33 protein-coding genes and 1 CRISPR repeat array are annotated in these 48,132 nt (G+C 39.3%); of the genes, 17 read left to right on the forward strand and 16 right to left on the reverse strand.

Features of this window, described 5'->3' with window-relative positions:
- Positions 1 to 92: 92 nt before the first annotated feature.
- From HSP_RS0100915 to lptF, 4 genes are read right to left on the reverse strand one after another with little or no spacing between them, the layout of a single operon-like run.
- On the reverse strand, positions 93 to 1,544 hold the full coding sequence (locus tag HSP_RS0100915) for an aminoacyl-histidine dipeptidase (RefSeq protein WP_007523616.1): 1,452 nt from the start codon (positions 1,542 to 1,544) through the stop codon (positions 93 to 95).
- Between the two features lie 56 nt (positions 1,545 to 1,600).
- Positions 1,601 to 5,074, reverse strand: coding sequence for a DNA polymerase III subunit alpha (dnaE, locus tag HSP_RS0100920; protein WP_010128183.1), 3,474 nt, complete (start codon positions 5,072 to 5,074; stop codon positions 1,601 to 1,603).
- A gap of 51 nt (positions 5,075 to 5,125) precedes the next feature.
- Complete coding sequence (gene lptG, locus HSP_RS0100925; protein WP_007523640.1) at positions 5,126 to 6,208, reverse strand: LPS export ABC transporter permease LptG; 1,083 nt, start codon at positions 6,206 to 6,208, stop codon at positions 5,126 to 5,128.
- Entirely contained in the window at positions 6,208 to 7,311 is a 1,104-nt protein-coding gene (gene lptF / locus HSP_RS0100930) for an LPS export ABC transporter permease LptF (protein WP_007523630.1), read from the reverse strand. The genes lptG and lptF overlap by 1 nt, the downstream gene beginning before the upstream one ends.
- A 217-nt stretch (positions 7,312 to 7,528) precedes the next feature.
- Here lptF and pepA point away from each other — a divergent pair, with 217 nt between their 5' ends.
- Both pepA and aspA read left to right on the forward strand, forming a co-directional pair.
- Positions 7,529 to 9,028, forward strand: coding sequence for a leucyl aminopeptidase (gene pepA / locus HSP_RS0100935; RefSeq protein WP_007523638.1), 1,500 nt, complete (start codon positions 7,529 to 7,531; stop codon positions 9,026 to 9,028).
- A gap of 173 nt (positions 9,029 to 9,201) precedes the next feature.
- Positions 9,202 to 10,620: an aspartate ammonia-lyase gene (aspA, locus tag HSP_RS0100940; protein ID WP_007523636.1), complete on the forward strand. Its 1,419-nt coding sequence runs from the start codon at positions 9,202 to 9,204 to the stop codon at positions 10,618 to 10,620.
- Positions 10,621 to 10,660: 40 nt separating this feature from the next.
- Here aspA and HSP_RS0100945 read toward each other — a convergent pair whose 3' ends face one another.
- Positions 10,661 to 11,512: a lysozyme inhibitor LprI family protein gene (locus HSP_RS0100945; protein WP_007523593.1), complete on the reverse strand. Its 852-nt coding sequence runs from the start codon at positions 11,510 to 11,512 to the stop codon at positions 10,661 to 10,663.
- Positions 11,513 to 11,729: 217 nt separating this feature from the next.
- Between HSP_RS0100945 and cas9 the strand changes: the two genes are divergently transcribed.
- From cas9 to cas2, 3 genes are read left to right on the forward strand one after another with little or no spacing between them, the layout of a single operon-like run.
- On the forward strand, positions 11,730 to 14,888 hold the full coding sequence (gene cas9, locus HSP_RS0100950) for a type II CRISPR RNA-guided endonuclease Cas9 (protein WP_010128184.1): 3,159 nt from the start codon (positions 11,730 to 11,732) through the stop codon (positions 14,886 to 14,888).
- Positions 14,889 to 14,944: 56 nt separating this feature from the next.
- Positions 14,945 to 15,862, forward strand: a complete 918-nt coding sequence (gene cas1, locus HSP_RS0100955; RefSeq protein WP_007523595.1) for a type II CRISPR-associated endonuclease Cas1 — start codon at positions 14,945 to 14,947, stop codon at positions 15,860 to 15,862.
- Positions 15,855 to 16,181 carry a CRISPR-associated endonuclease Cas2 gene (cas2, locus tag HSP_RS0100960; RefSeq protein WP_010128185.1) on the forward strand — a complete coding sequence of 109 codons (327 nt, stop codon included), beginning with the start codon at positions 15,855 to 15,857 and terminating at the stop codon, positions 16,179 to 16,181. Before cas1 ends, cas2 begins: the two co-directional genes overlap by 8 nt.
- Before the next feature lie 63 nt (positions 16,182 to 16,244).
- A CRISPR array of direct repeats spans positions 16,245 to 17,072; the repeat unit is 36 nt; unit sequence ATTATAGCACTGCGAAATGAAAAAGGGAGCTACAAC.
- Positions 17,073 to 17,187: 115 nt separating this feature from the next.
- On the opposite strand, the gene HSP_RS0100965 is transcribed toward cas2, so the two are convergent.
- The 3 genes from HSP_RS0100965 to menC all read right to left on the reverse strand — a co-directional run bounded on the left by HSP_RS0100965 (position 17,188) and on the right by menC (position 20,187).
- Complete coding sequence (locus HSP_RS0100965; protein ID WP_007523612.1) at positions 17,188 to 18,381, reverse strand: Bcr/CflA family multidrug efflux MFS transporter; 1,194 nt, start codon at positions 18,379 to 18,381, stop codon at positions 17,188 to 17,190.
- Complete coding sequence (gene rsuA, locus HSP_RS0100970) at positions 18,381 to 19,073, reverse strand: 16S rRNA pseudouridine(516) synthase RsuA (RefSeq protein ID WP_007523588.1); 693 nt, start codon at positions 19,071 to 19,073, stop codon at positions 18,381 to 18,383. The genes HSP_RS0100965 and rsuA overlap by 1 nt, the downstream gene beginning before the upstream one ends.
- Before the next feature lie 142 nt (positions 19,074 to 19,215).
- Positions 19,216 to 20,187 carry an o-succinylbenzoate synthase gene (gene menC, locus HSP_RS0100975; RefSeq protein ID WP_007523600.1) on the reverse strand — a complete coding sequence of 324 codons (972 nt, stop codon included), beginning with the start codon at positions 20,185 to 20,187 and terminating at the stop codon, positions 19,216 to 19,218.
- Between the two features lie 120 nt (positions 20,188 to 20,307).
- Here menC and metG point away from each other — a divergent pair, with 120 nt between their 5' ends.
- The 3 genes from metG to HSP_RS0100990 all read left to right on the forward strand — a co-directional run bounded on the left by metG (position 20,308) and on the right by HSP_RS0100990 (position 27,564).
- Positions 20,308 to 22,365 carry a methionine--tRNA ligase gene (gene metG, locus HSP_RS0100980; RefSeq protein ID WP_007523609.1) on the forward strand — a complete coding sequence of 686 codons (2,058 nt, stop codon included), beginning with the start codon at positions 20,308 to 20,310 and terminating at the stop codon, positions 22,363 to 22,365.
- Between the two features lie 73 nt (positions 22,366 to 22,438).
- Entirely contained in the window at positions 22,439 to 22,828 is a 390-nt protein-coding gene (locus HSP_RS0100985; protein WP_007523602.1) for a hypothetical protein, read from the forward strand.
- Between the two features lie 263 nt (positions 22,829 to 23,091).
- Positions 23,092 to 27,564: a S6 family peptidase gene (locus HSP_RS0100990; RefSeq protein WP_007523624.1), complete on the forward strand. Its 4,473-nt coding sequence runs from the start codon at positions 23,092 to 23,094 to the stop codon at positions 27,562 to 27,564.
- Positions 27,565 to 27,633: 69 nt separating this feature from the next.
- On the opposite strand, the gene HSP_RS0100995 is transcribed toward HSP_RS0100990, so the two are convergent.
- The 4 genes from HSP_RS0100995 to HSP_RS0101010 form a co-directional block, all read right to left on the reverse strand.
- Entirely contained in the window at positions 27,634 to 28,440 is an 807-nt protein-coding gene (locus HSP_RS0100995; RefSeq protein WP_010128188.1) for an ABC transporter ATP-binding protein, read from the reverse strand.
- A 9-nt stretch (positions 28,441 to 28,449) separates the two neighbouring features.
- A complete protein-coding gene (locus HSP_RS0101000) occupies positions 28,450 to 30,408 on the reverse strand; it encodes a dipeptide/oligopeptide/nickel ABC transporter permease/ATP-binding protein (protein ID WP_010128189.1) in 1,959 nt (652 codons plus the stop codon).
- Positions 30,408 to 31,361: an ABC transporter permease gene (locus HSP_RS0101005; RefSeq protein ID WP_007523643.1), complete on the reverse strand. Its 954-nt coding sequence runs from the start codon at positions 31,359 to 31,361 to the stop codon at positions 30,408 to 30,410. The genes HSP_RS0101000 and HSP_RS0101005 overlap by 1 nt, the downstream gene beginning before the upstream one ends.
- 172 nt (positions 31,362 to 31,533) lie before the next feature.
- Positions 31,534 to 33,114 (reverse strand): ABC transporter substrate-binding protein, encoded by a 1,581-nt coding sequence (locus HSP_RS0101010; protein WP_010128191.1) that lies wholly within the window; start codon positions 33,112 to 33,114, stop codon positions 31,534 to 31,536.
- Positions 33,115 to 33,326: 212 nt separating this feature from the next.
- Between HSP_RS0101010 and HSP_RS0101015 the strand changes: the two genes are divergently transcribed.
- The 7 genes from HSP_RS0101015 (at position 33,327) to HSP_RS0101050 (ending at position 40,198) form a co-directional block, all read left to right on the forward strand.
- Positions 33,327 to 33,920, forward strand: coding sequence for an SGNH/GDSL hydrolase family protein (locus tag HSP_RS0101015; RefSeq protein ID WP_010128192.1), 594 nt, complete (start codon positions 33,327 to 33,329; stop codon positions 33,918 to 33,920).
- 8 nt (positions 33,921 to 33,928) lie between these two features.
- The gene (locus tag HSP_RS0101020) at positions 33,929 to 34,615 is read left to right on the forward strand and encodes a putative N-acetylmannosamine-6-phosphate 2-epimerase (RefSeq protein WP_010128193.1); all 687 of its coding nucleotides are present in this window, start codon (positions 33,929 to 33,931) and stop codon (positions 34,613 to 34,615) included.
- 9 nt (positions 34,616 to 34,624) lie between these two features.
- Entirely contained in the window at positions 34,625 to 35,497 is an 873-nt protein-coding gene (locus HSP_RS0101025; protein WP_007523614.1) for an N-acetylmannosamine kinase, read from the forward strand.
- Between the two features lie 29 nt (positions 35,498 to 35,526).
- Positions 35,527 to 36,408: an N-acetylneuraminate lyase gene (gene nanA / locus HSP_RS0101030; RefSeq protein ID WP_007523599.1), complete on the forward strand. Its 882-nt coding sequence runs from the start codon at positions 35,527 to 35,529 to the stop codon at positions 36,406 to 36,408.
- 124 nt (positions 36,409 to 36,532) lie between these two features.
- A complete protein-coding gene (gene nagB, locus HSP_RS0101035) occupies positions 36,533 to 37,327 on the forward strand; it encodes a glucosamine-6-phosphate deaminase (protein WP_007523607.1) in 795 nt (264 codons plus the stop codon).
- Between the two features lie 230 nt (positions 37,328 to 37,557).
- A complete protein-coding gene (gene pckA, locus HSP_RS0101045; protein ID WP_010128194.1) occupies positions 37,558 to 39,168 on the forward strand; it encodes a phosphoenolpyruvate carboxykinase (ATP) in 1,611 nt (536 codons plus the stop codon).
- 187 nt (positions 39,169 to 39,355) lie between these two features.
- Positions 39,356 to 40,198: a glycosyltransferase family 8 protein gene (locus tag HSP_RS0101050; RefSeq protein ID WP_010128195.1), complete on the forward strand. Its 843-nt coding sequence runs from the start codon at positions 39,356 to 39,358 to the stop codon at positions 40,196 to 40,198.
- A gap of 22 nt (positions 40,199 to 40,220) precedes the next feature.
- Here the strand turns inward: HSP_RS0101050 and HSP_RS0101055 are convergent, their stop codons facing one another.
- Positions 40,221 to 41,195 carry a glycosyltransferase family 2 protein gene (locus HSP_RS0101055; RefSeq protein ID WP_010128196.1) on the reverse strand — a complete coding sequence of 325 codons (975 nt, stop codon included), beginning with the start codon at positions 41,193 to 41,195 and terminating at the stop codon, positions 40,221 to 40,223.
- A gap of 35 nt (positions 41,196 to 41,230) precedes the next feature.
- Positions 41,231 to 42,370: a glycosyltransferase gene (locus HSP_RS0101060; protein ID WP_007523632.1), complete on the reverse strand. Its 1,140-nt coding sequence runs from the start codon at positions 42,368 to 42,370 to the stop codon at positions 41,231 to 41,233.
- Between the two features lie 184 nt (positions 42,371 to 42,554).
- Between HSP_RS0101060 and cysS the strand changes: the two genes are divergently transcribed.
- On the forward strand, positions 42,555 to 43,934 hold the full coding sequence (gene cysS / locus HSP_RS0101065) for a cysteine--tRNA ligase (RefSeq protein ID WP_007523626.1): 1,380 nt from the start codon (positions 42,555 to 42,557) through the stop codon (positions 43,932 to 43,934).
- A 40-nt stretch (positions 43,935 to 43,974) separates the two neighbouring features.
- Here cysS and HSP_RS0101070 read toward each other — a convergent pair whose 3' ends face one another.
- Both HSP_RS0101070 and HSP_RS0101075 read right to left on the reverse strand, forming a co-directional pair.
- The gene (locus HSP_RS0101070; RefSeq protein ID WP_010128197.1) at positions 43,975 to 45,222 is read right to left on the reverse strand and encodes a multifunctional CCA addition/repair protein; all 1,248 of its coding nucleotides are present in this window, start codon (positions 45,220 to 45,222) and stop codon (positions 43,975 to 43,977) included.
- Positions 45,223 to 45,280: 58 nt separating this feature from the next.
- A complete protein-coding gene (locus HSP_RS0101075; RefSeq protein WP_010128199.1) occupies positions 45,281 to 45,790 on the reverse strand; it encodes a peptidylprolyl isomerase in 510 nt (169 codons plus the stop codon).
- A 290-nt stretch (positions 45,791 to 46,080) separates the two neighbouring features.
- Between HSP_RS0101075 and HSP_RS11075 the strand changes: the two genes are divergently transcribed.
- Positions 46,081 to 48,132, forward strand: a 2,052-nt coding sequence (locus tag HSP_RS11075; RefSeq protein WP_010128201.1) for a collagen-flanked surface repeat-containing protein, incomplete at its 3' end; no start/stop codon positions are given.

Below are 48,132 nucleotides of genomic sequence, written 5' to 3' on the forward strand. Positions count from 1 at the left end.
CAGCTATGCTATAGCTAATAAAAGATATTTTTATCAGAAATAAAATAAAAGCAGATAAATGAAATTTATCTGCTTTTTTGCATTTCAAAGAATTATTTATTTGGTGCTTGTGCTAACAATTTAGTTAATAACATCCAGTAAATAGAAACCGCTGGAATATGCACTTTCTCATCTGGTGAGTGAGCATTGCGAATAGTCGGCCCAATAGAAACTAGATCCATGTTTGGATAAACTTTTTTAATTAAGCCACATTCTAATCCCGCATGAATCACTTTAATTTGAGTCTCATAACCAAGTACTTCGTCATAAATGGCTTTAGTTAATGGCACAATTTGTGATGTAGTGTCTGGTTCCCAGCCAGGATAGTTACCAGAAAACTCTGCTTGTGCACCAGTTAGTGCTGCCAGTGAGCGGATTTTATTTCTAATTGCTTCTTTTCCACTTTCTACTAATGAACGAGAAAGAATAGTTACGAAAAGAGATTCATCTTTAATCCCTACAATTCCTACACTTAACGAGGTTTCTACGACATCTTTTACAATATCGCTTTGACGAATAACGCCATTAGGAAGTAAATTGACTAAGTGAATGATTTTTTGGCTATCACTTGTAGTAAATGAGGTTTCGCTTGGTATATTTTTCTCAATAAGTAATTGGTATTGTGGCTCAGCTAATCTTAATTCTGTTTGAATTGTGTCACTAACGCGTTGAATACAAGCGGTTAGATTTTCCTGATCTTTTGCAAAAAAGTTAATCGTTGCTTGCGCTTCCCTTGGAATAGCATTACGCACTGAGCCTCCATGAATGTCCGTAATAGAAAATGCAATTCCTTCAATTTCAGCAAGCTGGCGAGCTAATAATTTAATAGCATTTGCACGGTTAGTGTGAATATCACAGCCAGAGTGCCCACCTCTTAACCCTTTAAGAGTCAGTGTTAATGCTGTATCAAATGGATTTTTTTCACGAGTTAGCGGTAAATTCAAGTTCACATTTTCGCCACCAGCACAGCCGATATAGATTTCTCCATTATCTTCGGTATCGGTGTTAATCATAATATTAGCGCTTAACCAATTTGGGCGGAGCCCTAATACACCCTCCATGCCGACTTCTTCAGTCATCGTTAACAGCACTTCTAATTCTGGATGTGCAATGTCAGTGGAAGATAGCACAGCCATGCAAGATGCCAAGCCGATACCATTATCTGCGCCTAGTGTGGTTCCTTTAGCTTTAACCCATTCGCCATCAATATATGGTTGAATAGGATCTTTAGTAAAATCATGCGGTGTATTGGCATTTGCTTGTGGCACCATATCTAAGTGCGCTTGTAATGCGATAGTTTGACGATTTTCCATTCCAGGTGTTGCAGGTTTACGGATAAGCAGATTGCCAGCTTCATCGCGTTCAGCAAAGAAATGTTGTGATTTTGCCCAATTAAGTAAATATTCGGCTAAAGCATCTTCGTGGTAGGAAGGATGGGGAATCGTACAAATTTTATCGAACCATTGCCATAAGGCTGTTGGGGAGAGTGTTGAAATTTCAGACATAGTAACCTCTAACGTTGTTAATATGTCTGAAATCATATCATATTGTGGGAAGAGCTTTAATTGAATTCTAATTCTACGGCATTTTCGCCAAGTAGTCCTTTAAGTTCAGTTAACATTTCTTCTTTTGGGGTAACTCGCCATTCGACTCCTCCACGTAATAGTACGCGTCCAGCTGGGCTTTGATAATAAAAATTAAGCGGGAGTGTACCAGCTTTATAAGGCGTAATAATCGTATTTAATGATTTAATAAAGCCATCCGATAGCTGCTCGGCTTGAATCGCTAATGCAAGGCTTTTGGCATGTCTTGCACGACTTTCATCTAAGGTTGAAAGTTCTCTAACAGACATTTTTAAGCCTCCACTAAAATCATCAAATTGAATAGAGCCAGTGGCGATAACAATCTGATCTTTTTGCAAAAGTGCACCATAGGTTTCTAATGCTTCAGAAAAGAGTGTGATATCCAATTTACCCGAACGGTCTTCAATGGTTCCAATACCTAAACGGCTTCCTCGCTTGGTGGTGGCAATTCGTGCATTGACGATAATACCCGCTACAGTTACCATCTGCCCACGTCGTGTAGGTTGTAACTCATTTAAGCGGATAGGTGCATAGTGAGACAACTCTTTTAGGAATCGTCCAATAGGATGACCACTTAAATATAATCCGAGCGTATTGCGTTCACCTTCTAAAATCACTTGTTCTGACAGCTTAGGTGTATTGGCATATGCATCTTGCACTTCTTCTGGCGTTTCCGTAAGCACCCCAAACATATCGCTTTGACCTAATGCTTCCATTTTGCTGTGTTGATCGGAAGCTTTTAGCGCATCTTCAAGATTTTTTAATAAGGCAGCTCGGTGTGGGCCTAATTTATCAAAGGCACCAGACATAATCAGTGCTTCAAAAGTTCGGCGGTTAATCTTTTTCAGATCAACGCGTGCAGTCAAATCGAAAAGATCTTTGAAAATGCCATCTTGACGAGCTTCAAGTAAGGCTTCGATTGGGCCTTCTCCTACGCCTTTAATTGCGCCTAATCCGTAAACAATTTCACCTTTTTCATTTACACTAAAGCGATGTTTTCCAGTATTCACATCTGGTGGCACAATGGTCAATCCCATATTCATGCATTCATCATAAAGGCTCACAATCTTATCGGTGTTATCCATCTCAGATGTCATCACTGCAGCCATAAATTCTGCAGGATAATGGGCTTTCAGCCATAGAGTTTGATAAGAAACCAATGCATAAGCAGCAGAGTGAGATTTATTGAACCCATAACCTGCGAATTTTTCTACAAGGTCAAAGATTTTCATGGCTAGATTGCCATCAATCCCTTTGTTAATTGCACCTTTTTCAAAAATTTCTCGCTGAGCCGCCATCTCTTCTGGTTTTTTCTTACCCATAGCTCGGCGTAATAAATCTGCTCCACCCAGCGTGTAACCAGCAAGCTCTTGCGCAATTTGCATCACTTGCTCTTGGTAAACAATCACGCCGTAAGTCGGTTCAAGAATTGGCTTTAAGCATTCATGTTGATATTGCGCATCAGGGTAGGAAACTTCTTCAATACCGTGTTTACGGTCGATAAAGTTCTGCACCATGCCAGACTCAAGCGGGCCTGGGCGGAATAAGGCTACTAACGCGATAATATCTTCAAAGCAGTCCGGTTTAAGGCGAGAAATTAAGTCTTTCATACCGCGCGACTCTAGCTGGAAAACCGCAGTCGTTTTGGCCTCTAATAAGAGTTTAAAAGATTTTTCATCATCTAGTGGAATGCTTTCGATTCGCACAAGTGGTTTACCTTCGCGTGCTAATCGCGCGTTAATCATCTCTAGAGCCCACTTGATGATAGTTAGCGTACGCAATCCTAAGAAGTCAAATTTCACTAGGCCAGCATATTCCACATCATTTTTATCAAAATGTGTGACGGGATGCATACCTTCAGAATCACAATAAAGCGGTGAAAAATCTGTAATCGCAGTTGGTGCGATAACCACGCCGCCAGCATGTTTACCAGCGTTACGGGTAACCCCTTCTAGCTTACGAGCCATGTCGATGAGATCTTTAACTTCTTCATCCGCCTCATATAATTCGCCTAACTTAGGTTCTGCTTCAAACGCTTTACTAAGGGTCATGCCGGGATCAGGCGGAATTAGTTTTGAGATGCGATCAACAAAGCTATAAGGATGACCAAAGACTCGCCCTACATCGCGGATAACTGCTTTTGCAGCCATTGTGCCAAATGTAATGATTTGTGATACTGCCTGACGGCCGTAAGTATCAGCAACGTGTTCAATCACCTGATCTCGACCATCCATACAGAAGTCGACGTCAAAGTCTGGCATGGATACCCGTTCTGGGTTGAGAAAACGCTCAAAGAGTAAATCAAACTCAAGCGGATCTAAATCAGTAATTTTAAGGGCGTAAGCGACTAAAGAACCTGCGCCAGAGCCTCGTCCTGGGCCAACAGGAATCCCATTATCTTTTGACCACTGAATAAATTCCATCACGATCAAGAAATAGCCAGGGAAACCCATTTGGTTAATTACATCAAGCTCAACTTGCAAACGTTCGTCATAAACAGACCGCTTGTCTGCACGTTCTTTGGGATCAGGAAATAAGAATTCCAAGCGTTCTTCTAAACCTTCTTTCGATTTTTTCACAAGAAAATCTGCGGTAGAGAGTTCGCCTGTTGGAAAATTGGGTAAGAAATACTCGCCTAAGCGTACGTTTACATTACAACGTTTTGCAATTTGTACGCTATTTTCAACCGCCTGTGGTAAGTCGGCAAACAGTGCGCACATTTCTTCTTCGCTTCTAAAATATTGTTGAGCAGAGTATTTTTTAGGGCGTCTTGGATCGTCTAGTGTGTAGCTATCATGAATGGCTACACGAATTTCGTGCGCATCAAAGTCATCCTCTTTTAAGAACATGACATCATTGACTGCAACTAGCGGAATTTGGTGCTTTTGGGAAAAGGGAACAACCGCTTGAATATAGCGTTCTTCATCCGTTCTGCCTGTTCGACAAACAGAAAAATAATAGTGATGAGGAAAATGAGTTTGATAGAAGGCTAATAACTCTTCCGCTTCAGCCTCATTTTCTTTTAGTAAGCTTTTGCCTACATCGCCATTTCTGCCGCCAGAAAGAACGATGATTCCTTCGTTTCGTTCAGCAAGCCAAGCTTTTTCCACAATAGGAAATTCCATATAGCCTTGCTGATAGGCTTGTGAAAGCAATAGTGTGATATTGTGGTAGCCAGTATCGTTTTTGGCTAATAAGGTCAACTCAAAAATTTCTTCACTGTCTGGATTAGCACGCATATAAATATCGGCCCCGATAATCGGTTTTAATCCGCTGCTCAGTGATTCACCATAAAATTTCACTAAACCGCAGAAGTTAGTAAAATCCGTGAGTGCCATAGCCACCATTTGTTGGTTAACAGCAGTTTTTACTAAGGGCTTAACTTTGGCAAGTCCATTGATCATGGAGAAATCACTATGAACTTGAAGATGAACGAAACGAGGAGTTGACATATTTTCTTATTTAAAAAAGACCACGAAAGCAGCGCTTTCGTGGTTTGTGGGTTAATCACGTTTTTTTGCTAGTAGCCACCAAACAATGGTTAAGCAGATTAAACTTGGTATGAGCGCACCGATAAAGGTTGGAATCCAGGTAAAGACTAACGTCATATTCCCGAACGTAATGTTCGATACGTAGAATACAAAACCCGCGATAATACCGATAAATAGCTTGGTTCCCATTGCACTACTGCGTAGTGGACCGAATACGAAGGAAATGGCTAACAACATCATCACTGCCATTGAAATTGGCTGGTAAAGCTTGCGCCAGAACGCAATTTCAAAGCGTTTTGGATCTTGTCCGGTTTCTTTTAAGAAACCAACGTAATCCGATAAACCTGAAATAGAAAGCGATTCAGGTTTAAGTGAAACAATACCTAATTTGCTTGGCGTAATAGTCGTTTGCCAAGCTTGGTCTGCACCTTTAGTTTGTTCAATTTGATTATCACTAATCGCCGATTTTTCTACGTTTTGTAGTTGCCAATGATTGTCTGCATAGATTGCGCGTTCCGCTTGGGTAACCGCTTTTAGCGCTTTGTTATCAAAATGGTAAATCGAGATGTGATTTAATTCTCTTTCATTATTGATATGGCGAATATAAATAAAATCTTGCCCATCTTTAGCCCAAAATCCTCCTGTTGTGGCTAACATTGAGCCACCACTTTGTGCGATTGAACGCATATTTCGCGCATATTGTTCGGTTTGTGGAATGCCCCATTCACTTAAAAACATGGTTAAGAAAATAAGCGGAAGGGCGGTTTTCATTACTGCTAGGCCAATACGAAAGCGAGAAAAGCCTGATGCTTGCATTACCACTAATTCACTACGGCTAGCAAGGTTACCTAAACCTAGTAAACCACCAATTAGCACAACAACGGGAATAATTTCTTTAATATCGCTAGGTAACATTAACAGCGCATAATAAGTTGCAGAAAGTCCATCATAACTGCCTTTGCCGACATCTTTGAATTCTTCTACTAATTTAACGATAAAAATTAAACCGCTAATTGCTAATAGCACAGCAAAAATACTGCCTAAAATACTTTTGCCGATGTAGCGCTCAAGAATATTCATACCTAATAATTTCATTATGCCCCCGTCTTTTTCAAGCTAAAGCGATAACGAACCGCTGAAATGAATTTACTGTCCCACGCATTCATGATGATGCCTAATACTAAAAAGAATGTTGAAACCAAAGGCATCCAAATTGTGGTGTCTAATTTACCTGATGCGCCTGCTGATTTCAGCGAGCTTTGTAGCAAGAAATAAATAAGATAGAGCAACACTGCTGGAATAATTTTAGCAAAGCGACCTTGGCGTGGATTTACACTACTCATTGGTACGGCTAACATTGCCATTAACGGCACGGCTAGTACTAAAGCAAAACGCCATTGTAATTCAGCTTGTGCTTCTGGAGAGTTATCGTTAATTAGGCTACTAAAGGTTGCTCGTTGCATCAACTTCTCACTAGAATTTACATCTTGATAACCTAAATAGGCGGTGTACTTTTCAAAATGTGCAATGCGGAAATCTGCTGTTGTGGCTGTCCCTTCGTAACGAGTACTGTTTTTTAGCGTTAAAAGTTGGTCACCGTTAGATAAGCCTTGTAGCTCGCCTTTGCTTGCCACTACAACAGATGGACGATTTTTCTTTTGTTGATCCGGCTGGAAAACATAAATGTCGTTAAGGGTATTTGCCTCATTATTGATGCTTTCAATAAATAGCACATACCCCCCTGCACTCATAAATTGGCCTGCAGATAAGGCAGAAAAACGGGGGTTAGATTTCGCTTCTGCTAACATTTTACTTTGGGTATCAATTGCCCATGGAGTCAGCGTAAAGACGTTATAGGCTGCCAATGCTGTCGTAAAAATAGATAAGAAGAGAGCGACTTTAGTCAGCAAAGTTTGCCCTACACCGCAAGCACGCATGACAGTAATTTCACTTTCAGCATAGAGTCTGCCTAAGGTCAGCAATAATGCAACAAACAAGGAAAGTGGAAGCATAAATTGTGATAATGCCGGCATACCTAAACCTAATAGGCTTAATACCAAATCCGTTGGGATTTTGCCGCTCACAGCGGAATTCAACACGCTAATCAGCTGTTGGCTAAAAAACATGAGTAAGAGAATAAACAAAATAGCCAGCTGGCTTTTGAAAATCTCTTTAGTAAGGTAACGGCTTAAAATCACAGTAATAATCTCTTTGCTATATTTTCTTAAATAGTGCTTGCAATTTTTTGGCAAGTCGGTAGCTTTATGACCGAATAAAATCTGTTAGGTTCGCTTTCTATGCCATTGGCAGAAAGCGACAAGCGGTCGGATTTTGCCAATTATTTGCAAAGTGGAAAATAACGTTTTTAAACGGCATATTTTACCGCTTTAAGCTGAAAAAATCACGGGAGTATTTATGGAATTTTTAGTAAAAAATGGCAGTGTTGAAAAACAACGAACAGCATGCTTAATTATTGGGGTGTATGAGTCCCGTCGTTTGTCTGCTGCAGCAGAACAATTAGATAAACAAAGTGAAGGTTATCTGAGTCAATTATTACGTAAAGGCGATTTAGATGGCAAAGTAGGGCAAACATTATTGTTACACTATGTGCCGCATGTTTCTGCTGATCGCGTATTGCTTGTAGGTTGTGGTAAAGAGCGAGATCTTACAGAGCGCCAATATAAACAAATCAACCAAAAAGCCATTTCGGTGTTAAATGAAACTGGCGCAACGGAAGCCGTTTCTTTTTTAAGTGAATTGCATGTAAAAGGTCGCTCAGTTTATTGGAATGTTCGTTTTGCGATTGAAGCGATTCAAGAAAGTCTTTACCGTTTTGTGGAGTTTAAAAGCGCTCAACCAGAACAACGCCGCCAATTACGCAAAATTGTTTTTAATGTAGAAAGCCGTAAAGCATTGGCTGAAGCTGAACAAGCATTGTTACATGGTAAAGCCATCGCAACAGGGGTAACTTTCGCGAAAAATGTCGCAAATTGTCCGCCAAATGTGTGTAACCCAGCTTATTTAGCAACCCTTGCCAAAAATTTAGCTGCAGATTATGAGACGATTGAAACACAAATTATTGATGAATCGGAAATGGCATCGCTTGGAATGGAAAGCTATTTAGCGGTTTCTCGCGGTTCGGCAAACCCTGCTTATTTATCGGTAATTAAATATCAAAATCACCCTAATCCAAATGCAAAACCGATTGTATTAGTGGGTAAGGGGTTAACATTTGACTCTGGCGGTATTTCAATTAAGCCATCTGAATCTATGGATGAAATGAAATATGATATGGGTGGTGCAGCATCTGTTTATGGCACAATGAAAGCGTTAGCGGAAATGAATTTACCGTTAAATGTAATTGGCGTGCTTGCTGGTTGTGAAAATATGCCGGATGGCAATGCTTATCGTCCAGGCGATATTCTTAAAACTATGAATGGTTTGACCGTAGAAGTATTAAATACAGATGCAGAAGGTCGTCTTGTATTGTGTGATACCTTAACTTATGTTGAGCGTTTTGAACCTGAAGCGGTGATTGATATTGCGACTTTAACTGGCGCTTGTATGATTGCATTAGGTACACATAACAGTGGTTTGATGTCAACACACCATCCGCTTGCGCATGAATTGTTAAATGCTGCTTCAGAATCTGATGATAAGGCATGGCAATTACCGTTAGGCGAAGAGTATCAGGCGCAATTAAAATCAAACTTTGCAGATTTAGCGAATATTGGCGGTCGATTAGGTGGGGCGATTACAGCAGGGCAATTCTTGTCTAACTTTACTCAAAAATACCACTGGGCGCATTTAGATATTGCGGGAACAGCATGGAAATCTGGCGCCGAAAAAGGTGCTACTGGCAGACCTGTACCATTGCTTACACAATATCTTATCAATAAATCCCATTCTGCATAGTTACTCATTTTAAGCCTTCTCATTGAGAAGGCTTTTGATTAGAAATTCTAATGATTAACCCTAAATTATATCCACTACCAAGCAACCCAAAATATGATGTAGATCACATTGTTTTAGTAAAGAAGTTGCTATGATCTTTTCAAACTAAATAAAACTGTAAATCAGGAGTTTATATGAAAGATGTTCGTGTTGAAGTGGATTTATTAGGCGAAAGAGAAGTTCCAAATGATGCCTATTGGGGGATTCATACCTTAAGAGCTATTGAGAACTTTAACATTTCCCGCAATACAATTTCAGATGTACCTGAATTTGTGCGTGGTATGGTTATGGTTAAAAAAGCCACTGCATTAGCTAATGGTGAATTAGGCGCAATTCCAGCTAAGATTGCAGATGCGATTGTCAAAGCATGTGATGAAATCTTAAAAAATGGCCGTTGTTTAGATCAGTTTCCATCAGATGTATATCAGGGTGGTGCCGGTACTTCAGTAAATATGAATACCAATGAAGTTGTAGCAAACTTAGCATTAGAGCTTTTAGGTTATCCGAAAGGCAGCTATGACATCATCAACCCAATGGATCATGTTAATGCGAGCCAATCTACCAATGATGCTTATCCAACAGGTTTCCGAATTGCCGTATATAACAGTATTTTAGGTTTGATTCAAAAAGTTCGCTATTTACAAAAAGGATTTGAAGCAAAAGCGACTGAATTTGCGGATGTATTGAAAATGGGACGCACCCAATTACAAGATGCGGTGCCAATGACTGTAGGCCAAGAATTCAAAGCCTTTGCCGTTTTATTAGAAGAAGAGGTTAGAAACCTTAAACGCACAGCGAAATTATTGCTAGAAGTGAATTTAGGGGCTACTGCAATTGGTACGGGTTTAAATACTCCACAAGGCTATCCGGAGTTAGCCGTTAAATATTTATCAGAAGTAACCAAGTTACCTTGCACACTTTCAGAAAACTTGATTGAAGCAACTTCAGACTGTGGTGCCTATGTGATGGTTCATGGTGCATTAAAACGTACCGCGGTGAAACTTTCTAAAGTTTGTAATGACTTACGCTTGCTTTCATCTGGCCCTCGTGCAGGCTTAAATGAAATCAACTTACCTGAGCTACAAGCTGGCTCTTCTATTATGCCGGCAAAAGTGAATCCGGTTGTGCCAGAAGTCGTAAACCAAGTTTGCTTTAAAGTTATCGGTAATGACACCACTGTTACCTTTGCGGCAGAAGCAGGGCAATTACAATTAAACGTAATGGAGCCCGTAATTGGTCAATCAATGTTTGAATCTATTTCTCTATTGACCAATGCATGTGTAAATTTACGCGATAAATGTATTGATGGTATTACGGTTAACCGTGAAATTTGTCAAAATTATGTCTTTAATTCTATCGGTATTGTCACTTATCTTAATCCATTTATTGGTCACCATAACGGGGATATTGTTGGTAAGATTTGTGCTCAAACAGGCAAAGGTGTACGTGAAGTTGTGCTAGAAAAAGGGTTACTCACAGAAGCTGAATTAGATGATATTCTCTCTGTAGAGAACTTAATGAATCCAACTTACAAAGCAAAATTAAATAAATAACTGCATAATAAAAGGGAGCTTAGCTCCCTTTTTTAATAATTTATTCAAAATCTTCATCAGAATAAAACTGTTCTTTTCCAGCTTTTATCTTTTTTAGTTTTTCTACACGCATTCTATTTTCGCTCATTAAACAATAATGCTCTCCTAATCCAGGATCAACAAGAGCACATTTACTATTTCGATAACGAATCCAAGTTTTTTGAAAGGTTTCTAGTCCTTTTAAATCATAGTTAACTTCATTTAAATCTGAGCTTTGTTTTATCTGTTTGGTGATTTCTTGATATAGCTGATTGATTTGTTTCTTGTATTGTTCTGAAGTGGAGTCTATGCAATAACTTACAACAGCATTATTGATGCTAGCTTCTGGATCTTCTTTTTTTAACTCTTTAATCGTTTTATCAAGACATTGTGAATAAGCATCTTTACTAAGATTAGGATTCTTTTCCGTTGAATAAAAAAGTTCTTCTCCTGCCTTTATCTTTTTTAGTTTCTCTATACGTTGTTCATTCTCATTCATTAAGCAAGAAAGATTTTGTAATCCTGAATTAAAAAGCGCACATTTATTATTTCGATACTGAATCCAAGTTTTTTGAGCAGTTTCTAATTGACTCAATTCATCAATGGCATCATTTGAATTTGTTGCTTTTTTAATTTTTTCGGTAATTTCTTTATATAACTTGTTAATTTTTTGTTTGTATATATATGAGGTGTATTCCATGCAATTAGCTACAATAGCATTATTGATGTTAGCTTCAGGATCTTCTTTAATAGTTTCATCAATACATTGTGAATAGATATCTTTTCCACTATTGAGATCGACAGATATATTCCCTTCATTAGCGAGTAAAGGCGAGCAAAGCCAGAGAATAGCTAATGTGGTAAGTTTTTTCATAGCGTCCTTCCTTAAATAAAAAAGATGCCCCTTAAAACCGAAATTTTAAGGGGCAGAGCTTTGCGAGAAATTCATCTCTTATTGTAACAACGTTTTTCATTTCGCAGTGCTATTACAATGAGGAAATTCTATCGTTTTATTTTTTTATCGTCAATCTACTTTTTTTGCAAAAAGTTGATAAAATTTAACTGCTTACTTCTACATAAGGAATAAATTTATGAAAAACACTTCTTTAAATTATGTACTTGGTCTAGACCTCGGTATCTCCTCTGTAGGTTGGGCTGTAGTTGAAATTGACGAAAAAGAGAATCCTCTGAGTTTAATTGATGTTGGTGTACGTACTTTCGAACGAGCAGAAACGCAAAAAGGTGAGAGCTTAGCACTTGCTCGCCGTTTAGCCCGCTCTGCTCGTCGATTAACTCAGCGTCGCGTTGCTCGTCTGAAAAAAGCAAAACGACTTCTAAAATCAGAAAATATCCTATTATCCACTGATGAATGTCTTCCTCATCAAGTTTGGCAACTACGTGTTGAAGGTTTAGAGCGCAAACTTGAACGCCAAGAATGGGCTGCAGTGTTATTACATTTAATTAAACACCGAGGCTATTTATCTCAGCGTAAAAATGAAAGTAAAAGCGAAAATAAAGAGCTAGGCGCGCTATTAAGCGGTGTAGCCAATAATCATAAATTACTGCAACAAACTACATATCGCACGCCTGCAGAACTTGCTGTAAAAAAATTTGAGGTCGAAGAAGGTCATATCCGTAATCAGCAAGGTTCATATACCCATACTTTTAGCCGATTAGACTTACTCTCCGAAATGGAGCTGCTTTTCTCTCGTCAACAACACTTCGGTAATCCATTCACTTCAGAAAAATTATTAGAAAATTTGACTGCACTTTTAATGTGGCAAAAACCTGCCTTATCTGGTGATGCTATCTTAAAAATGCTTGGTAAATGTACTTTTGAAAATGAGTACAAAGCAGCTAAACACACTTATTCCGCAGAACGTTTTATTTGGATAACGAAATTAAATAATTTACGTATTCAAGAAAATGGCTTAGAGCGTGCTTTAAATGATAATGAACGTTTAGCATTAATGAAACAACCTTATGAAAAAGCTAAATTAACTTATGCACAAGTTCGCTCAATCTTAAACTTATCTGATGAGGCAATCTTTAAAGGTCTCCGTTATTCTGGTGAAGATAAAAAGACCAGTGAAACCAAAACAGTACTGATGGAAATGAAAGCTTACCATCAAATCCGTTTAGCTTTAGAAAAAAATGATTTGAAAACAGAATGGGCTGAATTAAAGGTTAATTCATCATTGTTAGATGAAATTGGCACCGCATTTTCATTATATAAAACGGATGAAGACATCAGCACTTGCTTAGCTGGAAAACTCTCTCAGCCTGTATTAAATGCCTTATTGGAAAATCTTAATTTTGATAAATTTATTCAATTATCTCTTAAAGCTTTACATAAAATTCTACCATTAATGCAGCAAGGGCTACGTTATGATGAAGCTTGTGCTGAAATTTATGGCGATCATTATGGTAAAAAAACAGAAGAAAACCATCTATTATTGCCACAGATTCCAGCTGATGAAATCCGTAATCCTGTGGTTTTACGAACATTAACACAGGCTCGTAAAGTAATTAATGGAGTAGTGAGATTATATAGTTCGCCTGCTCGTATTCATATTGAAACAGGACGAGAAGTTGGCAAATCTTACCAAGATCGTCGTGAGCTAGAAAAACGTCAGGAAGAGAATCGTAAACAGCGTGAAAAAGCAATTAGTGAAATTAAAACATTATTCCCTAATTTTTCTGGTGAACCGAAGGCCAAAGACATTTTGAAAATGCGCTTATACTATCAGCAAAATGCGAAATGTTTATATTCTGGTAAACCTTTAGAATTACACCGTTTGTTAGAACAAGGTTATGTAGAAATAGATCACGCTTTACCGTTTTCCCGTACTTGGGATGATAGCTTTAATAATAAAGTGCTAGTGCTGGCTAATGAAAACCAAAACAAAGGCAATCTAACACCTTTTGAATGGCTTGATGGTAAAAATAACAGCGAACGTTGGAAAGCATTCAAAGCATTGGTTGAAACGAGTGCATTCCCTTATACGAAAAAACAACGCATCCTAAGCCAAAAGCTTGATGAGAAAGGGTTTATTGAGCGTAACCTAAACGATACTCGCTATGTTGCCCGTTTCTTGTGTAACTTTATTGCAGATAATATGCACTTAACTGGCGAAGGAAAACGTAAAGTATTTGCTTCCAATGGGCAAATTACAGCTTTACTTCGTGGCCGTTGGGGATTAGCAAAATCACGTGAAGATAATGATCGACATCATGCCTTAGATGCGGTTGTGGTGGCTTGCTCCACAGTCTCAATGCAACAAAAAATCACGCGTTTTGTTCGCTTTGAGGAAGGTAATGTATTTACAGGTGAGCGAATAGATCGTGAAACAGGTGAAATTATCCCATTACATTTCCCTGCGCCATGGAAATTTTTCAGAGAAGAAGTTGAAATCCGTATTTTTAGTGATAATCCAAAACTTGAGCTAGAAAATAGATTGATAGCTCGCCCACAAGCAAACCATGAATTTGTACAACCGCTATTTGTTTCTCGTATGCCAACACGCAAAATGATTGGCCAAGGACATATGGAAACCATTAAGTCAGCCAAACGTTTAAATGAAGGATTGAGCGTCATTAAAATGCTATTAACTAAATTGAGATTAAAAGATTTAGAATCAATGGTGAATCGTGAGCGTGAAAAAGAATTATATGAAGCGCTAAAAGCTCGTCTAGAGGCCTTTAATGATGAACCTGCTAAAGCGTTTGCTGAACCTTTCATGAAAAAAGGTGGGGCTATTGTTAAATCAGTGCGAGTAGAACAAGTACAAAAATCCGGCGTATTAGTCCGTGATGGTAATGGTGTGGCAGATAATGCTTCTATGGTAAGAGTAGATGTTTTCACTAAAGGTGGAAAATATTTTCTTGTGCCAATTTATACTTGGCAAGTAGCTAAGGGTATTTTGCCTAATAAAGCCGTTATTCAAGGAAAAAATGAAGAAGATTGGGAGGTAATGGATGATGCGACGTTTAGATTTTCATTACACCAAAATGATTTAGTAAAATTAGTCACTAAAAAGAAAACTATTTTTGGCTACTTTAATGGGCTTAATCGTGCCACAGGTAATATTGATATTAAAGAGCATGATTTAGAAAAGTCTAAAGTTAAAGATGGTATTCATCAAAGTATCGGTATTAAACTTGCTCTTTCTTTTGAAAAATATCAAGTAGATGAGCTTGGTAAAAATATTCGTTTATGTAAATCAAGTAAACGCCAAGCTGTTCGTTAATTGCTTGAAATCCCCATACGTATTATACGTATGGGGATTTTTTGTAAGGAGTCATGATGACATGGAGAAGTATTTTAATTAGTAAAGGGGGAAAACTCTCTTTACAACAGCAACAAATGCTTATTCAGCAAGAAGGGCATGAATTTACTGTACCACTTGAAGATATTGCCATTGTGGTTGTAGAAAGCCGAGAAACAGTTATTACTTTTCCATTGCTTTCTGCATTTGGTTTATATGGCATTACGTTATTAAGCTGCGATGAACAGTTTTTACCTTGTGGGCAATGGCTGCCTTTTAATCAATATTATCGTCAATTGAAAATATTAAAGCTGCAGCTAGAAGCAAGTTTGCCTCTCAAAAAACAGCTCTGGCAGAAGATTATTCAACAAAAAATCCGTAATCAAGCAAAAGTGTTATCACTTTGCAATTTCCAAGAAAAATCCGACCGCTTGCTTCAGTTAGCAAACCTTGTTAAATCAGGAGATAAAGATAACCTTGAAGCACAAAGCGCTGTTATTTATTTTCCTCAATTATTTGGTACAGGGTTTAAACGAAAAACAGAAGAGAGTGCTATTAATGCTCATCTTAATTATGCCTATACGATAGTGAGATCTGCAGTTGCTCGTAGTTTAGTGCTTTATGGTTGGTTACCTCAATTAGGGATTTTCCATCATAATGAATTAAATGCTTTTAATTTAGCAGATGATTTTATTGAGCCTTTTCGCCCGGTTGTTGATTTACTGGTGTGCGATTTTGTAATGAAAAAACAGTTGCCATCATCACTTAGTCCAACCTCAAAACAAAAATTAATTAAGATTTTGCATTATCAGCTGCTTTTTAAGCAAGAAGAAGTGAGCGTTTTAACCGCAATTGATAAAACAATCGCATCTTTTCAAGCTGCGTTAAGCCAGAAAAATGCAACTTTATTACAACTCCCAGAGATCTGCGAATTACAGGAGTATCAATATGAGTAAGGAGATATTTATGCGTATGATCGTATTATTTGATTTACCCGTAACTACTAAAGCTAAAATGCGGGCTGCAAACCAATTTCGCCAATTTCTATTAAAAGACGGTTATCAAATGTTACAACTTTCTATTTATACTCGGATTATTCGAGGTCGAGATGCGATGGAAAAACACCATAAAAGGTTAGTTACTCATTTGCCAGAAGAAGGTTCAATTCGTTGTTTGGCTATTACAGAGAAACAATTTGCGAATATGGAAATTTTAGTTGGTGAGCAAAAACTTCAAGAAAAAAAGGTCAATTCAGATCAATTATTGCTTTTCTAGCCTCATTTTTAAAAGCCTAAAAAAGCCCCGAAACCTTGCGGTATGGGGCTTTTAAATGTCCCAATTATAGCACTGCGAAATGAAAAAGGGAGCTACAACACGGTAAAACACGTTCAGATAAAGATGTGGATTATAGCACTGCGAAATGAAAAAGGGAGCTACAACTGACTACTTGCAAGTAAAAGTGTAGCATTAATTATAGCACTGCGAAATGAAAAAGGGAGCTACAACGAACAGCAGTATCAAATATTGCTAGTCCGCATTATAGCACTGCGAAATGAAAAAGGGAGCTACAACTTCAAGATTAATGATGTCTCTTTTGAATTTATTATAGCACTGCGAAATGAAAAAGGGAGCTACAACTTTATTTACCTTTTTAACTTCTTTTAAATTATTATAGCACTGCGAAATGAAAAAGGGAGCTACAACTGTAAAACGTATAATACAAGCTAGACCCGAATTATAGCACTGCGAAATGAAAAAGGGAGCTACAACTTCTGATTGATTGAATAAATGTTAGTCTTTATTATAGCACTGCGAAATGAAAAAGGGAGCTACAACTGATGATGAACTCTTAAAAAAGGTAAAAGAATTATAGCACTGCGAAATGAAAAAGGGAGCTACAACATGGTTAGTAAAGGGAATGAACCTAGCTGGATTATAGCACTGCGAAATGAAAAAGGGAGCTACAACAAATACGGTAAGTGTATCAGCAAGGGCTTTATTATAGCACTGCGAAATGAAAAAGGGAACTACAACCAAAAAGAACCACGTAGTATAAGGATAGCTATTATAGCACTGCGAAATGAAAAAGGGAGCTACAACCACTGGTGGCGAGTACTGTAATGCAACATCATTATAGCACTGCGAAATGAAAAAGGGAGCTACAACATGTCATAGGTCATCCTCAAGGTGCGATTAATTATAGCACTGCGAAATGAAAAAGGATTCCAATCAACACTTTATTGCAAACAAGCGGTCAAAATTGACCGCTTGTTATTTTTTATTATTTACTTGCTTTACAAGAAAGGAAATAGTAAGCAGCAAAACTGAGAATCGTACAAAGTGCCATGGCATAGAGCATTGGGCGTTCGCTTTGGATTTCAAAGCCAGAAAGCAAGAAGCCTGCGAGTGAGCCAATACCAAATCGAGCGGTGCCTGCAATAGCGTTAGCCGTGCCAGCCATTTCTGGATAGCGTTCTAAAATAGCGGCGGTAGCGTTGCTGCCAATGGTGGATATTGTGCCGACAAAAAATGGAATGCTGAGTGCCATTGCCCAGAAGCCAAGGTTAAAGGTGGCAACACAAGCTAAAAAGAGGCCGCTAATAAGCTGAATACCCAAGCCAATTCTTAGCATCTTTTCTGAACCAATTTTTGTTACGAATCGACCATTTATCGTAGTGAGTAGCAACATCACACAGATGTTTAAGCCAAAAAAGTAACCGAAGTTTTCTTGCGCAATGTTGTAAACACCGATATAAACAATCGAGCCTGAGGTTAAAAAGCAGAACATTCCCGCAAAGCTCAAGCCACCCACTAAAACATAACCAAGCGTGGCTTTATGCGAGATCAGTGCAACAAAATTTTTTAGCACTTGTTTAAGTTTCAGCGGCTGGCGTTTTTCTTTCGGTAAGGTTTCAGGGATTTTCCAGCCAACTAATAACATGGAGATAAGCCCCATTGCCATGAGTAGATAGAAAATAGCATGCCAGTGAAAATAGCGCGCCGTGTAGCCCCCTAAAATCGGGGCAATCAATGGGGCAAGCATCGAAATAATCATAATCACAGACATCATTTGCGCAAAGCGATTACGCTCGAATAGATCTCGAACTAAAGCACCTAGTACTACAGCAGGTGCTGCGCCACATAAGCCTTGAATGAGGCGAAGTAGATAAAAGCTTTCAATGCTCGCAACTTGAGTTAAGAAGAATGCCGCAATAGAAGCACCACATAATCCTAATAAAATAATGGGTTTACGCCCGAAGCTATCGGCAATTGGCCCCCAAAATAGTTGCCCGACCGCAAAGCCAATCGTAAAAATGGCTAATGTGGTTTGGACTTTTTCTTGAGAAACTGCAAGATCTTTTGCGATATCCAAAAAAGAGGGCAGATACATATCAATGGCAAGCGGTGGCAGCATTGCCATCATGCCAAGAATAATAAAAAAGCACGGATGCGGTTTATTGCTTGATTGTTTCATTAAAAACTCCCGATTTCTTCATCAGAAAGTCCGCGATATTCGCCCTCTTCCAAAGATTCATCTAATACAATATCACCAATGCGCCAACGATGTAGTGCTTCTACTTTATTGCCGAGTGCAGCAAACATGCGTTTGACTTGATGATAACGTCCTTCAGAAATAGTGAGATTCACATTGTAATCATCTAAAATTTCCATTTTGGCGGGTAAGCAAGGCTCTTTTTCGCCCCGTAATAAAATGCCTTCAGCAAGTTGTTGGGCATAAAATGCTTCTACTGGATCGGCTAATGTGACCAAATAAGTTTTTTCACAGTGATGTTTTGGGGAGGTAATACGGTGCGACCACTGCCCGTCATCAGTAAGTAAGACGAGTCCAGTTGTATCGACATCTAATCGGCCGGCCGTATGTAATTTGTTCATTAACGGGTAGTCGAAAAATTGGAAAACCGTTGGATATTCGCCGTCATCATGTGAGCAAACATAGCCTTGTGGTTTATAAAGCATAAAATATTGCCCACCTTCGAGCCATTCCAGTAATTCGCCTTCATAACGAATGGCATCTTCAGCAGAAACTTTCCGTGCGCCACTTTTTTCTATTTCTTCATTAACGCTAACGACACCACTTTTCAGTGCTTTCGCGGCTTGTGAGCGGGTGAGTCCGGTTTGTTCTGCAATAAATTTATCTAAACGCATCATTATCTCTTTTTAGTTGATTTGCAATCGAGGGAAAGAAAATGACCGCTTGTACAGCAAGCACAAACGGTCATTCCTTTGATTGATTCTATCGGGCAATTACGCCGTCTATTTGCCTTAAATTTTCAGCCAAATAATAGCACTATTTACCTGATGCACAAAGTGGGATTTCTTGTAGGTAGGCACTATCGAAACCCACTAATGGCAAGTTTGTATGCGCAAATGGGCGAAGAAGTTGATGCTGCATAAGGTTTGCAGTATCAAGCCCTGGTGCCATATTAGGGGTATATTGTTGCGCGATGCGTGCTAGTTGGCTTAAGCCTAAAGTGGATTCAATACTAGAACTAATTACCGCATTCAAACCCAGTTGATGGGCTTGTTTAATTAAATTGATACATTTATTTAAAGACCCAATCAATGTCGGCTTGAGGACGATAGCATTCAGATTTTCAGTTTTTTGCATGCAGAACTTGGACTCTCGAACAGTTTCATCCCAAGCAATGGCAATCCCTGTTTGTGCTGCAAATTGCAGTGATTGTGCCGGTAATTGGCAAGGTTCTTCAATGAATTGAATCCGTGAGCGGTGCGGTTTTGCAATTTGTTCAGCAAATTCGACCGCTTGTGAAAGATTCCAAGCACGGTTGGCATCTAAGCGGAGTGTTAAATGGGGAAATTGTTCGAAGAGTTGGTTTGCTAGATTGCCTTCTTGTTTATGATTAAACCCGACTTTAATTTTTCCAAGCGGTTGGCTTTGTTGGGCAATTTTCTCGCTAAATGTCGCAAAATTGCCATCACATAAAATTGCCGATTGAAAATTGCTTTCTGAACCTAATTCGCCATGTAATTCAGCAAATGCACAGCTAATCCCAAAAGCCACAGATGGCGGAAGCTGATCCCATAATGAATGAGGCTCTAACGCCCATTGGATAGCAGCAGATTGAGCCTCTTTCAAAGATTCTTGGCTAAAACCTGGTAGTGGGGCAATTTCACCCAAACCGATTTTACCTTGTTGGTTTAGTTGAATAATCAGCCCTTCGCGTATGCTTAGTGGCTGTTTGCGGAGAACTACGCCTGTTTGGCATGGTAAAGCGTAGTGGTAAAGCGTAATTTTCATAATTTTCCATTTGCAAAAAATTAGCAAAATTCTACCGCTTGTCGGCAAGAATTCAAACTAGAAAAAAGCCCCCTTTTGAGCTAAAATCCTAAAGATTTTTACTTGATTAAAGAGAATAAGATGTCAAACCAAAATAGAAAAATACTTGTTACCTGTGCGCTACCTTATGCAAATGGCGCAATCCATTTAGGACATATGCTTGAGCATATCCAAGCGGATATTTGGGTACGCTTTCAACGTATGCGTGGCAACGAAGTGCATTTTGTTTGTGCAGATGATGCACACGGCACACCGATTATGCTTAATGCAGCAAAACAGGGGATTACGCCAGAACAACTTATCGAAAAAGCGAAAACCGATCACGTTGCTGATTTTAAAGGCTTTAATATCAGCTTTGATAACTACCATTCTACTCACAGCGAAGAAAACCGTGAAATTACGACTGCGATGTATTTAAAGCTGAAAGAAAATGGTTTTATTAAAAGTCGTGTAATTTCACAGCTTTTCGATCCAGAAAAAGAGATGTTCTTGCCAGATCGCTTTGTAAAAGGAACTTGCCCGAAATGTAAAGCAGAAGATCAATATGGTGATAACTGTGAAGTTTGCGCATCTACTTATAGCCCGATGGATCTTATCAATCCACGTTCAGCTGTTTCAGGTGCAACCCCTATTGTGAAAGAATCGGAACACTTCTTCTTTGACTTACCAAGTTTTGAGGGAATGTTAAAAGAGTGGACACGCTCTGGTTCACTTCAACCTGAAATTGCCAACAAAATGCAAGAGTGGTTTGAAAGTGGGTTACAACAATGGGACATCAGCCGTGATGCGCCTTACTTTGGTTTCCCAATTCCAGGTGCAGAGAACAAATTCTTCTATGTGTGGTTAGATGCGCCTATTGGCTACATGGCATCATTCAAAAATCTTTGCGACCGCACAGGCATTGATTACAACGAATTCTGGAAAAAAGATTCAACAACAGAGCTTTATCATTTTATCGGTAAAGACATCGTTTATTTCCATAGCCTATTTTGGCCGGCGATGTTAGATGGCTGTGAACAACGTAAACCAACCAATGTGTTTGCGCATGGTTATGTGACGGTGGATGGCGTGAAAATGTCGAAATCTCGCGGAACATTTATTCAAGCCAGCACCTATTTAAAACATATCGATCCTGAATGTTTACGTTACTATTATGCGGCAAAATTAAACGAGCGTATTGAAGATTTAGACTTGAGTCTTGAAGATTTCGTCCAACGTGTAAACAGCGATATCGTAAACAAATTAGTGAACTTAGCTTCTCGCAATGCAAGTTTTATTGCAAAACGTTTTGAAGGAAAATTAGCGGATAAACTTGAAGATGAAGCGCTTTTCGCTGAATTTGTTGCACAATCAGAGCAAATTGCAGCACATTTCGAAGCGCGTGAATATAATAAAGCAATCCGTTTAATTATGGATTTAGCTGACCGCGCAAACAAATATGTTGATGACAAAGCGCCTTGGGTTATTGCTAAAGAAGAAGGTCGAGAAGCGGAATTACAAGCGGTTTGTTCAATGGGTATTGAATTATTCCGTGTGTTAATGAGTTATTTAAAACCTGTTTTACCACAGCTTGCAGAACGTGCTGAAGCGTTCTTACAAACAGAATTAAGCTGGGAAACTATTGCCCAACCATTATTAGGCAAAACAGTTGCACCATTTAAATCATTGTTCTCTCGTCTTGAGAAAAAACAGATTGATGCAGTGATTGAAGAAACGAAACAGCTTTTTGCAGAACAAACCAAAAATGAACCGAAAAAAGGAAAACAAGCGGTGGAAAATCCAGAAAATCTTGCAATTGAGCCAATTGCCCCAGAAATCACCATTGATGATTTTGCAAAATTAGACTTACGCGTCGCTAAAGTAATTAGCTGTGAGGCGGTGCCAGAATCAAATAAATTACTGAAATTCCAATTAGATTTAGGCGATCACCAACGCCAAGTTTTCTCTGGGATTAAAGCGGCTTATAATCATCCAGAAGAATTAAATGGTCGTTTTGTGATTATGGTGGCAAACCTTGCACCTCGCAAAATGAAATTTGGTATGTCTGAAGGCATGATTTTATCTGCGGGTACAGGGGGAGCAGATTTATTCTTACTTTCTGCTGATGAAGGTATTCGTGCAGGTATGCAAGTAAAATAATGCCTTGTGATAAAACGCTCTCCTGAAAGGGGGAGCGGAGATAGGCAAATTACCCACAATTTAGGAGGCAATCATGACGCTTTCTCAAAAACTGACTTTTGCAATTCTTCCCCTATTTTTGACCGCTTGTGCGCTGACACCTGCACAAAAAGCGGCACAAGAAGCGCGCCGAATCAAGGCACAACAAGCATTGCAAGTTGACTTAGCAAAACAGTGTGATGCAGAAACGGCAGAGTTAATGCAACAGCAATTCAACCCGCCAATTGGGCAAACTGAAAAAGAAAAGGCGGACTTTGAAAAGCGTTATGTTGAAAAGGTTAACCGCCCTCTATTCCAAGCATGTTACAAAATGGCATTGCAGAATTATCAAGCGCAACAAGCTTTAGAAGAAATGCAAGATCGCTATTGGCGGGATCGTGATTTTTACGGTTCGCCATGGTATCCATGTTTTTATTGTTGGTAGAAAAAATCTACAATCTTTATCAAAAAAATGAACCCAATCAGCGGAATTTTGATTGGGTTATTTTTTTATAAACTTCTTTACAATCCTTATAAATCAAGCCTTTACAATCTTTATTCATCCTTTCTTTACAATTCAGAAACGCTTGCCTATAATTCACGCAGTTTTGAATGTCTGGTTGGTCGTCCAACCACTTTGCTGGTATCAGCCTATTCAAACCAAACGTATTTTTCAAATCATCTCAACTTCATTTTTAAGGGAATAATATGGAGAAAAATAATTTCTTCCGCCCGACATTGGTCGCCGTGGCGGTCTCCTTAATTTGCGCTTCAGCGCAGTCTGCTATCGTTCGTAACGATGTCGATTACCAATACTTCCGTGATTTTGCTGAAAATAAAGGGGCTTTCCGTCCTGGCGTGAGCAATGTTGGTGTTTATAACAACCAAGGACAGCATGTTGGTACTATGTTACCAAATGTACCGATGCCTGATCTTGCGGTCACTAACCGTCGCCAAGGTGTGGCAACGCTTTTCCACCCACAATACGTAACAAGTGTAAAACACATCAGTGGTTATTACGGTGAAGTTCAATATGGTGATGATGGTAACAATCCAGACAACCATCACTTCAATTATTTAGTGGTTGAGCAAAATAACCATCCAGGTTTAGACTTCCAAACCCCTCGTTTACATAAACTTGTCACTGAAGTGGCTCCAATTCCAGTTAATGTGGCTGAATCACGTCAAAACGGATTGCTAGATAAATCACGCTATCCTTATTTTGTTCGCGTGGGTGCAGGTATTCAAAAATCTCGTAATCAATATGGACAAAATAGCAATGTGGCAGACTATTACCAATATTTAATTGGTGGTACGCCAATGCGTCCAGTAAGCTCAGATGCTTCAAAAGTTCAATTTGATGGTAATCTTTTTAATGATGGCTTATCTACTTATGGCTTACCTGGTGATAGTGGCTCTCCATTATTTGTTTACGATGCAAAAGAAAAACGTTGGGAATTAGCGGGTAACCTAGCGACGTACTATGGTGAGGGTGATTCTCGCAATGATTATACTGTTGCACAAAACCAGTATATGACGAATGCGGTTAAAGACGATGAAATTGATTTCCCTATTCGTGCGAAAACAATTTATTGGAAAGGGGAAGGGGCTTCTAGTTCAAAATTAAAACTTGCTGATCCTGCTAAAAAACATCTTGATACTGGGACAGAACGTCCTTCGCTTGCTAATGGTAAAACTGCACACTTTAGTGGTGTAGATGGTAGCGAAATTGTATTACAAAGTAGCATTAACCAAGGTGCTGGTGCACTTTATTTCAATAACAACATGACCGTGCGTGCTGAGAAGAATAATGATACTTGGACTGGCGCAGGTGTAGTGGTTAATGGCAATAAAACGGTAAACTGGCAGGTGAAAAACCCGCAAGGCGACCGTTTATCTAAATTAGGTACTGGTACGTTATTAGTTAATGGTAAAGGAAAAAACCTTGGCGATATTAGCGTAGGTGATGGTACGGTTATTTTGGATCAAAAAGCAGAAAATGGCCAACAACAAGCCTTTAACCAAGTTGGGATTACCAGTGGTCGTGGTACAGTCGTATTAGCGAATGATAAACAAGTTAACCCAAATAATATTTACTTTGGTTTCCGTGGTGGTCGCCTAGATCTTAATGGTAATGCATTAAGCTTCAACTACATTCAAAACGCAGATGATGGTGCAAAAATTGTAAACCATAACCGAAATCAGACCGCTTCTATCACAATCGGTAAAGATTTATCTGAAAATGAGTTAGAGTGGGTAAATTGGGGTAAAAAACCAGAAACCGCTTTAGGTGTTTATGAGTATGTAAATACGCATAGAAATAATCGTACTGATTATTTCCGCTTAAAACCAAATGGTAACCCGAATCAATACTTTCCACTTGATCAAAATTCAAGTAACGATTGGGAATTCTTAGGCAGTAATAAAGCCGATGCGATCAAAAAAATCAGTGCGTCGCATGCAATGGCAACCTTCAGTGGTAGCTTAGGGGAAACTGATAGTAGCCGTCCAAATGGCGGATTAAATGTAACTTTTAACCCAAGTAATTCAAATAACTTGTTATTACTAAACGGTGGGGCAAATTTAAACGGTAACCTGAATGTTGAAAAAGGCAGCGTTGTTCTTTCTGGTGTGCCTGTAGCACACGCTTACGACTATCTAAGAAATAAAGAAGTGGTAAGAGAAAATGAATGGACAGACCGTCAATTTACTGCGCGTGAATTTAATGTAGCGGGTAATGCAAAGCTTGAGAGTGGACGTAATGTTTCTCAATTAAACGGTAATTTCAACGCTAAAGATCAAGGTCAAATTAAATTAGGCTTTGTTCAAGGTGAATCGAAAAACTGTATGCGTTCAAGCCATACTGGTGAAACCAAGTGTGACAATAATGCGGTATTAAGCCAATCAGTATTTAACCAATTACCAACAACTAAAGTAACGGGTAATGTGAATTTACAAAACCAAAGCCAATTCCAATTAGGAAAAGCGCATTTGGTTGGTCGCATTAATGCAGATACTCAAACACAGGTAACCTTAAAACCACAAAGCCAATGGACATTAACCGGAAATAGTAACGTAGGTAATTTATCACTTGCAAATAGCGTAGTGTTGTTAAACCAACGTTATGATGAAATCAGCAATAATTACAAAGGTAATGTTGATTTTAACCAATTAACGATTAACGGTAATTTAACCGGGACTGGTTCTTTCCGTTTCTTAACCAATGCCGCTGCTGGTCGTGGTGACATGATGGTGGTTAATGGTGTAGCAAATGGTGCTTTCGAAATTGCATTGAAAAACACTGGTGCTGAACCAGATGCAATTAGCCCATTAAGCTTAGTGAAATTAAATAATTCACAACAGCGTAATGCGAATGCGCGTTTCACATTAGAAAATGGTTATGTAGATTTAGGTGCTTATCGTTATATTCTTGCAAATAACAATAATGACTACCGTCTTTATAACCCATTACGCGATGCGCAAGTAAACCATAGTGCGAGTACACAAACTCAAGAGCTTAGCCGAGAAGAGTATGAAGCAGTTCAGCGTCAGATCAAAGCAAAACAGAAAGAGTTGAATGGCTTAAATGCACAATATGAGCGAGCTAAAAAACAAACTGATGCAAAAAATGCTGAAGTGAATAGATTGCAAAATACAGTTAATCAAACGGATGCAAAATTACAGAGCGTAGTTGGACAGTACAATGCGTTAAGCCAAACCCAAAAAGCGAAACGTAACCAATTGTATAGCCAATACAATCAGTTAATTAATACCTTAAAACAGCAAAATAATCGCTTAACTACAGCGAAAAATGCTGCAGCTGCATTATTAAAAACGCAAGAAAATGCGACTAATTTAGTGGCTAAATTGCGTCAAGAGATTGCTGGTTTAGAATCAAGCAAAACATCGCAAAAAGTAGTTAATATTGATAAAGCTCGTCAGCTATGCGAAGCACAAGGGGTAAATCATGCAGTTTGTGCGAAAGTAGTGAGAATTGCGAATGCAAGCGGTTTAACTAGCTTTGAAAATGCATTAGATATTGCGATTCAACGCTTAGAAAATGCAGAAAAAGCGCTTGAATTAGCTCAGGCTGAAGGTAATGCTCAAGCAATTGTTTATGCGAAGGATGCTGTAGAAAGTGCTTCTAAAGATGTATTAACCAGTTTAGAAGATAACTATGATAGTTTAGCTGAAATTGAGCAATTCTTAGCTGAAAATGCATCAAATACTTCAGAAAGTACTAATACTAAACTAGCTGAAATGTTAGCAGCAAAAGCAAACTTAGAAAACAGTCAAGCTCAATCTGCATTAGTGAGCCGTTATTCTAATACTGCGCTATCTGAAATGTCGGCTAATGTAAATCTAGCATTACAAATTGGACGTAATCTTGATCGTCATTTGTTAAGCCATGATAAAGCCAATGTTTGGGTAAATACGGAATCAGCAAAACAGAACTATCACTCTGATTTCTATCGTCCGTATAAACAAAATGTAACACTTACGCAAATCGGTGCAGCGCATGATGTGAACGATAACGTACAAATTGGTGCAGTATTATCACATTCTCGAGCAAGCAATACATTTGATGAAAATGTGAATGGTAAAAACCGTTTAACTGCGTTGAATGCTTATGTGAAAGGTAAATGGGATAATGGCGCATTTGCTAGCCTTGATCTTGGTTATGGTCGTAGCCGTAATACCGTAGATTTCGATGGCCAAAGCAATGTGTTCCACCGTAATTTGTTTAACGTTGGTGCAAATGCTGGCGTACAATGGGATTGGGGTGTAAATGTTCAACCATCTGTTGGTGTACGTTATCATCGTTTATCTAAAGCAAATTATCATTTAGCAGAAGCGAAGGTGGAAAGTAAAGCATTAAATCTGATGACTTATCGTGCAGGTTTAGCATTAAACAAAACCTTTGATGTAGCGGGTGTAAAATTAACACCAAGTTTAGCTTCTTACTACAATGACGCAACACAGCGTAAAATGGCTGTAAATGGTGCATTATCTGTAAATGATATCGGTATGCAGCAACAATTTGGTCGTTATTTTAACCACGAAGCTGGATTAGCTGCTCAATTTAATCAATGGCAAGTAAGTGCTCAAGTGGGAATGCTTAAAGGGTCAGATATTACTACCCAAAAATATGCGGCCTTTAAACTTGGTTATACTTGGTAGTTGATAACCCTCAATGAAAACAAAGGGCGTGCATTGCACGCCCTTTTTACGTTTTATCTTTTATATTTTTTATAACAAAGATGGTGCCGCGTTAATTAACACACGGGTATATTCTTGTGTTGGCGTATCAAATACTTCATCAGCACTGCCACTTTCAACCATCTGTCCACCATTCATGACGACAATGCGATCAGAAACTTGATGCACGGTTTGTAAATCGTGAGAGATAAAGACCATGGCTAAATTTAACTCTTTTTTCAAGTCAGCTAACAAGTTAAGAACTTGTGCGCGAACGGATACATCCAGTGCAGAAGTAGGTTCATCAGCCACAATAAGTTTTGGGTTAAGCGCTAGTGCACGGGCAATCGCCACACGTTGTTTTTGCCCGCCTGAAAGACGGGTTGGTTCAACGAGTGCAGCAGAGCGTGGAAGTCCTACGCGAGAAAGTAATTCATATACCCGTTTTTCTCGCTCACCTGGTGTTAGGATGTTATGGATATCCATTGGATCTTTTAAGATATCTAACACACGCATTCTTGGATTTAATGCGGTAGCTGGGTCTTGGAAAATAACAGATACTTGGCGGCCGAATTGCTTACGCGCTTCAGCACTACCATATTTCATCTGCAAGCCATTAAATTTAACTTCCCCAGAGGTTGGTTTTTGTAAGCCAATCATCACATTAGCAAGAGTGGATTTTCCGCAACCAGATTGTCCTACTAACCCAACTGTTTCACCTGCATGAATAGCTAGACTAACATTATTCACAGCCGTAAATTTTTTCGGATTAAATAGCGTGCCATCACGAGAAGCAAATTGCACCACAATATTTGAGAGCTCAATAATTGGCTGCTCTTTTAAAGGTTTCATGCTCATGTTTTCCTCCTATTGTGATGAATCTAAGTGAGATGCCCAACGGTGTTGCGGGTGATCGCCTACTTCTACTAACGGTAAGCGCTGTGCTGGGTTAGCATCAGGGCGGAGCGAACGACTTGCGAATCGGTCACCGCTTGCAAAATCAAATGGTGAAGGCACACTGCCTGGAATTTGATATAAGCGTTTAGCACGTAATTCAGTTGAAAGCACAGAACCTAGTAAACCACGAGTATATTCATGCGTTGGGTTAGCAAGTAATGGCGTAGTCGGTGCTGCTTCCACAACTTGTCCTGCATACATTACCGTAATGTGGTGTGCAATTTGTGCAACTAATGCTAAATCATGACTAACGAATACCATGGCAAAGCCAAGTTTTTCACGTAATTCATTCAGTAATTTAATCACTTCAGCTTGTACGGTCACATCTAATGCAGTGGTTGGTTCATCAGCAATGAGTAATTTCGGTTCACGTGCGAGTGCCATTGCGATCAGAACACGTTGACGTTGACCACCTGAAAGTTCGTGAGGGTAACGATTTAGCGTTTTTTCTGGATCAAGTTTTACCCATTGCAACAAGGTTTCAGCACTTTGTTTACCGCCACGGCTAATGAGTTGCGCCATCTGATCTTTGATACGCATAGATGGGTTTAACGCACTTAACGCATCTTGATAAATCATTGAAATTTCATGACCACGTAAAGCATTGAGATCAGGCGATTTCAATAAATCATGTTGTTTACCAGAGCGGTCGGTAAATAAGATTTCCCCTGTGATTTTCGCTGTTTTTGGTAATAAGCCCATGATAGAGAATGCGGTGATAGATTTACCACAACCAGATTCACCCACCAAGCCCATTGTTTCACCTTCATGCACCTTAAAGCTAATGTTATCCACGAGTGGAATTTCGCCATAACGATTCGGGAAGCGAATAGAAAGATTTTTCACTTCAAGAATCACTTTTGCATTCGGATTAAGTGGCATACGGTCTGTACGGGCGGTCTCTTTTTCATGCAATTTTGCTAAATAGCGTTTGAGCGCTAAGGTTTCTGCCATGGCTTCTTGTACATCGGTCGCTAATGGTTTTGCCACATCTTCTTTACTTTGTGTTGAACGTTTGAGTTTTGGATTCACTAACGCATCCGTTAAACCTTCAGCCAAAATGTTAAGCGCCAATACGGTAAGTAAGATCATGATTCCCGCGAAAGTCGTTGCCCACCAGAAACCGCTTAATACTAAGTTACGTCCTTCAGATAAGATGTTACCCCAAGATGGGAATGGAGGTTGTACCCCTGCACCTAAGAAAGAAAGTGACGCTTCAAACACAATCGCATCTGCAACCATTACCGTTGCGAATACTAATACTGGCGCAGCCGTATTGCGAACAACGTGTTTGAGTAAAATATAGCTACGGCTACCACCTAAGACACGTTCAGCGCGCACATAGTCTTCTTCCCATTGTGAAACCACGTTTGCACGTACAACACGCGCTAATTGCGGGGTATAAACAATAGCAATGGTAATGATGATAACGGGCACAGAATTGCCGAATGTTGCAAGTAACACTGCAGCTAATGCAATACCAGGGAATGCCATGAGAATATCCATCAAACGCATGATGATCTCATTGCCCCATTTATCAGCCGTTGCAGCTGTTGCACCTAAAATCCCACCAAAGAGAATGGCAAAACCAACTGCACCTAAACCGATAAAGAGAGAGGTTCTTGCCCCCCACACCATACGCGAGAAAATATCACGTCCTAAACGGTCTGTACCAAAGAGGAATTCACCACTTGGAGATTGTACCGGTCTAATCGTTTGTAATGGATCATAAGGGGCAACTAATGGTGCAAAAATTGCAACTAATGCCACTAAGAGAATAAAAATTAAGGCGATTTTTGAGCTCGTCGATAACGCTTTAAATCTTGCACCGCCGGAGGCAAGGCGTTGAGCTAATCCTTGGCGAAACATTATAGACTCCGAATTTTTGGATTGATGAGCAAGTAAAGAATATCAACCACAATGTTGACTAACACGAAGGTAAAGGCAATAGTGAGTACCACACCTTGCACTAAATTTAAGTCGTGATTGACGATACCGTTGAAAATTAATTTTCCCATGCCCGGTAGGTCGAAAATTTGTTCGATAACTACCGCCCCACCGAGTAAATAACCCACGCGTAACCCCAATACGGTAACTGGCGTGATTAAGGCATTACGTAACACGTTATGACGAATAACAGTTGCATAAGGAACCCCATTACCAATGGCAGTACGGACATAGTCTTTATCCATTTCTTCTACCATGGTAGTACGCACCACACGAATCAATGAAGCACAGACTGGCACAGCAAGAGCAAGTGATGGAAGAATCATAGAACGCACATATTCATGCGGATCTTCGCTAAATGGGACAAAACCACCAGAAGGTAACCAGTCTAATTTCAATGAAAAGTATTGAATCAATAAAATACCGAGCCAAAAAGAGGGTGTCGCAACAGCTGCAACAGAGATAAAGCGAATAACTTGGTCAACCCAACGATCGCGGTAAAGTGCTGCGGTTACGCCTAAGCTAAATGAAACGATAGCGGCTAAGAAAACCCCGATAAAGGTGAGTTGTAAAGTGAGCGGGAATGCTTTGGCAATCATATCCACAATCGGCTGTTCCGGTGGGGTTGTCATACCAAAATCAAGCACGAATAAATTGGCTAAGAAGCGGAAATATTGCACGATAACCGGATCGTTTAATCCATGTTGTTCGCGGTAAATTTCTTTCGCAGCTTCAGAGGCACTTTCGCCCAAGGCAATAGTTGCAGGATCGCCAGGGGTAAATTGTAAGACGATAAAGACAAGTGCACTCACGCCTAAAATCATGACTGGCAGAGCCATAAGCCGGCGCCAGAGTAGTTTAAGAATGATTTCCATGAGATTCTCCTTAAAAAAGGAATTGAAATCCTGTTGAATTATTATGGGTTGGAGCTGTAGGGTGTATGGATTATTTGAAAGTGTGTGTGAAATCGGTTTTCCACACACACTGCAATTTAGACAAGCGGTCTAATTTGTAAATCATTTTGCAAAAATGACCGCTTGTTTGGCGTTATTTACGCCCTACGCCAAGGAACGAAAGTCCAGTCGTTGGAAGTGGTTGGAAATCGGTTAGGACTTTATCATTCCACGCGGTTGGCAATTTGCGATGCACAATCGGGTAAAGTGGCGCTTGTTCAGCAATGATATTGATTGCTTTTGTCCAAGCCTCTTTCGCACCAGCTGGGTTTTTCACTGCTTCGTCTAAGAGTTTTTGCACTTCTGCATATTCTGGGGTATTTGCCCAACGGAAACGGCGTTTTGGCCATACATCACCACGGTACCACCAGCTTAATAATAAGTCTAAGTCGTTACCGAACACAGAAGGGTCACCTGGGGCGATAACAACATCAAAGTTACCGGTATCAACGTGTGAACCGTAAAGTGCACCAGATTGTAAGTGTTGTAAGCTGACTTTCACACCTTTAAGGCTATTCCAAGATTCTAAAATCAATGGCGCACATTCTTTCACCCAGCTGTGATCTGTGGTAAGCAATTCAAATTTAAGCTCAGTTAAACCTGCTTCGGCTAATAACGCTTCTGCTTTCGCTTTATCGAAGGTGTAATCAGTCGTTGCTTTCACATAGTCTGGGTGTGTGGTTTGCACATAAGAACTTGCTGTTTGTGCGTTACCTAAGAAAACAACATCAATGAGTTTTTGTGTATCAATGGCATAGTGTAATGCTTGGCGTACTTTCGGATTGTTAAACGGTGCTTTTTCACAGTTAAACATTAAGAAGAGTAAACCGAAAGATTGTACTGATTCTACTTTGCCTTTGCGTTTTAAGCGTTCTGAATCTAAATAAGGAACAGATTCAATTGCTTGTACACGTCCAGATTCTTGCGCAGTAACACGAGCTGCATCATCTGAAAGTAAGAACCAAGTCATTTTAGAAACTAATGCAGGGTATGCGCCATTGTAACCATCGAACCCTTCAAACACGATACGGTCATCTTTGGTTGCAGAAACAAATTTATAAGGGCCTGAACCGATAGGTTTAGCATCGAATGCCGCTTGACCTGCTTCTACAGCATGTTTTGGTACAATTTTTACAATAGTTAAACGTTCTTTAAACAGAGCAAATGGATATTTTAATTTGAACTCCACGACTTTATCGTCTAACGCTTTTACTGATTCAATAAACGGAATAAATTGAGCGAATAATGAGGCTTTCGCTGGATCTAATACACGTTCGAAGGAATAGACCACATCCTCGGTGGTTACAGGTGTGCCATCGTGGAATTTAGCCCCTTCTCTTAAGGTAATGTGATAAGTCGTTTCATCTTTTTGTTCAGGCTCTTTTGCTGCTAACGCTAAATAAGGTTGGCGAGTTGCTGGATGTAAATCAACTAAACCTTCAAAAATATGCAAGTTTGCAGCCATAGAAGAAGCACCACTTGAGGTAAGCGGGTCAAAACCGGTTGAAATCGGATAAGCGATCCCTGCTTCAATTGTGGAACCAGCAGCTGGTGCAGCAAAGGCTTTATTCGTAAATGTGCCTAAAGTGCTACTAAAGGCAAAACCTGCGCCCACACCTGCTAATAATTTCATGAAGTGGCGACGAGATGGGTTGAGTTCAAATTGAGTACCCATAATATGCTCCTTAAATAAGAGAATATGAAAGATAAGAGAGTAATAAGAGCAATGCTCTGTTGTGCGTATCATACTCTGCTTGTTTTAAATTTAGCAATCTGTTTTGGAGTTTTATTTCAAAAATGAGATCGACATCACAAATTTATAAAAAAAAGATGAAGTAATACTTCAAAGTAGCTATAATCAGCCCACAAATTTGAATGGAGGCTATCATGCTGACAGATCAAGACATTTATTCACGCTATGTTGAAAAAAAAGCAGAGTTTGAGAAAATGGCCCCAATTACCTTAATCGGGCATTCATTGTTTGATATGTGGCAAAACATCGAACCAGAATGCTGCTTAAAAGGTAAAGCGGTTGCAAACTTAGGCATTAGTGGGGTAAGTACTCGGCAGTATTTAGATGTGATTGCCAAAGAAAAACGGATTACTCATTTGGGTAAAACGGTATTTATCTTTTTAGGTGTAAACGATATTGTCAAAGAGCCTGATTATTCTCCGGCTAAAGTGTTGGATTGGATTTTGCAAATTTTGACAGAAATTCGACCGCTTGCAGCCCCTCAAACTCACTATTTTTTGCTTGAAGCCACACCAGTGAATCAAATCTCAACGGTAACAAATGTGCAAATCATTCACTTAAATACTTATTTACGTGAGCATTGTCCAGAGATGATGACCTTTGTGCCAACCTATCAGGCATTCTTGGATGAAAACGGCAATTTGGATGCCACACTTAGCATAGATGGCTTGCATTTTAATGCAGCAGGGTATGCTCGACTAACAAAAATTCTTGAAAATTATTTATAGGAGGCGATATGTCTGAGTTAAATCGCAGTGCGCTTAAACAGATTGAGCATGGATTGATAGCATCCTGCCAACCAGTAGATAATGGTCCGATGGACGATCCATCCATTGTTGCAGCGATGGCTGCAGCTTCCGTGGCTGGTGGTGCTGCCGGTATTCGAATTGAAGGTGTTGAGAACTTAAAGGCTGCTCGAGCAGCGGTTAAGGTGCCAATTATCGGTATTGTTAAGCGAGATTTACCTGATAGTCCTATTCGCATTACGCCATTTTTAGAAGATATTGATGCATTAGCGAAAGCGGGCGCAGATATTATTGCAGTCGATGGTACAGATCGAATTCGCCCTGTTGATTTACCAACGGCGGTTAAACGTATCCATGACAACGGCTGTTTAGCAATGGCGGATTGCTCAAATTTAAGTGAAGGGCTTTATTGCCAACAACTTGGTTTTGATATTATCGGCAGCACAATGTCAGGTTATACTGGAGGAGAAATTCCTGCTGAACCAGATTATCAACTGGTGAAAGATCTCAAAGCAGCAGGCTGTTTTGTTATGGCAGAAGGGCGGTACAATACGCCAGAGCTTGCCAAAACCGCGATTGAAATTGGTGCTGATGCAGTGACTGTCGGTTCAGCCTTAACCCGTTTAGAACATATTGTTTCTTGGTTTGTGAAAGCCATTCACTCGGCGAAAGCTTAAGGAGAGCTTATGCGTTGTCTAGCCATTGATATTGGAGGCACGAAAATCGCCAGCGCTTTGGTAGAAAATAATCAATTAAGCGATCGATTACAAATTCGAACGCCACAAGCTGAAGGCGCACAAGCGATGCATCAAGCTTTAGCTGAGTTAGTAGCGCATTATCAAGGTCAGTTTGATGCCATTAGTGTGGCTTCTACTGGGATTATTAACCAAGGTGTTTTAACGGCGCTCAATCCAAAAAATTTAGGTGGGTTGGCAGAGTTTCCATTAAAAGAGAGTTTTGCGCGCCATACCGATAAACCTATTTTCTTACTCAATGACGTACAAGCAGCAGCTTGTGCAGAGTATCAACATGAAGACAAAGCATTAGTTCAAAATTTTGTCTTTATTACGGTTTCCACTGGCGTAGGTGGCGGCATTATTCAACAAGGAAAATTGTTGTGTGAACCTCGTGGAATTGCGGGGCATATCGGGCATACCTTGGCAGATCCTAACGGCTCAGTATGTGGTTGTGGCAGACGCGGATGTGTAGAAGCCATCGCTTCAGGTCGTGCAATTGAAGCGGTTTCTAGCCAATGGGAGAAACCATGTAGCCCGAAAGAGGTGTTTGAGCGCTACCATGAAAACGATCCACAATCGGTCGAATTAGTTGAAAGATCTGCAAAAGCGATTGCTAATTTAATTGCAGATTTAGTGATTGGTTTAGATACACAAAAAGTGGTGTTAGGTGGCAGTGTAGGTTTAGCTAAAGGCTATTTAGCTTGTGTGACACGGCATTTAAATGCAATGCCACATTTTTATCAATGTGATTTGACAGCTGCTCAATATGGTGGTGATGCTGGTTTAATCGGCGCTGCTGCATGGGCAGAACAACAAATTTAATTTAATTCGTTTCAAATAAGGAATACAAAATGAAAAATTTAAAAGGTATCTTCAGTGCATTATTAGTTTCATTTAATGAAGATGGCTCTATCAACGAAAAAGGCTTACGCCAAATTATTCGCCATAATATTGATAAAATGAAAGTAGATGGCTTATATGTTGGTGGTTCAACGGGTGAAAACTTTATGCTTTCAACTGCTGAGAAAAAAGAAATTTTCCGCATCGCAAAAGATGAAGCAAAAGATGAAATTGCATTAATTGCTCAAGTTGGTAGTGTTAATTTACAAGAAGCGGTAGAGCTTGGTAAATATGCAACAGAATTAGGTTATGACAGCTTATCTGCGGTTACACCGTTCTACTACAAATTTAGCTTTGCTGAAATCAAACACTACTACGATACCATTATTGCAGAAACTGGTAACAATATGATTGTGTATTCAATTCCGTTCTTAACAGGCGTTAATATTGGGGTTGAGCAATTTGGTGAGCTTTACCAAAACCCGAAAATCTTAGGGGTAAAATTCACAGCAGGTGATTTTTATTTATTAGAACGTTTGAAAAAAGCATATCCAAACCATTTAATTTGGGCTGGTTTCGATGAAATGATGTTACCAGCGGCAGCTTTAGGAGTAGATGGCGCTATTGGTTCAACCTTTAACGTTAACGGTATTCGCGCGCGTCAAATTTTTGAATTAACCCAACAAGGTAAATTAGCTGAAGCGCTTGCAGTACAACATGTCACCAACGATTTAATTGAAGGTATTTTAGCAAATGGCTTATATCTCACCATTAAAGAAATCTTAAAATGCCAAGGCGTTGATGCAGGCTACTGCCGTGAGCCAATGACCGCGAAAGCAACTGCGAAACAATTAGAAGTTGCTAAAGGCTTATATGAGAAATTTATTGCTTAATTGCAAAGTAATAGAAAAATAAGACCGCTTGCGGTGATAAAAACTTAAATTTCACTTAGGTTTGAATTGTCCCCTCTTATGAAAGAGGGGGCAATAATAAGCTATCTTAACAAAAGGAATTTTTATGCGTCTTGTTCCCCTAGATACGGCAAATGATGTTGCAGTGTGGTCAGCACGCTATATTGCCAATAAAATCAATGCTTTCCAGCCGACAGCGGATAAGCCTTTCGTTTTGGGATTACCAACTGGCGGTACTCCGCTTAAAACTTATCAAGAATTGATCAAACTCTATCAACAAGGCGTGGTGAGTTTTAAGCATGTAGTGACTTTTAACATGGATGAGTATGTAGGGCTTCCGGCAGAGCATCCTGAAAGTTATCACACCTTTATGCACAAAAACTTCTTTAGCCATATTGATATTCCATCAGAAAACATCAATTTGCTTGATGGTATGGCAGAAGATTTAACCGCAGAATGTGCCCGTTATGAAGAGAAAATTCAGTCTTATGGCAAAATTAATCTCTTTATGGGTGGCGTTGGCGTAGATGGTCATGTGGCATTTAATGAGCCGGGTTCTTCATTAAGTTCTCGCACCCGTATAAAAACATTGACGGAAGACACGATCATTGCAAACTCGCGTTTCTTTAATAACGATGTTAATCAAGTGCCGCAATTTGCGCTAACCGTTGGTGTTGGGACTTTGCTTGATGCTGAAGAAGTATTGATTTTGGTCACAGGATACAACAAGGCTTTAGCACTGCAAGCTTGCGTAGAAGGTGCTATTAACCATATGTGGACAATTTCTGCGCTACAAATGCATAAGCACGCATTAGTTGTTTGTGATGAGCCAGCCACACAAGAGCTTAAAGTGAAAACAATCAAATACTTCAAACAACTTGAATTGCATGTTGCTCGTTAAGATAGCACAACAAATTTAGTGGTATCTTATTAAGATAAGAAAACGGAAAAACAAGCGGTCTATTTCACTTCATTTTTTGCAAAAATGGAGGAGAAATCGACCGCTTGTTGTTTTTTAAGAAACTTTTTGGCGTATAATTTCTCAAAATGTGATGCAGTTGGCATTTTTATTTTTCGATAATTGATAAACTTTTATCAAAATTTTAAAACAATTAAGAGTGAGGTGATTTTATGTTTAATCCTATTGAACAAGAACTAGCGCAACTTGGTATTACTCAAGTAAAAGAAATTGTTCGTAATCCGAGCTATGAGCAACTTTTTGAAGAGGAAATGGCATCTAACCTTGAAGGTTATGAAAAAGGCGTATTAACGAATACTGGTGCAGTTGCTGTGGATACAGGGATCTTTACTGGTCGCTCTCCAAAAGATAAATATATCGTTTATGATGATTCTTCAAAAGAGCATGTTTGGTGGACAAGTGATACAGCAAAAAACGATAATAAACCAATGACACCAGAAACTTGGAAAAGCTTAAAAGCATTAGTGACTGGTGAGCTTTCTGGCAAACGTCTTTTCGTGATTGACGCTTTCTGTGGGGCAAGCGAACATCACCGTTTAGCCGTGCGTATTATTACCGAAGTAGCATGGCAAGCGCACTTTGTGAAAAATATGTTTATTCGCCCAACAGAAGAAGAATTAAAAACATTTAAGCCTGATTTCGTAGTATTAAATGGTTCTAAAGTAACTAACCCAAACTGGAAAGAACAAGGCTTAAATTCTGAAAACTTTGTCGCGTTTAACTTAACTGAACACATACAGTTAATTGGTGGTACCTGGTACGGCGGTGAGATGAAAAAAGGTATGTTCTCAATGATGAACTACTTATTACCGTTAAAAGGTGTTGCTTCAATGCACTGTTCAGCAAACGTTGGCGAGGATGGCGATGTAGCCGTATTCTTCGGTTTATCTGGTACAGGTAAAACAACACTTTCAACTGATCCAAAACGTAAATTGATTGGTGACGATGAGCACGGTTGGGATGAAAGTGGCGTATTCAACTACGAAGGTGGTTGCTATGCGAAAACAATCAACTTAAGTGCTGAAAATGAACCAGATATTTACCGCGCAATTCGCCGTGATGCATTATTAGAAAACGTGGTTGTACGTGCAGATGGTTCAATTGACTTTGCAGACGGTTCAAAAACTGAAAATACACGTGTTTCTTACCCAATTTATCACATTGATAACATTGTGGAACCTGTGTCAAAAGCAGGTCATGCGAAAAAAGTGATCTTCTTAACCGCAGATGCATTCGGCGTATTACCACCAGTATCTAAATTAACCCCAGAACAAACCAAATATTACTTCTTATCTGGTTTTACCGCAAAATTAGCTGGTACAGAGCGTGGTATTACTGAACCAACGCCAACCTTCTCAGCATGCTTTGGTGCAGCGTTCTTATCACTACATCCAACAAAATATGCAGAAGTGTTAGTTAAACGTATGGAAGCAGCAGGCGCAGAAGCTTACTTAGTAAATACAGGCTGGAACGGCACAGGTAAACGTATTTCTATTAAAGATACTCGCGGTATTATTGATGCTATTTTAGATGGTTCAATTGAAAAAGCAGAAATGGGTGAATTACCAATCTTTAACTTGGCAATTCCAAAAGCGTTACCAAATGTAGACCCAGCAATTTTAGATCCGCGTGACACTTATGCTGACAAAGCACAATGGCAAACTAAAGCAGTAGATTTAGCAGACCGTTTTGTGAAAAACTTTGTGAAATATACAACGAATGATGAAGGTAAAGCATTAGTTGCTGCAGGCCCAAAACCTTAAGTTTAAAGCCTTAAAATTCTGATTTAGCCCCGTTTTCGGGGCTATTTTTTTGGAAGTTTCGCAATTCTTAATTTAGTACTCAAGTCAAAATTCTAAATCATAAGAATGTAATGTATTTATGCTAGTATAGTATTTGCTGATATAATGCAAAAATCAGAATTTAAAAAAGAAAGCTTAGGAAAGGATAATGATTCATTCAAATAACGACTATATGAATATCGCTTTTACAATTGATGCAAAATATACCCCTCATTTAGAGGCGTTAATTAAATCTATTTGCTACTATAACCAGAAAGTTAATTTTTATGTTTTACACAATGATATCCCACAAGAATGGTTTGAAGGTATTCAATCTAAACTTGAAAAAATAGGGCATCATTTATTTTCTATTCATATTTCAGATGATGTTTTTAAAAATTATAAAACGTTAGATCATATTTCTTCTTCAAGTAGTTATTACCGTTTAATGATTCCTAACTTAATTCATCAAGAACGCGTGTTATATTTAGATGCGGATATTATTGTAAATGGTTCATTATCTGAATTTTATTATAGTGATCTTAATGGGGCTCCTGTCGGGGTCATAAAAGATTATGGACTAGGAGAATATTTCCCTTTTACTTATTTAGATAAATCAGTTTCAACAAAATATTTTAATAGCGGTGTTTTACTGATTGATTGTGTTCAATGGCGAGAAAAAGGGATCGTTGATACATTGCTGAAAACAGCCGAGGAATATGCTGAACAAGTGTTATATGGTGATCAGTGTATTTTGAATATGGTTTTACGAGAAAAGGCAAAATATTACGGTTTAGCTAATAATGTTCAAGTTCAATATATTGAAGCAATTAAACAACAGTACGGGACTAATAAAGTTGAGTTAGAGACTTCTCCAAGGATTATCCATTATGCAGCAAAACACAAACCTTGGGATAATCAAAATCCAGAATTATTTGAACGAGAGAAATACTGGTTTTTCCGTCATTTAGATTGGGCGTATTTAATTATGCGCCCAAATCAAGATTTATAAATGTAACAATTACGCTAGAAAACTAGCGTAATCTACCAGCAAGATCAAGAATAAGTTTTGCCAATACGGGAAGCGGATCATTATTCATTAAATGTTGGTATTTTAATGGTAATTTTGTTGAGCGTAATGGTTGTTGATGAGCGACCTGTGTTTGTGTGGCATCAGATGCACGATATTTATAGGCAATGAAACGAAGTTGTTCAATGGATATTTGCATATGTTGAGAGAGCAAATCACGTAACTGGTTTTCCCAAGCTAAATCACGATAGCCTTTTTTTTCCATGACCATCGTAATAGATTTTTCTAAGACTTTTTTAATTTGCTGTGCGGTTGAACGAATTGGATAATGCCCTAGCCATAGCTCATCTGTTTCAATAAATTCAGCACTGAATCTATTGATAAACCAATGGTAGAATTGGTAGCTATTTGGTGCAATAAATACAAGGCTCTTTATTTCTTTACCACTGCTATCTCTTACGTAATGGTTCCCAATAGTTAATGTACAGGTTTCTGCAATTGCTCTAGGAATAATTACTTTAGGCGTGAGAATTTCTTCTTTACGTTGATCTGTAAAATGATAAAGAAAATCAGGATCGTGTTCTGTAGTATTTGGGAGATAACCTCGCCAAGTATACATTCCAACACGATCTTGAGGGATTAGTTTTAGAAAAATATCTAATGTTTCACGAGAATGGCAATAAATAAACTCATCAGCGTCTAATGGAAAGATATAGTCAATACTATTATCGTTATTTATAATATGACGCATGATATTATTTAAGATCCGTTCCTGTGCGTATTCTAATTCATTGTAGTGGTAAATATGAAGTGGTAACCCTTCTTCTTTTAAAAGTGTTAGAATTTCTCTGGTATTATCGCTGCTATTATGATCGATAATATGAAGTTCATCTAATAATGTTAAATTATGTCGAACAAAAGTTTCAATAACATCACTTTCATTACGAACCATACTTAATCCAACCAGCTTTTGATTCATTTTTTATTTTATCCTATATGGAAAGAGACAACCTTTTAAAGATGCTCTTTGGCAAATTTTAAATTTTCTTGGAAACGTTTTCTATCTTGCTCTGGAATAGATGAATTTTTGAGTAATTCTACACAAAGGTCATGACATAATTGGTAATTTCCCACCCAATATGCACTAACCGCAAGTTCGTCTTTGGCTTTCCATTCATAAACGGAGTGATCGACAAAAAGAATATCATTATTTAATGGAATGCTCGCCGCTGCATTAGCGTAAATATAAGCAAGTTTAATTTTATCGTGAAAACGTAGTTGTCTTGCTAAATGATAAAGACTTTCAGCACGTTGCGGTCGATATTCATAAGCGGCTAATAATAAACTTTGCACTTCATCGAGCGAGGCGTTTAATTCAATTTTTAGTAAGGCAATTTGAAGAAGTGAATAGTAAACTTCTTCATACCACTCTCCTAAATTAGCGCGTTTGGCATACCATTCAATCGCTTTTTGAGGTATATCTGCATCACGATAGGATTGTGCAGTATAAAATGCGTAGCGACTTTTAAGATCTTCATCTTCAGGGGCATAAAAGGCTTTTTCTAAAACTTGTGCATCGTGCAGGTATTTTTGTGCATTTTGGCTACGTGCACCAAAACGGCCACTAATTATAAAATAGTCACCAGATAGATTTTGTTTTACAGAGGTTTTTTTGCGTTGTTCAATAAATTCATGTAATACGCCACGCCAGTAAAAGCCACCATCGTTAGTAAAAAGTAATGGACGGTAATAGACATTAGCGCCAGAAATGCCATTTGCCATACGCAAATAGTAGCAATCCGAGGTCAGTTCTTCTGGCAGAACAAAGTTACCTGTAAAGCGATCATCGGCATCAAAAATTAAAACGTAATCTGTTTTACCTTCAGCGTGTTTTAGGGCACAGTTGCGATTATGCGCAAAATTCACCCATTCATCGTGGTGAATTTCACCTTTAATGCCTTTTTCATTGAAAAAGTTTTCGATAATTTCAGCAGTGTTATCATCTGAACCCGTGTCACTGATCACATAATAATCTAGCGGAATGTGTGAAGTAATATTTTCCAGCGTGTCTCTAATGATGGCGGATTCATTTTTGACAATCATATTCAAACAGATAGTTTTTTTATTCGTCTTTTTATTAGCTTTTTTAGCCATAGCTTAGGTATCCTTTAGGTATAGAACATCATGTTATTTTTACAATATGAAGTATTATAGAAAAAATACCATGGCGGATGTGAAAACGATTGTAAAAAATTTGCAAAATTCTCTAAAAAAACGACCGCTTATTCGCTATACTTGAACCCATTCAATATCTTCAGCATAAACAAAAGAGGACACTATGCTCAAAATTTATAATACGTTAAAACGTGAGAAAGAAGAATTTAAGCCGATTAACCCGAATCAAGTTGGTATGTATGTCTGTGGGGTAACGGTTTACGATCTTTGTCATTTTGGGCATGGGCGAACTTTTGTTTCTTTTGATGTGATTGTGCGTTATTTACGTTATTTAGGTTACAACCTGCGTTATGTACGTAATATTACGGATGTGGACGATAAAATCATTAAACGTGCGCTCGAAAACAACGAAACTTGTGATGCGCTTGTTGAAAGAATGATTGCAGAAATGCATAAAGATTTTGATGATCTCAACATTCTGCGCCCAGATGTTGAGCCACGTGCCACTCAACATATCCCAGAAATCATTGCAATGGTCGAAAAGCTGATTGCTAAAGGGCATGCTTATGTGGCAGCTGATGGCGATGTGATGTTTGATGTGGAATCGTTCTCGCAATATGGCGCGCTTTCTCGCCAAAACCTAGCGCAGTTACAGGCAGGCGCGCGTGTTGAAATTAAATCGGTGAAGAAAAATCCGATGGATTTCGTATTATGGAAAATGTCTAAAGAGAATGAGCCAAGTTGGGAAAGCCCGTGGGGCAATGGTCGTCCGGGTTGGCATATCGAATGTTCCGCGATGAATAGCCAAGAATTGGGCGAACATTTTGATATTCATGGTGGCGGTTCAGATTTAATGTTCCCGCATCATGAAAATGAAATTGCACAATCTTGCTGTGCGCATGGTGGCGAATATGTCAATTACTGGCTTCATACAGGCATGTTGACGATTGATAAAGAAAAAATGTCTAAATCGCTAGGCAATTTCTTCAGCATTCGCCATATGCTTGGCTTATATGATGCAGAAAGTTTGCGTTATTTCTTCCTCACCGCGCATTATCGTAGTTTGTTAGATTATAGCGTGGATAATTTAGATTTAGCCCGTTCAGCGCTAGAGCGTTTATATACCGCATTGCGAGGTTGTGATTTAACTGTTGCACCAGCAGGCGGAGAGCAGTATATCAGCGCATTTGAAACTGCAATGAATGATGATTTTAATACCCCAGGCGCATTAGCCGTGCTATTTGAAATCGCACGCGAAGTGAATAAATTAAAAGCGGAAGACCCAGCGCAAGCTAATGGCTTGGCGGTTCGTTTAAAAGCATTAGCGGGCGTATTAGGCTTGTTAGAGCAAGACCCAGAGAGTTTCTTAAAAGGCGAATCTAATGCAGATGAAGCAGCGGAAATAGAAGCACTGATTGCAAAACGTAACGAAGCCAAAGCAGCTAAAAACTGGGCTGTAGCAGATGAAGTGCGCGATAAACTCAAAGCAATGAATATTGTGTTAGAAGATACGCCAAACGGAACCACTTGGCGTAAAGCGTAACCTCAATTGAAAGGGCGTGTTTTGAATTACACGCCCTTTTTTATGCGTGAATCCTTTTCTCTTTTTCTAACCGAATCGCTTTAATACGCCGTTTATTTAATTCTTCACGAATCGCTTGTTTTTCAAAGCCATCGGCAATCACCGCTTGCACATCAACTTGTAACGCTGCTTGCCAGTAGCGTTTAGCCAATGCTGCTTGTGGATATTCCCGTTGCTCAAAACCTAATCGCCCACGGGCATCTGCCTCGCAAGCGAATAAGAAATCTTGAAAGCGAGCAGGGCGACGCCAAACGTCCAACGCATTAAATAACTTCAACACTGTTTCAGGGCGAAGTTCTGAGATTTTATGGCAGTGCGTGTGATATTCAGTCACTAACAGCGCTAAACTTTTTTCATCATCAGAGACTTTCAATCGATTCGATAATGCTCTTACAGGTGCAATGCCTTTTTGTTCATGCCCGTAGTGATGGGGCAGCATTTCCGCTGGCGTTAAGCCTTTGCCTAAATCGTGGCAGAGTGCAGCAAAAAGTAAAGCGGTCGGATTTTCTGCCTGTTTTGTAAATTGTTTTGCTTGGGTCAGCACCATTAAAGTATGCACACCGCTATCAATTTCTGGATGATGTTTTTCTGGCTGTGGTTTACCAAAAAGGGCATCTAATTCAGGGAATAATACGGCTAGCGCGCCAATTTCACGCAGCAGTGAAAAATAGATGGCTGGCGAATCGGTTTCAAAAGCTTTTTGCGTTTCTAGCCAAACCCGTTCAGGGGTAAGGTGAGCAAGCTCTCCGCAAGCGGTCATATTTTGCATCAGTTTTACCGTTTCTTCTGCCACGCGAAACCCCATTGAATGAAAACGTGCAGCAAAGCGCGCAACACGCAACACTCGCAACGGATCTTCGGCAAACGCTGGGGAAACATGGCGCAGCACTTTATTGGCTAAATCGGCTTGCCCATTAAAGGGGTCGATAATTTCTCCACTGGTTAAATCTTGTGCCATTGCGTTGATAGTCAAATCGCGGCGAATTAAATCTTGCTCAATGGTCACTGTTGGCGAAAAATCGCAAATAAAGCCATGATAACCCGCGCCATTTTTGCGCTCTTGGCGGGCAAGGGCATATTCTTCTTGTGTTTTAGGGTGCAGAAAAACAGGAAATGCTGCGCCTACTTGTTGAAAGCCTTCTGCCAGCAGCATTTCAGGGGTTGCGCCTACCACCAAAAAATCCCGATCTTTAACGGGCAGATTTAATAATTGGTCGCGCACCGCACCACCAACAAGATAGGTTTTCATATATTATTCTCTTTTATTGATTGATATAAAAAGGGCGCATTTAATGCGCCCTATCATCTTATTCTACGCTGACGGATTCAATCACAACATCTTCTTTTGGCACATCTTGGTGGAAACCTTTGTTACCTGTGGCAACCCCTTTAATTTTATCTACGATGTCCATGCCTTCAACCACCTCGCCGAATACTGCATAGCCCCATTCCTGCACAACAGTTTTGCCAAACATCTCTTTTGAGCGGTAATCTAAAAAGTGATTGTCTGCCACGTTAATAAAAAATTGTGAGCTTGCTGAGTGTGGGTCTGAAGTGCGCGCCATTGCGATGGTGCCACGCTTGTTGCTTAAACCATTGCTCGCTTCATTTTGAATGGGCGCTTTGGTATTTTTTTCAATTAAACCAGCAGTCATGCCACCGCCTTGAATCATAAAGCCATCAATTACACGGTGGAAAATGGTGCCGTTATAAAAACCTTCTTTACAGTAGTCTTCAAAGTTTTTTGCTGTAATGGGTGCTTTTTCAAAATTTAACGCAATTTTAATGTCGCCATAATTGGTGTGTAGGGTAATCATAAAAGTCCTCTTTAGTTTGATGATTTTAGCAAGATTTTAACATAGAAAACGTTTGTCTATAAATGCTCAACATATAAAGCGGTTAAATTTTGCAAAATGGTTGCAAAATTTAACCGCTTGTTTACTTTTTTAAACCAATGTCAAGCAGTAAGATTATGTAAATCACGTTTGAAAATAAGGCTTGTCGCTATATCATAGCAAGGCTAAATTACGAGGATAGTAATTTGCTTGAAGGCTGCATCAAGAGGATGCAGTTATTGTGTATAAATTATTTAAGGAACACAAATTCAATGAACAAAGTCTTTAAAGTTATTTGGAACCACGCAACCCAAACGTGGACGGCGGTTTCCGAATTAGGTCATGCAAAAGGCAAGACTAAATCACAAAAAATTGCAAAATTAACAGCTGTAGCTGGTGCAGTAATAAGCTCGGTGGCGATTTCACAGGGCGCACAGGCAGCGACTAATTTAAATGAACTTGCAAATCTTGGTATTGAACTTAGAAATAGTAAACTCGTTATTACTCCAAATGCTCGTCCGGGCAACTCTGCAACCGATAATTCTATTGTTGTAGGTTATCAAAACACAGCGAGTGGCACTGGCGATGGTAAAACGATTTACGGTGCGAACAATACTGTATCAAGTGATGCAGGTGTTGCTGTAGGTAATAATAACATTGTGAGAGGTGGTGCATCTGTTGCTATGGGTACAAGTACTCAAGCGACAGGTGAAGCAACTGTTGCAATCGGTAACTTAGCAAATGCAACAATGATTCGTACAGTGGCGATTGGTAACAATGCTAATGCAACAAATGTGAATGCGACAGCAATTGGTGACAGAGCTCAAGCTGCTGGCCAAGATACTGTTGCTATTGCAAGTCGTACTCAAGCAACTAGCCATTTAGCGATTGCAATTGGTAAACAAGCTGCATCTAATTCAGGTTTAAAACCAGGTGTAGATAGAGAGAACAATACTGATAAAGAGTCTTCTACCATTGCTATTGGTGCATTTGCTGAGGTAGCTCCTGAAGCGCAAAGTGTATATGCTGGTTCTCAGGGAAGTAATAGTGTGGCAGGTACTGCGCTAGCGGCTGTTGCATTGGGTGAAAAAGCTCGTTCTACACGTGATGGTGCAGTAGCTGTGGGCTCAAAAGCACATGCATATGGCGATAACTCTATCGCAATCGGTTCTTTTGCTAGACCAAACACTGGTGCAACTAATGTAAACTCAATTGCAATTGGTTCTTCATCTAAATCTGATGGTTTTTCATCAGTAGCAATTGGTGGTGGTTCTCAAGCAACTCATGACCACGCAATTGCAGTAGGTCGTACAGCTAAAGCAACTAAAGAAGATGCAACAGCAATCGGTTACAATGCGGCGGCATCTAAAAATAATGCAACAGCAATTGGTCGTGAAGCAGTGGCTTCGGCTAATAATTCAACAGCAATTGGCTTACAATCTAATGCAAGTCGTGAAAACAGCGTAGCGTTAGGTAACGGTTCTAATACTGATAATAAATATGAGCCTACAGATACTGCAACAGTTGGTCGCTATACTTATTCTGGCTTCGCAGGTAACAATAGTACATTAGGTGAAGGCGCTGTAGTTTCTGTGGGTTCTGCAGGTAAAGAGCGTCAAATTCACCATGTTGCGGCAGGTCGTATTTCTTCAACTTCAACAGATGCGATCAATGGTTCGCAATTATATATGGTGGCAGATGCACTTTCTAACCACCATTGGAAGGCTCGTGGTAATGGTACTCCGGTTTCAAGCGTTTATAACGGTGATGTTGTTGATTTCATAAATGGTAAGGCTACAACAGCTCAAGTAACGTATACCCCAGAGACGAAAGATAGTACTGGTAACGTGATTAAGCCAGCTGTAACATGTGTTACATACCATGCAAATATTGAAGCTGGCAACAATATTACTGTTACCTACGATGAAGCGAATAACAAATATATCATTGCAGCAAAAGATGGCGCTAAAGGTAAAGATGGTGTTGATGGTAAGAGCGTTACTGCAACTGTAACCAATAACAATAATGGTACTCATACACTTACTGTTAATAATAGCGACGGCACAACAACCACAACCATTATTAGAGATGGTGCTGTAGGTGCAACAGGTGCTAAAGGTGATACTGGTGCTAAAGGTGACACTGGTGCTAAAGGTGACACTGGCGCTAAAGGTGATGCTGGTGCAACAGGTGCAGCAGGTAAAAATGCAGAAGCTAAAGTTGTAGATAACAACAACGGCACACACACAGTAACTATCGTAGATGGCAACGGTCAAACCACTTCAACTATCGTGAAAGATGGTGCGACAGGTGCTAAAGGTGAC

This window comes from Haemophilus sputorum CCUG 13788 (genome assembly GCF_000238795.1).
GTDB lineage: Bacteria > Pseudomonadota > Gammaproteobacteria > Enterobacterales > Pasteurellaceae > Haemophilus_A > Haemophilus_A sputorum.

What these genes read in the sequence shown, in the direction of transcription:
- HSP_RS0100915 (WP_007523616.1), bottom strand. Translation starts at nt 1,544, where the DNA reads ATGTCTGAAATTTCAACACTCTCCCCAACAGCCTTATGGCAATGGTTC.
- dnaE (WP_010128183.1), bottom strand. Translation starts at nt 5,074, where the DNA reads ATGTCAACTCCTCGTTTCGTTCATCTTCAAGTTCATAGTGATTTCTCC.
- lptG (WP_007523640.1), bottom strand. Translation starts at nt 6,208, where the DNA reads ATGAAATTATTAGGTATGAATATTCTTGAGCGCTACATCGGCAAAAGT.
- pepA (WP_007523638.1), top strand. Translation starts at nt 7,529, where the DNA reads ATGGAATTTTTAGTAAAAAATGGCAGTGTTGAAAAACAACGAACAGCA.
- aspA (WP_007523636.1), top strand. Translation starts at nt 9,202, where the DNA reads ATGAAAGATGTTCGTGTTGAAGTGGATTTATTAGGCGAAAGAGAAGTT.
- HSP_RS0100945 (WP_007523593.1), bottom strand. Translation starts at nt 11,512, where the DNA reads ATGAAAAAACTTACCACATTAGCTATTCTCTGGCTTTGCTCGCCTTTA.
- cas9 (WP_010128184.1), top strand. Translation starts at nt 11,730, where the DNA reads ATGAAAAACACTTCTTTAAATTATGTACTTGGTCTAGACCTCGGTATC.
- cas1 (WP_007523595.1), top strand. Translation starts at nt 14,945, where the DNA reads ATGACATGGAGAAGTATTTTAATTAGTAAAGGGGGAAAACTCTCTTTA.
- cas2 (WP_010128185.1), top strand. Translation starts at nt 15,855, where the DNA reads ATGAGTAAGGAGATATTTATGCGTATGATCGTATTATTTGATTTACCC.
- HSP_RS0100965 (WP_007523612.1), bottom strand. Translation starts at nt 18,381, where the DNA reads ATGAAACAATCAAGCAATAAACCGCATCCGTGCTTTTTTATTATTCTT.
- rsuA (WP_007523588.1), bottom strand. Translation starts at nt 19,073, where the DNA reads ATGCGTTTAGATAAATTTATTGCAGAACAAACCGGACTCACCCGCTCA.
- menC (WP_007523600.1), bottom strand. Translation starts at nt 20,187, where the DNA reads ATGAAAATTACGCTTTACCACTACGCTTTACCATGCCAAACAGGCGTA.
- metG (WP_007523609.1), top strand. Translation starts at nt 20,308, where the DNA reads ATGTCAAACCAAAATAGAAAAATACTTGTTACCTGTGCGCTACCTTAT.
- HSP_RS0100985 (WP_007523602.1), top strand. Translation starts at nt 22,439, where the DNA reads ATGACGCTTTCTCAAAAACTGACTTTTGCAATTCTTCCCCTATTTTTG.
- HSP_RS0100990 (WP_007523624.1), top strand. Translation starts at nt 23,092, where the DNA reads ATGGAGAAAAATAATTTCTTCCGCCCGACATTGGTCGCCGTGGCGGTC.
- HSP_RS0100995 (WP_010128188.1), bottom strand. Translation starts at nt 28,440, where the DNA reads ATGAGCATGAAACCTTTAAAAGAGCAGCCAATTATTGAGCTCTCAAAT.
- HSP_RS0101000 (WP_010128189.1), bottom strand. Translation starts at nt 30,408, where the DNA reads ATGTTTCGCCAAGGATTAGCTCAACGCCTTGCCTCCGGCGGTGCAAGA.
- HSP_RS0101005 (WP_007523643.1), bottom strand. Translation starts at nt 31,361, where the DNA reads ATGGAAATCATTCTTAAACTACTCTGGCGCCGGCTTATGGCTCTGCCA.
- HSP_RS0101010 (WP_010128191.1), bottom strand. Translation starts at nt 33,114, where the DNA reads ATGGGTACTCAATTTGAACTCAACCCATCTCGTCGCCACTTCATGAAA.
- HSP_RS0101015 (WP_010128192.1), top strand. Translation starts at nt 33,327, where the DNA reads ATGCTGACAGATCAAGACATTTATTCACGCTATGTTGAAAAAAAAGCA.
- HSP_RS0101020 (WP_010128193.1), top strand. Translation starts at nt 33,929, where the DNA reads ATGTCTGAGTTAAATCGCAGTGCGCTTAAACAGATTGAGCATGGATTG.
- HSP_RS0101025 (WP_007523614.1), top strand. Translation starts at nt 34,625, where the DNA reads ATGCGTTGTCTAGCCATTGATATTGGAGGCACGAAAATCGCCAGCGCT.
- nanA (WP_007523599.1), top strand. Translation starts at nt 35,527, where the DNA reads ATGAAAAATTTAAAAGGTATCTTCAGTGCATTATTAGTTTCATTTAAT.
- nagB (WP_007523607.1), top strand. Translation starts at nt 36,533, where the DNA reads ATGCGTCTTGTTCCCCTAGATACGGCAAATGATGTTGCAGTGTGGTCA.
- pckA (WP_010128194.1), top strand. Translation starts at nt 37,558, where the DNA reads ATGTTTAATCCTATTGAACAAGAACTAGCGCAACTTGGTATTACTCAA.
- HSP_RS0101050 (WP_010128195.1), top strand. Translation starts at nt 39,356, where the DNA reads ATGATTCATTCAAATAACGACTATATGAATATCGCTTTTACAATTGAT.
- HSP_RS0101055 (WP_010128196.1), bottom strand. Translation starts at nt 41,195, where the DNA reads ATGAATCAAAAGCTGGTTGGATTAAGTATGGTTCGTAATGAAAGTGAT.
- HSP_RS0101060 (WP_007523632.1), bottom strand. Translation starts at nt 42,370, where the DNA reads ATGGCTAAAAAAGCTAATAAAAAGACGAATAAAAAAACTATCTGTTTG.
- cysS (WP_007523626.1), top strand. Translation starts at nt 42,555, where the DNA reads ATGCTCAAAATTTATAATACGTTAAAACGTGAGAAAGAAGAATTTAAG.
- HSP_RS0101070 (WP_010128197.1), bottom strand. Translation starts at nt 45,222, where the DNA reads ATGAAAACCTATCTTGTTGGTGGTGCGGTGCGCGACCAATTATTAAAT.
- HSP_RS0101075 (WP_010128199.1), bottom strand. Translation starts at nt 45,790, where the DNA reads ATGATTACCCTACACACCAATTATGGCGACATTAAAATTGCGTTAAAT.